Genomic DNA, 57,671 nt, shown 5'->3' on the forward strand with positions numbered 1-57,671 from the left:
TGGCTCTATCATAGAATACGCATGTGTATATGGAAACAGTGGAAACTTCCAAGAACAAAGAAAAGAAATCTGATAAAGATGGGAGTACACGAATACTATGCGAACATGGCGGCAAACTGCCGAAGAGGACACTGGTATTGTGCGAATTTGACAACAGTTAAGAAAGCCATGACAAAAGAAAGACTGATAAACGGTGGCTTTTATGATTTAGCCACAGCCTATCAGTCTGTGCACATCAACTATTGAAACCGCCGTGTACCGAACGGTACGCACGGTGGTGTGAGAGGACGGGAGCTAATCACTCCCTCCTACTCGATTACTATCAAAAAACACGAAAGGAATAAAAAAATGGAAAAAGACAAAAGCTTTTTAGGAACCGAGTCTGTCGGAAAGCTTCTTCTGCAGCTTGCACTTCCTACCGTTGCCGCACAGCTCATCAATATGCTCTACAATATCGTCGATCGTATCTATATTGGTCATATTCCCGGAGAGGGTGCTCTTGCCCTTACCGGTGTAGGTGTCTGTATGCCGCTTATTATGGTCGTATCTGCCTTTGCTGCTCTTGTCGGAAACGGAGGTGCTCCCAGAGCCAGCATCTTTATGGGTAAAAATGACACTACAAAAGCCGAACAGACTCTCGGAAACTGCTTCACCATGCAGATCATCATCTCCCTGATCCTGACTGTTATCCTGTTTTTCGGAAACCGCAGCCTTCTCCTTGCATTCGGCGCCAGTGCAAACACCATCGACTATGCGGTTGGTTACATGAATATCTATGCAGTAGGAACTATCTTTGTACAGCTGACTCTTGGCATGAATAATTTCATCACAGCCCAGGGATTCGCAAAAACCGGAATGCTCTCCGTACTGATCGGTGCGATCTCCAACATTATTCTGGATCCGGTTTTTATTTTCGGATTCCACATGGGTGTCCGGGGCGCTGCTCTGGCAACAGTGATCTCCCAGGCATTTTCCTGCATCTGGGTCCTCTCCTTCCTCTTTGGAAAAAAGACCTTCCTGAAGCTTCGGAAAAGCACCATGAAACTGAAAGCCGATATCATTCTGCCCTGTATGGCTCTTGGCTCTTCTCTCTTTGTCATGCAGCTCAGTGAAAGCGTTATCTCTGTCTGCTACAACTCCTCACTCTTAAAATACGGCGGGGATGTTGCAGTAGGAGCCATGACTATCCTTACCAGCGTCATGCAGTTTGCCATGCTTCCTCTTCAGGGACTTGGTCAGGGTGCACAGCCTATCATCAGCTACAACTATGGTGCACGTAACGAAAAACGTGTACGTTCTACATTTAAGCTTCTTATAAAAACAAGTGTTTCTTATTCCGTGATCCTGTGGCTGATCATTATGATCTTCCCGCAGATCTTTGCCGGAATGTTTACTTCGGACAGTACATTACTTGCTTTCACAAAAACAGCGCTCCGAATCTATATGGCAGTTGTGTTTATCTTTGGTATCCAGATTGCCTGCCAGATGACCTTTATCTCCCTTGGCAGAGCCAAAGATTCCATCATTGTGGCTATTGTCCGGAAATTTATTCTGGTCATCCCGCTGATCTATATCCTGCCCAATATTTTCCGTGCTGACCGGACAAATGCAGTTTATATGGCTGAGCCGGTTGCGGATATCCTGGCCGTTACATTTACTGCCATCCTGTTTTTCTTTGAGTTTAGAAAAGCCCTGGCAGAAATCTCCGGCAGCCGGAAGCTGTAACCCTGCATTTGACCACCTTCCGCCCTGCTCGCGATCTTATACCTACCAGACGCTTAAACATAAAACAGCCTTCCAGCATCATTACAAGATGCATAGAAGGCTGTTTTTATATATTTCCGCTATTTTATTTCAGTTCGTCTTCATCCTGAAGAAGTTTCTCAAAAACAGGGAAGCAGTCAAAGGTTGCAAAATAATCTCTCGGTGTCTCGGCACGACGGATCATCTCAAAGCTGCCGTCCTCATGAAGAAGGATCTCTGCAGATTTCAGTTTACCATTGTAGTTATAACCCATTGCAAAACCATGAGCACCTGTATCATGGATCACAAGAAGATCTCCCTTGTCGATTTTCGGAAGCATACGGTCAATGGCAAATTTATCATTATTCTCACAGAGGGAACCTGTCACATCATATTTATGATCGCACGGCTCGTTCTCCTTACCCATAACCGTAATGTGATGATAAGCACCATACATAGCCGGACGCATCAGATTTACTGCACAGGCATCTACGCCGATATACTCTTTATGTGTATGCTTCTCATGGATTGCTTTTGTGACAAGGCAGCCATACGGTCCCATCATGAAACGGCCAAGCTCTGTATAGATCGCAACATCCCCCATTCCTTCCGGAACAAGTACTTCTTCATAAACCTTGCGGACACCCTCACCGATCACACGGATATCATTTGGCTCCTGATCCGGTTTATAAGGAATTCCGATACCACCGGAAAGGTTGATGAATTTAATGTGTGCACCTGTCTCCTTCTGAAGCTTCACGGCAAGCTCAAACATAACCTTTGCAAGCATTGGATAATAATCATTGGTCACTGTGTTGCTTGCAAGGAATGCATGGATTCCAAACTCTTTGGCACCTTTGGATTTCAGGATACGGAATGCGTCAAAGATCTGCTCGGTAGTCATTCCGTATTTTGCATCTCCGGGATTATCCATGATACCGTTACTGATCTTAAATACTCCACCTGGATTGTAACGGCAGCTGATCACTTCCGGGATTTTTCCGAGAGCTTTCTCTACGCTCTCAATATGTGTGATGTCATCAAGGTTGATGATCCCACCGATCTCATCTGCATATCTGAACTCTTTCTCCGGTGTGTCATTGGAAGAAAACATGATATCGCCCTTTTTGCAACCTACTGCCTTGGCCATCATAAGCTCTGTTTCTGAGGAGCAGTCGCAGCCACAGCCATACTCCTGCAGAATATTGATCAGATATGGATTCGGTGTTGCCTTTACCGCAAAAAATTCCTTGAATCCTTTGTTCCATGCAAAGGCCTCTTTCAGGGCTTTTGCATTCTCACGGATTCCCTTCTCATCATAGAGATGGAAGGGTGTCGGAAACTTTTCAGTAATTTCGTTGAGTTTCTCAAGTGTCACAAATGGTTCTTTTTTCATAATAACTGCATCTCCTGTTTTTCCGACTGCTGTTCCCGAAGAAAACTCAGTCTTATTCTGCCTCGATCACGTGCATCATATTTGTCACTGCACCACGACCGTTTGTCATGTTGGTCGCAGGGTCTCCTGCTGTAAATACAACAAGGTCTCCTTTATGTATCAGATGACGGCTGCGGACAACATTCATAGCCTGAGACATGATATGGTCCGTGGTATCTCTCTGATATCCTTTCAGAGGTGTTACACCCCAGATCAGCTGAAGTTTATGCTGGATGGTTGAGTTTGGTGTGATCGCATAGATCGGAACCTTCGGACGGAAATTGGAGATCAGTCTGGCTGTATTTCCACTCATTGTCGGTGTTACGATAGCGTTCGCCTTCAGGTTCTTTGCAGTACGCACCGTTGCAAGTGCCACTGCACTGGAGATCTTCTCTCTTCCGTCCATGGAACGATGTTCAATAAACACTTTATAATCCAGATGCGGCTCTGTCATCTCTGCGATATCTGCCATCATCTTAAGAGCATCAACCGGATATTTACCAGCTGCTGTCTCTCCGGAAAGCATGATCGCATCGGTTCCGTCGTAGATCGCATTGGCAACATCAGCTACCTCTGCACGTGTAGGACGCGGATTACGGATCATGGAATCAAGCATCTGTGTTGCTGTGATAACCGGTGTATAATGTTCGTTACACTTACGGATGATCGCCTTCTGGATGTGAGGTACCTGACTTGCAGGAATTTCCACACCGAGATCTCCTCTGGCAACCATGATACCGTCAGATGCTTCAATGATGGAATCAATATTCTCAACACCCTCTGCATTCTCGATCTTCGCGATAATACCGATATCCTTTCCACCATTATCATTCAGAAGCTTACGGATCTCACGGATCACCTCTGCGGAACGGACAAAAGATGCCGCGATGAAATCAAATTTCTGCTCGATACCAAAGATAATATCTTTTTTATCCTGCTCTGTGATTCCCGGAAGATTTACTTTTACATAGGGAACATTTACACCCTTCTTCTCTCCCAGTTCACCACCGTTTAAAATATCACAGACAATATCGGTTCCCTTGATCGCCTTAACCTCCAACTCGATCAGACCATCATCAATCAGGATTCTGTTTCCCGGTTTTACATCCTTGTAAAGTGTCTCATATGTGATAGCAACCTTTGTGCTGTCGCCTTCAAAATCGCCAATTCCAAGTACAAACTGTTTTCCCGCTTCCAGCTTAACCTTCTGTCCGTCCTTTAAAAGTCTGGTACGGATCTCCGGTCCCTTTGTGTCAAGAAGCATGGCAATAGGCATATCAAGCTCCTCACGAAGCTCCTTGATCATATCCACACGGCCCTTCTGCTCCTCGTGGTCTCCGTGAGAAAAGTTGAATCTGGCAATATCCATTCCATTCTCCATAAGAGCCTTCAGAGTTTCCCTGTTATTGCTGGCAGGTCCAAGTGTACAAATAATCTTAGTTTTTTTCATAATAATGTTCTCCTTCGTTTGTGCGTTTTACTGTACGTGTTTATGTGTAAATAAATGATCCTGACAATATTCATAATTTCCGTTGCACTTTGAGCAGAAACGAAACTCCAGGTTTGGGTCATCCTTTTCGGTACGTCCGCAGATCGCACATTTATGCTTGGCGATCCCATTCGGACCGGACCCTGTTCTGGAAGGAGCCACAGCCTTCTTAAACTGCTGCCTCCTGTGGATCTCCTTCGGATTGTATCGGTTCATATCACGGGTACTGAAATAAAAGATCACAAAGTTTAAAAGTGATGCTACGATCGGTACTACACCTACCCAAAGCCCGACTCGAAGATAAGATACGATATCCCACGCAATGAACAGTCCGTATACAAAGGCCATCCATTTCATCCTGATCGGGATCACAAACATAAGAAGCAGCTGAAGATCCGGATATGTGACTGCATAGGCAAGGAAAATAGAAAGACTGATATAATATGTGGTAAAAATATTTCCGCCAAGAGAATAGGCGATCCCGTTCATAACCACATAACCACCTGTAAATACATGTAAAAGCACTGCTGCGATCACAGTAAACAAAACACCTGAAAAAATATACAATGTGTACCGGAAAGTTCCCCAGGTACGTTCCAGTGAAGTACCGATCGGATAATAGAAAAAAAAGATTGCGAGAAGGAACATCACAAGATTGCCAGTTCCTCCCACACTGGACGGCGGATAGATCACCCATGTCACCAGTCTCCAGATCTGTCCCTTCATGACCATGGACATATCAAGACTCAGCATATTCAAAACTCCCGGAGCAAACATAGCCAGAAAATACCCCAACACATAACATCCGATGATGTAAACAGTCAGATTCGGAACCCCGAATCTTCCGAATTTACGTTCCAGTTTGTCGATAAATTTCATTAAAATCTCCTTTCAGAAAACTTTTGAAAATCAGAAAAATCGCTTCTTGGAAAGAATGATCGCTGCCACAACACTGATCGCCACAGAAATCAGGATAATGATCAGAAATCCCAATGGACTTCTTGATAAGGGCATACCGGAACCAGCCACATTCATTCCGTAAGCACTGAACACAATAGTCGGAATACTCATGACAATAGTAATGATCGCCAGTACCTTCATAACGATATTCATATTATTGGAGATGATCGATGCAAAAGCATCCATAGTTCCGTTCAGGATACCGCTGTACACATTGGCCATTTCGATCGCCTGCTTATTCTCAGTGATGACATCCTCCAGAAGATCGGTGTCCTCCGGATATTTCTTGATGCTGTCTATCTTCAGAAGCTTCTCCAGCACAACCTCGTTAGACCGGAGTGATGTGATAAAATAAGTCAGGGATTTCTGCAGCTCCAGAAGCTCGATCAGCTCTTCATTTCTTGTGGAAAGATGCAGTTTTTCTTCCACCTGCTCACTTTTTTTGTCAATGATACGCAGATAACGCAGGTACATGCTCGCATTTCTGTAAAGGATCTGAAAGATAAAACGGGTCTTCATATAGGTAAAAAAGCTCCGGACTCTTCCCTCCATAAATCTGGTAAGAACCGGTGTGTCCTCCAGACAGATGGTAAAGATCATAGACCCCGTCACAATAATGCCAAGCGGTATTGTCCCATACCAATCCTTGTCATTACGTTCCTCGATCATAGGAACATCAACCAGGATCAGTGTATAATTATCCTCAACTTCGATACGTGACCGTTCTTCCTCATCCAAAGGGGATCGTAAATCGTCAACCTCTATATCAAACTTCTCGGAAAATTCAAAAATCTCTGTTGCCGTCGGATTCGTCAGCGCAATCCAGCAGCCTTCCTCCGGTTCCTGTATCTGGTGGATGGCTCCGTCTATTGTCTTGTAAATCCTTACCACGATTCCCACTTCCCTTCTCTTGCTTTTCTTTTGCCAGGGCAAAATTCTTTTTTATTATAAATAGTCAAAATAGCTTTGTCAATTCATACCTTTTCTTTTTAAAAGAGCTTTTAAATAATTTTACATGATCTTTACATAAAAATTCATTCTGCCTTCCACGTTCTTTACATTTTTTCCGGCTTCCTATATAATGATTCCAGAATTCCAACGAAAGGAAGTTATACAAATGAGTCAGTCATCATTCGGAAAAAAATTCGTGGTTACCACCTGGGGAGAATCTCACGGCAAGGCTATCGGTGCCGTTCTCGACGGCTGTCCCGCAGGTCTTTCTCTCTGCGAAGAAGATATCCAGGTTTTTCTTGACCGGAGAAAGCCCGGTCAAAGCCGTTATACAACTGCCCGTAAGGAAGGAGATCTGGTGGAAATCCTTTCCGGAGTTTTTGAAGGAAAGACTACCGGTACTCCAATTTCTCTTCTGATCCGCAATACAGATCAGCGTTCCAGAGATTACGGAAATATCGCATACTCCTATCGTCCCGGTCACGCAGACTTTACCTTTGACCAGAAATACGGATTCCGTGATTACCGTGGAGGTGGACGCTCCTCCGGAAGAGAAACCGCCGGACGTGTGGCAGCCGGTGCCATTGCCATCAAGCTGTTAAACGAACTTGGCATTACATTTACTACCTACGCAAGATCCATCGGTCCTGTAGAGATCCGGTCCTTCTCAGAAGAAGAGATCCGAAATAATGCACTCTGCATGCCAGATGCCGACGCAGCCGCAAAGGCATCTGCCTATCTCGAACAATGTCTGAACAGTCAGGACAGTGCCGGCGGTGTGATCGAATGCCGCATCAAAAACGTTCCTGCCGGTCTGGGCGATACGGTTTTTGACAAGCTGGATGCTACCCTCGCTCATGCGATCATGTCCATTGGTGCTGTAAAAGCTGTTGAGATCGGTGACGGCATCAACGTGACACGTCTTACCGGTTCCGAAGACAACGACGGTTTTGTACAAAAAGACGGCATTATTTCCAAAACTTCCAACCACGCAGGTGGTATTATGGGCGGTATGAGTGACGGCAGCGATATCATTCTCCGTGCACATATCAAACCTACTCCTTCCATCAGTCAGTCTCAGTCTACTGTGACCAACACCGGAGAAAACCTGGAGCTTGAGATCAAGGGCCGGCATGATCCGGTGATCGTACCGCGTGCAGTAGTCGTTGTGGAAGCTATGGCAGCACTTACCATTACAGATGCACTTTTTAACAATATGAGTGCACGGATGGATCGTATCCACGAATTTTATCAGCGGTAATTTCACATTTTGACCTGTCAGATAAAAAAATATAAATGCGCAAAAAAACAGACTCAGGGAAAGTTCCTACTCGTCCCTGAGCCTGTTTTTGTCTGCCTGTGCAAGACTTACTTTGATCAATCCTGTTCTTAATCCAACTGCTCCCATGTATCCGGTACCGGCCAGATATGGATACAGTTCGGTGTCTCGATCTTTCTCGGTTTTTCGTTCATCATGATGATATTCTTTTCATAATCCACAGTGAAAACGGTAATACTGTTGCTGGCATGATTGGCAATAGCAATATGCTTGTTATCCGGGAAGATCATAAGATCCTTCGGGTAATCACCACTGATCGGAAGTGTAAATTTCTTGGTCAGAAGGCCTGTTTCCTGGTCTACTGCATACATAGTCACAGTATTTTCCCCTGCTGTTGTACAGAAAAGATATTTACCGTCCGCAGAAAGAGACATACCGGAAGCTGCGTTATGGAGCGCATCATTGGAATCCTCTTTTCCAAGAGTGGTAATGCTCTGAAGCAGCTGAAACTCCGGGTTCTTACCGCTTCCGTCATAGCTGTATACCTTCACCTCATTGCTGAGTTCAAAAAGAAGATATGCAAATCTTCCGTCATCACTGAAGCGGATGATACGAGGGCCGCTCTCTCTCGGGCAGCGAAGAATGTCAACCAGCTCCAGTTTGTCTTTCTTCTTATTGATACGATAGATCTTAACCTGATCGATACCATTATCTACCGCACAGAGATACTTATTATCCGGTGTCGGACGTACACAATTAACATGCGGACGGAAGTTACGCTCTGCCACGCTTCCAAGTCCCTTGTGGAAAACGCCGTCCATAACACTTCCCAGACGGCCGTCTTTATGTGTATGTACAACCGTTACCTTACCATCATGGTACCCTGCCACATAAAGATATCTTCCGTCCACATCTGTTGCAAGATAGCAGCCTCGCATTCCGTTGATATCCACACTGTTGAGGCGGGTAAGATCACCGTTCTTGTCTCTTTCAAATACAGCTACACCCTCATCCTCAATGGAATACAGATATTTACCGTTTTTTGATACTGCCAGATGAGAAGCATTGCTAACTTCCACTTCGCTTCGTTCTGTGAGTGTTCCTTTTTCTACATCTACATCGTATACCTGAATTCCCTTACTGGTTCCATGGGTATATGTTCCCACGTAAGCCACGTACTTCTTTTTTCCCATAAGTTCTGGCCTCCTGCTTTTTACATTGGTTACGTATTTTTGTGTTTATTTTATCACAAAGCTTCTGCAAGAACAAGTTACCATCCTGTTATCTTTTGTGCAATTTTTTATGCAAAGCTACCGTTCACTATGGCGTTCACACATAATCCACGCAAATGGATCGGCTCCTGCGCATCCATTACGCCTCTTTACAGATCTCCCAAAGCGCCTCTCATTGCTTCCAGAGTTTCATCAATTACTTCATCTGTATGCGCTGTGGAAAGGAACATCGCCTCAAACTGGGAAGGTGCAAGATGAATGCCTCGTTTCAGCATTCCCTTGAAATATTTTGCAAAAAGCTCCAGGTTGGATGTTTTTGCAGAAACATAGTCTTTTACCTCCTGGTCTGTAAAGAAAATACTTGCCAGAGAAGAATCATAGTTTACCTGATATGGAAGACCTTTTTCCTCCACGATCTTCTTCAAGCCGCCGTAAAGCTTCTCACCTTTGGCAGCCAGATCTTTGTAGATTTCCTGATGCTCATAGAGATATTTCAGCTGTGTGAAACCTGCAGCCATGGCAACCGGGTTTCCGCTTAAGGTACCTGCCTGGTATACAGGACCACACGGTGAGATCAGATCCATGATCTCCTTACGTCCGCCATAAGCACCTACCGGCATTCCTGCGCCGATTATTTTCCCGTAAGTGACAAGATCCGGACGGATACCAAAATACTCTGCTGCTCCGCCAAAGGCAAGTCGGAAGCCTGTGATCACTTCATCAAAGATCAGCAGACAATTATGCTCATCGCAAAGCTCACGAAGCCGCTTTAAGAAGCCTGGTTTCGGAGGAACCACACCCATGTTTGCTCCTACTGCCTCCACGATCACGGCTGCCACATTTCCCTCTTCCTGTTTGAGAAGTGCTTCCACACTGGCGGCATCATTGTAGGTAGCCGTCATGGTATCCTGTGTACAGCCCTTCGGAACACCGGCGCTGTCCGGAATACCACTTGCCATGACACCGGAGCCGGCACTTACCAGAAGGCAGTCACTGTGTCCGTGATAGCAACCTGCAAATTTGATGATCTTGTCTTTTCCGGTAAAACCTCTTGCTGCACGGATGGCACTCATAACAGCTTCTGTTCCTGAGTTTACCATACGGATCATATCTACATGTGGAATATGTTCACAGATAAATTCTGCGATCTCTACTTCGATTCCTGTAGCACAGCCAAAGCTCAGGCCATTTTCGCAGGCCTTGATCACACTCTCGCGGATCTCTGGGAAATTATGTCCCAGGATCATCGGGCCCCAGGAATCAATGTAATCCACATAACGGTTTCCATCTACATCATAGATGTAGCATTTATCTGCTTTTTCAATAAAACGAGGTGCCTCACCGATCGCTCCGTAAGATCTTACCGGGCTGTTTACGCCTCCCGGGATTCTTTTTACCGCACGCTCAAATAACTGTTCTGATCTTGTCATCAGCCGATCCTCCCTTCATCCATAAGTCTTGCCAGAAGCTCCGCATAATAGGTAAGATAGATCTGCGCACCGGAACGGAATGCTCCTGTAGCCATCTCACCCACGATCCTTTCTTCGTCGATCCAGCCGTTTGCAGCTGCTGCTTTTACCATTGCATACTCACCACTGACACTGTATGCGGCAACCGGAACGTTTGTGATCTCCTTTACCTGCCAGATCATGTCCTGGTATGCAAGAGCCGGTTTTACCATGATGATATCTGCACCCTCTTCCACATCTGCAAGTGCCTCTTTCAGCCCTTCTCTGCTGTTGTGAGGATCCATCTGGTAGCTTTTTCTGTCCCCAAAAGACGGAGCAGAATCTGCTGCCTCACGGAACGGGCCATAAAATGCAGAAGCATATTTTACTGCATAGGACATGATCGGTGTTGTATAATGCCCTGCCTTGTCCAGACACTGACGGATCGCTGCAACACGACCATCCATCATATCAGACGGAGCAACCATATCTGCACCTGCCTCCACGTGGGAAAGTGCTGTTTTTGCAAGAAGCTCCAGCGTCTTGTCATTGTCCACATCATGACCGCAGAGAACGCCGCAATGGCCATGGGAAGTGTACTCACACATGCATACATCTGTTACATAATAAAGCTCCGGAAATTTCTCTTTTGCAATGCGAAGAGCTCTCTGAACGATTCCCTCCGGATCATAGGCACCGCTGCCCACTTCATCCTTATGGTCAGGAATACCAAAAAACATCACACTGCCTACACCGGCTTTGGAAAGCTGTTCCAGTTTATACGGAAGACGGTCCAGGCTGTAACGGTACTGCCCGGTCATGGACGGAATTTCTTCTTCCTTATTTTCTCCTTCCATTACGAACATAGGATACATAAGAGAAGATTTATCCATTCTTGTCTCACGTACCATCTTACGAAGGTTTTCGCTACCTCTTAATCTTCTTGGTCTTTTTGTCAGTTCCATGATCATTCGCTCCTTTTCATATCCTCCACCAGCTTGACAAGACTGTCAATGGTGGCTTTTTCTGACATATATGCTTTCATTCCAAAGCTCTCAGCAGCCGCCTTCGTCTGTCTGCCGATGCAGGCCGCCTTAACCTTTGAATAATCCAGTCCTTTTGTTCCCTCTACAAATCCCTTCACAGTGGAGGCACTTGTAAACACCGCACAGCTGATCTGTCCTGTTTCAAATTCCTTCTTCTCATCGATGAGCTGGCTCTTTTCGTAAAGAGTCTGATAGGTCGGAACATCCTCGACCACAGCGCCTGCCTGTGCAAGAAATGCGGTAAGCTTTTCATTACCCTTTTCTGCCCGCGGGATAAGTATCTTTTCTCCACCGGAAAGAAGCTCTGAAAGTTCCTTTCCAAGAGTATCCCCGTCATATACCGACGGCACAAAATCTGCCAGCAATCCTCTTTCCTGCAGGGCCTTTTTTGTTCCCTCCCCAATCACGGCCAGACGAGCATTTCCCATGGCACGGATATCTTTTCCATGGCGGATCAGTTCTTCAAAAAATACCCTTACACCTGTAGGGCTGGTAAATACAAGCCACTGATATTCCTCCAGGTGATCCAGCGCTTTATAGAGACGGCTCTGGTCTTCCATGGGGACAGTACGGATCGCCGGAAGCTCCAGAACCTCCGCACCTTTTTCACGAAGCTTGTCCGCAGTTCTGGAAACAAGCTCTTTCGGTCTTGTGACAAGGACCTTCCATCCTGAAAGCGGCAGTTCTTCATACCAGCCAAACTTCTCTGCCAGTGTACATACCTTACCCACCACAATGATCGCCGGTGTCTCGATTCCCTGGCGTTTCACCTCTTCTTCCAGGGTAGAAACTGTTGCTACGATCCGTTTCTGACCTGCTGTAGTTCCCTTCTGCAGGATCGCCGCAGGCATGTCCTTTTCCATTCCTGCGCCTATCAGACCCTCGCAGATATCCGGAAGTGCGGACACGCCCATCAGAAATACAAGCGTTCCCTTTGTATCAACAAGTGCCCGGAAGTCTATATCATATTCTTCTCCGGCCCTCTTATGTCCTGTAATGATGTGGACTGAAGAACAGAAATCCCTGTGTGTTACCGGAACCCCGTTATATGCCGGTACTGCAATGGAGGAAGTAACACCCGGAACAACCTCATAAGGGATCCCATTCTCCCGAAGAAGCTCCAGCTCCTCTCCTCCTCTTCCAAAGAGGAATGGATCTCCGCCTTTCAGGCGCACCACACGAAGCCCCCGCTGTGCCTCCTCAAGAAGTACCTGATTGATATTTTCCTGACGCATGATATGGTGACTGGCACGTTTGCCTACATTGATCAGCCTGGCATTTTCCGGGATTCTTGACAGAACTCCCTGACCTACCAGACTGTCATAGACGACCACATCTGCCTGTTCCAGCACTTTGAGGCCTTTTAATGTAAAAAGGCCGATATCGCCAGGACCCGCTCCTACCAGCCATACTTTTCCTGTTTTCATCTGTTTTCTCCTTTTTTCCGAAGAGTTTCTGCCAGTTCCCTGCCTAAGCTTTCCGCATCTGCCTTATTGCCACGCAGTGTTCCTGTTACATAGGAACCGTCTTTTTCATTATAATAAAGCCCTCTAAGATAGATCTCATCCCCGAGAATTTCCGCATGGGCAGCCACCGGAGAAGAGCATCCTCCATCCAGGAGCTTTACAAAAGCACGCTCCGCACTTCCCGCGGTCCAGGCATCCTTATCACAGTAGCCCTCCAGGAAATCATAAGCTTCCCCTTTTCTTCCCTGTACAGCAAGGATTCCCTGACCAGCAGCCGGAATGATCTCATCTGCTGTAAAATACCGGTTGATCCTGGATTCCAGTCCAAGTCTCTTAAGGCCGGCAGCAGCCAGGATCAATGCACTGTACTGTCCTTCATCCAGCTTCCGGAGTCTTGTCTGAAGATTTCCGCGGATACTTCTGACATCCATATCCGGATACAGTTTTTTAAGCTGTAAGGTTCTCCTTAAGCTGGAGCATCCAAGGGGCTTGCTTTTATCAAGTTCAGAAGCTCCCTCAGGAAGAACCAGTACGTCTCTCGGATCTTCTCTTTTGGAAAAAGCCAGAAGCGGCAGCTCCTCCGGAACCTCCATAGGCATATCTTTCAGGCTGTGTACAGAAAGAATACTTCTTCCATCTATCAGTGCTTTATCCAGCTCCTTTACAAAAAGCCCTTTTCCGCCAACCTTATCCAGTGTACGGTCCAGAATGATATCCCCGGTAGTTTTCATAGTGAGGATTTCCACTTCCAGATCCGGATTTTTTTCTTTTATGTAGTCACGGACCATTTCGCTCTGCAGCACTGCAAGCTTACTCTCTCTGCTGCCGATCACGATCTTATCTCTCTTCATCTTCATCCTGCTCTCCCAATACTTTTTCCAGCGCATTCTGGATCTCTTCCCTTACACGCTTTGCTTTTTTGTGATCCAGTCCGCTGGCTGTAACTCCAACTACCATTTCATCCCGCATATATACGCCTGGGAAATAAAAATCACAGGCTTCCCGGTCGGAGGCTACATTAACATAAATGCCCTCCTCCTTACAGACACGGTGGATCTCATCATTCAGCTTCCAGTCATTGGTGGCTGCGATCACCATATATGCGTTGGCAAAGTCTGAACGTTTCACGGGACGGATATATAAAGTTACAGTTCCTGCTTTTCCAAGATCCATAAGCTCCTGGGTCACTTTTGTAGCCACTACCGTGATATTTCTTGTAAATTTCAGAAGAGTCTTTATTCTTCTGGTAGCAATATTACCACCACCTGCCACAACGATATTTTTATCGGACAGGTCTATAAACATGGGGAAATAAGGTTTATTCTTCATAAAGTTTCTCCAGTCCTTCCACACATTCCAGAAAAGCATCCTGGTTCAGACTGTCCCGAAGCCCGAAGATCAGCTTGTTCACAACCTTTCCGGCTGCAGTATCCACTGCTTTTTTCAGGTTTTCTCTGTCTGAATCCTCCATAGGAGTTTTCCGGAAGATTTTTTCGATCCTCAGGTTCAGATCTTCCACAGCATCCGCTTTGATCTCCTGGATGCGCGGGATGATATCACGACCTTCCAACCACTGGAAAAATTCGTTCATCTGGGCCTTCACAATGGATCCTGCTGCTTCCAGGTTATCTGCAAGTTCCTTCGGTGTCTCGCCGGTTCGGAAGCTGTCCATATCATAAAGTGTGATGTTATCTTTTTTTCGGATCTCCGGATCAATATCTCTTGGAACTGCCAGATCGATAAGGATCATAGGTCGTTCCACACGTACATCCTCAAACAATTCTTCCGTCAGTGTATAATTGGGGCTTGCTGTTGCGCTGACCACCAGGTCACACTCCGGCAGATAATCCATTCTCTCACCATAATTGATCCTGCTGCATCCAACAGGAATGCTCACAACACCACTTCTGTACTGACGGATCGTAACCGTCACATCCGCTCCTGCTTCACGCAGTGTCTGGGCAGCCATCTTCCCCATCTCACCGTTTCCGATCACCATACAGACTTTATTGCGAACATGATAACCGCCCTCTTCCAGAAAACGGATGGCCTGATGGATCACAGAAGGATTTCCATGAGAAAACGGCACTTCCGTTTTGATCTTCTTGCCTGCAGTTACCGCCATACGGAAAAGCACCTCCAGAACACTGTCTGTGGTAAACTCATCCCTTGACATACTCAACGCCTCTTTTACCTGGGTCAGGATCTGATCTTCCCCCAGGATCTGGGATTTCAGTCCGCTGGTAAGATAAAAAAGGTGCTCCACCGCCTCTTCGTTTTCTCTGCTGGTAAAATACTTCTGGTATTGTTCTCCCTGCACACCTTTCAACGAGCAGAGCCACTGATACAGGTCCGGCTTCTCCTCATCTGCAGTACTTACCCACAGTTCCAGCCGGTTACAGGTCGACAGAATAATACACCCGCAGATCCCAGCTTCTTCTTTCAGCCTGCGCAGCGCCTCTCCGGTATTTTTACGGGTAAAAGCAAACTGCGCTCTGACATCTACAGGTGCCATATTATGATCGATTCCAAGCATGAATATACTCATGTCCTACATTTCTCCTTTGTTTCCACAATCTTTTATAATGATAAACATTTCCGTAAGGAAAGTCAACTACGATTGACAATGTCAGCCCTCCCTTTTATAATATCTTATGGTAGAAATTGCGGATCATCTTTATATTCCAGCGGAGAAATATAAAGAATTTATCATAATCACCATAATTATCAGGATGGAGGAAATCCCCGTATGAACTCAGCTTCAAAAAAAGCGATCCTAGTAGTAAGTTTCGGCACAAGCTATGAAAACACCCGTAAGCTTACCATCGAGGCAATCGAGCACGATATTGCCGATGCATTCCCGGCCTGTCCCACCTACCGTGCATGGACAAGCAAAATGATCATTGCCAAACTGAAAAAGCGGGACGGTCTTACGATCCACACGGTAAAGGAAGCTCTGGAACAGATGCTTCTGGATGGTATCACCGATGTGATCGTACAGCCGACTCATGTGATCAACGGTATCGAAAATGATCAGATGAAAGCCGATGCGCTTTCTTTTCGTGACCGTTTTTCCAGTATTGTTTTCGGAAATCCTCTTCTCACAACAGAAGAAGATAACCAGGCGATCGTCCGGGTAGTTGCAGATGAATTCCGGGACATGGATCCGGACACTGCACTTGTACTGATGGGACATGGAACAGAACACTACGCAAACACGGTTTATGCTGCTTTGGATTACCGTTTTAAAGATACCGGACATAAAAATATTTTTCTTGGAACTGTAGAAGCCTATCCGGCCCTGGACTCCCTTCTCCGGGCTGCCGACAGCTTTCATCCGAAAAAGATCGTGCTAGCGCCTTTCATGATCGTAGCCGGCGACCATGCACAGAACGATCTGGCCGGTGCAGATCCGGACTCCTGGATGAACCGTCTTTCTTCCGAAGGATATGAAGTCACCCCTGTACTGAAGGGACTTGGAGAATATCCCCAGGTCCGGCAGATCCTTGTGGAACATGTACAGCAAGCCATGAACGTTTCGGTCTGACAGAGATCAGATGATCCATATATATCCCTCATAAAAAAACTGCACCGTGATCCATCCCTGGATCTTCCGGTGCAATTTTTTATTTTTTATGAAATTACTTGAAATTCTGAAATTCCTATTATTTATGCCATCAGTTCATCCAGTTTTGTCTTTACAGCAAGGATAAACTCTTTGCTGTTCAATACCTGTACCTCTTTCAGGGAAGTGATCAGTGCAAGATCCTTGGTCATCTTTCCGCTTTCAATGGTATCCAGTGTTGCTTTTTCCAGTTTTCCTGCAAAATCAGCAAGTGCTTCATTTCCGTCCAGCTCGCCTCTCTTGCGGAGAGCTCCTGTCCATGCAAAGATCGTTGCAACAGAGTTTGTGGATGTTTCTTTTCCCTCAAGATGACGATAATAGTGTCTCTGAACTGTTCCGTGGGCAGCCTCATACTCAAAATATCCCTTCGGGGATACCAGTACAGAGGTCATCATGGCAAGAGAGCCAAATGCGGAAGATACCATGTCGCTCATAACATCTCCGTCATAGTTCTTGCATGCCCAGATAAAACCGCCATCTGCCTTCATAACACGGGCTACGATATCATCGATCAGACTGTAGAAATAGGTCAGGCCGGCTTCCTCAAATTTATCCTTAAACTCTGCATCAAAGATCTGCTGGAAAATCTCTTTAAATCTTCCATCGTATGTTTTGGAAATGGTATCCTTGCTTCCGAACCATACATCCTGCTTTGTGTCCAGTGCATAATTAAAGCAGCTTCTCGCAAAGCTCTTTACGGAATCATCAAGATTATGCATGCCACGGAGAACACCTGCTCCATCAAAATGCTGGATCAACTCCTTACGCTCTTCTCCGTCTTCGCCCTCAAATACAAGATATGCATCTCCCGGCTTGTCAATATAAAATTCTGTATTCTTATAGATATCTCCATATGCATGACGTGCAAGTGTGATCGGTTTCACCCAATTCTTTACACATGGCTCGATTCCCTTTACAACGATCGGCGCACGGAATACAGTTCCATCAAGAATGGCACGGATCGTTCCGTTTGGACTCTTGTACATTTTTTTCAGGTCATACTCTTCCATTCTGGCTGCGTTTGGCGTGATCGTGGCACATTTTACGGCTACTCCGTATTTCTTGGTTGCTTCTGCTGCATCAATGGTAACCTGATCATCTGTCTCATTTCTGTGCTCAAGACCAAGATCATAATATTCTGTATTCAGTTCCAGATACGGTGTGAGAAGTTCATCCTTGATGATCTGCCACAGGATACGTGTCATCTCGTCTCCGTCCATCTCAACTAAAGGTGTCTGCATTTTGATTTTTTCCATATTATTTTCTCCTTTTGAGGTTTATTCTCCTGTTCGGATTCCAGGTGCTCTTTCCTTTAGAATCTTTCTTCAGCACTTTTACTGTACATTGTACTCATATTTTCCGGTTCCGTCAACGCTTTTGTGCTTTACCACACTATGTTTATAAGAATTGTATAATAATTCAGCCTGCCAACAGTTTTTCACAGTTAAATTTTCCCCATCCCTGCTGATTTCTGGGAAGTCCCATATCTTCTGCATTTTCTCTTAACAACATCTTTACCTCCACATTAGAAAGCCGGGGATCTTTTTCCAGAAGGCAGGCGATCCCTCCTGACACCAGAGGCGTCGACATGGAGGTTCCGCTTTTGAGCCCATATGAGTACGGCAGTCCCGGTGCACAGGCAATGACCTGGCTTCCCGGCGCTACCAGATCCGGTTTGCACACACAGTCAAAAGTAGGGCCTCTTCCGGAAACTGCCTTTCTGCCATTCAGCATATCACTGGAGCCTACGGTAATGATCTTCCGGCTGCTTCCCGGTGCTGTTACCGTGCCGGCCCCCGGTCCCTGATTTCCTGCTGCAGCTACCACCACAAATCCCAAATCCCAAAGTTTTTCCACTCCTTCAAGAAGATCTGTCTGTTCCTTATGATCCCGGGATGTTGTTCCCACTGAAATATTAACGATACGGATATGATAAATGCTTCCAAACTCCATGATCCACCGAAATGCCCGCATCACATCCTCCCTGCTTCCGTTCCCGAAACGATCCAGAACCTTCAGAGCAGCGATACTGCAGCCAGGTGCAGCCCCTTTATATTTTCCACCTGATGCAGTTCCGTCCCCTGCAAGGATCCCGCTGACATGAGTCCCATGTCCGTTATCATCATATGGGCTGCGTCTGACTCCTGTAAAATCACGAAACACGGAAATACGGCTGCCAAAATCTATATGAGGAAAAATACCGGTGTCCAGAACCGCCACGCCTATCCCTTTTCCTGTATACATCCTTTTATACCTTTCCAAAGCTCTCCCGTCGGACAGCTGACCTTTCTTTAGCTTATTCTGCGGACATCTTTCCCGCTACTCGTTTTATATAAAAAGACCCCGGGATCTTACATCTGAATCCCCGGGATCTTTGCTGTATATTTTATTTAGTTTCCTCTTCCTGTACGAAAATTAACTGTTTTCTGGATCTGATTGTCCATTATGGTGATCACTAGATCCTGACCTGCCGCATCCTTGGAGTCTTTCTTTTTGCTGTCATCCTCTTTTGCATCCTGAAGCTCTGCGGTTTCCTCCTTTGTCGTTATCTCGCCTACAAAAGCAGCTGTCGGTGCCCCCAGACACATCGCTGCGATCAATGCTGCCCCTAAAAGCACCTGTACTGTTATTTTTCTCATTTCTTATGTCCTCCTTTATAGCGTCAGTCCGCCTATTATACGGGCTGAATCTTTGTTGCCTGTAAGAATTTCGATCTGATTTCCGTCTGCTGCAAGAAGTGAACAGTCCAGATATAAGCAAAAACCGCTGCTGTCCGTTTTTCCATCTTCTGTGGAAACATCCATCGGAAATGCTTCATAAATCTTATCATGGTTCAATCTTATATAAATCCTGCTGTCTGTATCCAGATATTTTTCTTCAATACAGCCTGTGATCTTTTCCAGATTTCCCTGGATCTCGCACTGAACTGCTCTGGCACCGGCAGGAACCTTATTTGCTGATCACGTCCAGTACAATTTCCTTCCCTTTTTTGTCTTTGTATGTATTGACCCAGAATCTTGTGTATTCCAACAGATATTCCTGTCCGTCACCATAACAGCCATCTGTCTTTCTGGTACGAAGAGGTCTGCCAAGGACTTTCCGCAGTGCTGCAGAACTCTTTTCTCTTACAAATGCTTTCCTTATTCTTGAAGATGTTCTAGCATCGTATACACCAGTTTTTGTATTAAAAGCATAAAATCCGGCTCTGGACTGTCCATATGCGGAATAATAAACGCCTTTTACCATCTGTGCATACCGGTTAAATCCATAGTATTTCCCGCCGATCTTTTTTACAAGGAGATAGTTCTCCCCGAAGAATGTTCCACCTTTATAAGCCTTTCCGGTGTTGGAAAAATAGTATCTGTATGTCATTTTTTTGCCGGTAGTCTTATTAGCGACAGTCACGGTTTTCCATGTATTCTTTACTTTTTTTCCCTTCACATAATAGTAGTATTGTCCGCCCTCTTTTTTCCAGCCATTTTTAACAGCTGCTTTTGCGGTTGTTGTGGTTGCTGTTGTTGCTGCCTGCGCACACACTGTGCCAAATGTCAGGCAAAACAGCATTGTGATCATGAGAACAAGCTGTGCGAATCTTCTCTTTTTCATGGTTTCTTTTCCTCCTGTTTTAAAAATCTCCATACCCGGTGATAATTATATTTTCTTGCAATATAATGTATAAAATACATTATCTCCTCCAATACTTAACATATCTGAAAAATAAAGGAGGTTTTTCTATGCTTCTCTTTTTTCTTGTATTCTTCGGACTCCAGATCTTTGTTCTTTTCTGCTGTGCCGCTGCAGGAAATGACGCCGCTTCCCAGGAACTATCTGACCAGGAACAGCTTCAGTTTATCGCAGAATGGAAAAAACAACATCAAAAAAAGGACGTCTGCTGAAGAACGTCCTTTTTGCTTTGCAATTCTATTCTCCATTCATATGATGATACACACCAGTCCGCCTTTGCTGTCATTTACGATCTTCTTCATAGTATCCTGAAGCTTCACCTGACTTTCTTCGCTGATCATGGCAAGCTTGTTCCGGATTCCGTCTTCCACCAGCTGCTGGATGGATTTTCCGAAAATATTGGTCTCCCAGATACTTTCCCCTCGCTCCGGGCTTTCTCTGATATACTTTATCAGGTCCTCCGCCTGCTGTTCTGTACCAACAATCGGAGCGATCTCCGTTTCGATTCCCGCCCGGATCATATGAATGGACGGACTTTTTGACCGGATCTTTACTCCGAATTTATTTCCCTGACGGATCACCTCAGGTTCCTCAATAGTGATCTCGGAAAGCTCAGGCACCACAACCCCATACCCTGTTCCTTTTACCGCTTCCAGGGCAGCCTGGACTTTTACAAATTGTTCCTTCATACCGGCAAGCTCTTTTATGGTCTGGATCAGTTCATATTCGCTTTCCATAGATATCCCGCTCATTTCACTGAGCATCTGATAATAATAAATGTCTTTTACTGCGATCCGGATACGGACTTTTCCATCGGAAAGACTGACCTGCTCAAGCAATGTATCTTCCACATATGGACTTTCCAGATATACTGATTCTCTGCTTACATCACGCACATGAGTAAGTCTGGTCATCTTTTCCCGAATCTCATTTAACAGAGCCGCCTTTACCTCATGTTCCGGAGAAAGCATCTCCACCCATCTGGGAACAAAAAGCTCTATCTCACTGACCGGGAATTCATAAAGGATCTTCTCCAGGATTCTGGTCACATCCTCTTTTCGAAGCTGTTCACAGTTGACTGCCAGAACGGATACTCCAAATTTCTCTTCCAGATGTTTTACAGTTTTTCCGGTTTCCTCACTGTAGGGAGTCTGGGAGTTTACCAGGATCAGAAAGGGTTTTCCCTGGACTTTCAGTTCTTTTATGGTCTGTTCCTCTGCCGGAATAAAATTTTCTCTGGGAATCTCCCCAAAACTTCCGTCTGTTGTGACTACAATCCCAATGGTGGAATGCTGGCTGATCACTTTTTCCGTTCCAATGCGGGCTGCATCATGGAACGGGATTGCTTTTTCCTGCCAGGGAGTTTTGACCATCCGCTCCCTGCCTTCTTCCACATTTCCGGATGCATCCTTTACCAGAAAGCCTACACAGTCAATGAGTTTTACCCGGATTTTCTGGTTTTCCCCTATGGATACTTCCACTGCTTCTTTTGGAATAAATTTGGGTTCTACGGTGGTGATCATTTTTCCGGCACCGCTTAATGGCAGTTCATCCTGAAGTTCTGCTCTTTTTCCCTCGCTGATCGATGGCAGTGCTATCAGCTCCATAAATCTCCGGATGAATGTGGATTTTCCTGTACGGACCGGTCCCACAACCCCTATGTAGATATCCCCGCCCGTCCGCGCCTGGATATCACGGTAAACCTGAAAGTTTTCCATATAAAAAAGCCTCCCTGCATATACTGGCCTGTAAGTTCCGGGAAACGTCTTAAAAAAGACAGTTCCCGCATACCACAGTATATGCCCGGAAGGCTTCTTATATGCTGCTGTTCACCGGGAACAGCAGCTCTTTGTATTCCTCATATCAGTCTTTGATATAGAACTCATTGTGAAGCAGATGATGCTCTTTGCCTTTGAGGAGTCCCTCATAAAGCTCCAGAACCAGTGGGTTCTCATCGGATTTCTTGATGATCATGGTATTGTCTGCATTGTACAAACCTCTTGCTCTGGCTGCCTTGGTTCTGTCACCGGATCTGGTCGGCTGACCTCCACCCATGATACATCCACGGCGGCATGCCATAACCTCGATCAGATGATAGTTTGCCTCGCCGTTCTTTACACGTTCCATAACGGTTCTTGCATTTGCAAGGCCACTGGCTACGCATACATTGATATCCATTCCCTTGTACGGTACGGTAAATTCCTTGATTCCCTCTTCACCACGAACACCGCACTCTGCAATCTCATGCATGGCTTCCTTGCTGTGATCCGGGCTCAGTCTTCGAAGAACTGCCTCGGTAACACCACCGGTAACACCGAAGATAACGCCACCGCCGGAACCAAATCCAAACGGCATATCGCATGCTTCCGGATCCAGTGTTGCAAAATCAAGACCAAAGTTATCGATCATGCGGAGAAGCTCTGTGGTTGTGATAACGATATCGGTATCCTGCTCGCCATCGGTAAAGCTGTTGGGGCGGATTGCCTCTGCCTTCTTGGCTGTACATGGCATAATGGAAACCATAACGGTCTTCTTGCCTGCTGCATGCTCCGGATCACGGAAGTATTCCTTGATAACCGCAGACATCATTCCCTGTGGGGAACGGCAGGTAGAAATGTTCGGAACATATTCCTTATACTGATCTGTGATGAACTTCACCCATGCAGGACAGCAGGAGGTCAGAAGCGGAAGGTTCTCACCCTTCTCTACTCTGTTTAAGAACTCCTTGGTCTCTTCCATAATAGTAAGATCGGCACTGAATGTGGTATCGTATACTTCATCAAAGCCCATTCTGTGGAGTGCGTTGACGATCTTGCCCATAACGCTCCTGCCCTTTGTGAGGCCGTAGTGATCACCAACTGCTACACGGACTGCCGGCGCGATCTGGGCAACCACACGGGTATCCTTGTCCGCAAGTGCATCCCAAACCTCATCCATATGTGTACGAATGGAGATGGCTCCTGTCGGACAGTAAACACGGCACTGACCACAGTTTACACACTGTGTCTCAGCAATCTTTTTATTGAATGCAGGCATAACCATGGCCTCTGTTCCACGGAATGCGAATCCAAGAGCTCCGATTCCCTGAAGTTCCTCGCAGGCACGTACACAGTTGCCGCAGAGGATACATTTGTTCGGATCACGGATGATGGACGGTGAACTGTCATCGATCTCGTGCTGTTCTCTTGTATTTTCAAAACGGATATCCCGCACGCCAAGGCGATGTGCCAGCTCCTGCAGGATACATTCGCCGCTCTTTACACAGGTTGTACAGTCACGGCAATGTGCTGCAAGAAGCAGCTCCACGATCAGTTTACGATATTTCTTAATACGACCGGAGTTGGTATAGATAACCATTCCGTCTCTCGGCTGCTCGGAACAGGAGGCAAATGTTTTGCCTCTGTCATCCTCAACTGTACAGAGACGACAGGCACCAAAGGTGGAAACCTCTGAATGATAGCACAGTGTGGGGATATTGATACCGGCATTCCTGATGACTGTCAGGACATTTTTTTCGTCAGTAAATTCTACTTTTCTTCCGTCAATTGTCATTGTACCCATAAGATATCCTCCCTTCTATGCTTCCACATAAATCGCATCAAAGTTACAGTTATCCTTACAGGATCCGCATTTGATACATACGTCATTGTTGATTACATGTGGATGCTTGATCTTTCCTGAAATCGCACCAGTCGGACAGTTCTTTGCACACTTGCCGCAGCCGATACAGAACTCAGGATTGATATGGAATTGACGGAGCGCCGTGCAGACCTTCGCACGACATTTTTTATCTACGATATGCTCTACATATTCGTCACGGAAACGCTTCAGAGTACTGATGACCGGAAGCGGTGCACTCTTACCGAGTCCGCACAGGGCCATGCTCTGAACCATGTTTGCAAGCTCTTCCAGCTCATCCAGATCGGAAAGCTCACCCTTACCTGCGACGATTCTCTCCAGGATCTCAAGCATACGTTTGGTACCCTCACGGCAGGGAACACATTTACCACAGCTCTCACGCTGTGTAAAGCTCATGAAGAAACGCGCAACCTCTACCATACAGGTATTCTCATCCATAACAACAAGTCCACCGGAACCCATGATGGCATCCAGCTTCTTAACAGAATCAAAATCAAGCGGATGATCGATCTGATCGTCGATCAGACATCCACCGGAAGGACCACCGATCTGTACACCCTTAAATGCAGCACCACTCTTAAGACCACCACCGATGTCATAAATGATATGACGGAGGCTTGTTCCCATTGGAACCTCGATAAGACCGGTGTTCTCAATGGAACCGGTAAGTGAGAAAGTCTTGGTTCCAGGGCTTCCCTCTGTACCGATGGTGTGGAACCAGTCTGCTCCCTGAAGGATAATCTTCGGTACGTTGGCATAAGTCTCTACGTTATTCAGAACCGTAGGTTTACCCCACAGGCCCTGCTCAACCGTTCTCGGAGGTTTTACTCGAGGCATACCTCTGTTGCCTTCGATAGAAGCAGTCAGGGCAGAACCTTCACCACATACGAACGCTCCGGCACCGCGATTGATATGTAAGTGGAAATTAATACCGGAACCAAGGATATTATCACCAAGAAGGCCATAGGACTCTGCCTGCTCAATAGCCATTCGAAGTCTCTGTACAGAAAGAGGATACTCGGCACGCACATAAATATAACCATCTTCTGCACCTACTGCATAGGCAGCGATCACCATACCCTCGATCATCTTGTAAGGATCACCTTCCATTACGGAACCATCCATAAATGCTCCCGGGTCACCCTCATCACCGTTACATACTACATAACGGACTTTTTCCGGCTGGCGTGCAACCTGTGACCATTTCTTGCCTGCAGGGAAGCCTGCACCGCCACGGCCGCGGAGACCAGACTTCGAGATCTCGTCGATAACACCCTGTGGGGTCATCTCAAAGAAAGCCTTCGCCATAGCGGAAAATCCGCCTACGGAAATATATTCATCAATGGACTCTGCATCGATCTTGCCACAGTTCTCAAGAACGATCCTTGTCTGCTGGTTCAGGAACGGAATGTCACTGGGATGTGGACAGGCCTCATCATTATGACGATAAAACAGACGCTCAACAGGCAGTCCGCAGATCACGGTCTTCTCTACGATCTCGCGACAGTCGTCTACCTGAACATGTACATACTGATAATCATAGGGCTCAATTCTCATAAGAGGACCAAGTTCACATAAGCCCTGGCATCCGGTCTTAACGATTCCTACATGAGGAACATCCTTCTGCATCTCAACCGCAACACCCTCGATTCCCTCACAGAGTCTTGACATTTCTTCATAAATCTTCTGAGCACCGGAAGCAATACATCCGGTACCGGAACAGACGAGAACACGGCAGGTATAGCCATCAAGATTCTTCTTAACCTCAGCCTGTTTGTTTTTCAGATCTTCCATACTGGTTATACTCATACGCTCTCACCTCTCAATTCATTTAAAAGCTCAACAGCCTTCTCAGGAGTCATCTTCGGGTGAACTTCATCATTTACAGTCAGTGTCGGTGCAAGTCCGCAGGCACCAAGACAGGAAACTGTCTCAACGGTAAACATCATATCATCTGTAGTATGCTTCTTATGACTCAGTCCAAGTTCCTTCAGCATTGCTTCCTTTACAGGCATGGACTTACGTACATGACAGGCAGTACCGTCACATACCTTGATGATGTACTTGCCCTTCGGCTCAAAGGAAAAGTTTTCATAGAAAGTAGCTACACTGTACGCCTTCGCTTCTTTTACACCAATCTGTTCCGCAACATAAGTAAGAAGCTCTCCCGGAAGATAACGGTACTCAGCCTGAATATCCTGCATGATCGGAATCAGTGATGCAGCTTTCCGGCCGTAGTGCTCGATGATCTCGTCCGTTTTTCTGTAATACGTCTGGTCTAACATTCGGTTCCCTCCTTGTTTCTCATAGATTTTCCACTTGATCAACCTGTTCCACTACAGGTTAATGCTTTAACACTCTGTCAGTGCCGCGCATTTATACAAATCATTATTTTGCACTATTTCATGCCTTTAATTATAACTTATATGGTCATTTTTCACAAGCGGTTTTTTTGCTTTTTTCAGAATATATTGAAATGTTTACAGTGGCTTACTGATTTTGTATCTATTTTCCATAAAATATGTTCAATTTTTAACAGCCTTGATAATAAAGATACAAATCTGCTCTTTGTTTCTGCCCCAAAACATTAAAGCCGGTTATTGATTTTATTTCTCAATTACTTTAAGATAGATAAAAAGTGCGTGGAAAACATTTAATTAATTTATTTTGTAAAGGAGAACATCTATGCGAAATCTTGACACACCAGTAAAACAGATCCGGCGAAAGATTTTTACCGAAATTGCTAAGATCGGATTTGAATCCACGGACGAATCAATGATCCATGATATCGAATCCATTCCCTACAATATTGTAGAGGAACGCGCGAAATACCGCGAAAGCATCTATCGTGAAAGAGCTGTTGCAAGCGAACGTGTCCGTCTGGCCATGGGACTTTCCCTCCGCCCGGAAAATCGTTCCGTCCACCTTACCGATGGCGTGAAGGCCAGCAACATTGACGAGAAATATTATGAACCACCTCTTATGCAGGTGATCCCTTCCGCATGTTCCGCATGCGAATCCAACAAATACGAAGTCAGCAACATGTGCCGCGGCTGTGTCGCACATCCCTGTTTACTCACCTGCCCCAAAGGCGCCATTTCCATGGTAAACGGAAAATCCTTCATCGACCAGGACAAATGTATCCATTGCGGAAGATGCAAAGCTGTCTGTCCTTACGATGCCATCGCCCATAAAGAACGCCCCTGCGAACGTGCCTGCGGTGTAAAAGCCATCGAGAGCGATGAACAGGGACGCGCCTCCATCAACCAGGATAAATGCGTATCCTGCGGCATGTGCATGGTCAGCTGTCCATTCGGAGCTATCTCCGACAAATCCCAGATCTTCCAGCTGTCCCACGCCCTTCGAGAAGGAACTGAGATCATTGCAGAAATCGCCCCCGCCTACATCAACCAGTTCGGCGAAGACGTCACCCCGGGCAAATTCCGCTCCGCCCTTAAACAGCTGGGCTTCTCAAACATTTACGAGGTAGCACTGGGCGCAGACATCGGCTGCATCTCTGAGGCACACCACTACGCCAAAGAAGTAGCCACCGGCAACCTCCCGTTCCTCCTCACTTCCTGCTGCCCGTCCTGGTCCGTCATGGCAAAGAAATACTTCCCGGCTATGATCGACAACATCTCCCAGGAGCTGACCCCGATGGTGGCAACTGCCCGGATCGTAAAAAAAGAGCACCCCCATGCGAAAGTAGTCTTCATCGGACCATGCGCCTCCAAAAAACTGGAAGCCATGCGACATTCCGTAAGAAGTGATGTAGACTTCGTGATCACCTTCGAGGAACTCTGGGGCCTGTTCGACGCCAAAAGCATCACCCCATCCACCTGCGAAGAGCTCCCGGAAGAAACCCAGGCCGCAACCGCAGCAGGACGAGGCTACGCCATTGCAGGCGGCGTAGCCGGAGCCATCGAAAACTGTCTGAAGGAATACTATCCCGATGTACCAGTCCACATCGAACACGCAGAAAGCCTTGCCGAATGCAAAAAAGTCCTCACTCTGGCAAAAGCCGGCAAGATCAAAAACTGCATGATCGAAGGAATGGCCTGCCCCGGAGGCTGCATCGGAGGCGCCGGAACCAACGCCGGCTTCGCAAAAACCTCCAAGGCCCTCAAAAAATACGTAGACAGCTCAGAACCAAAACTCCCCTCACAGGAACTGGAAAACCTGGAGTTGAACTAAATACCCCCAATATATCGAAATACTTTTTAAGCATTATTAAATAAAAAACGGAGATGCAACCTAGATGATTAAAAATCCAGGTTACATCTCCATTTTTTATCAACCAGGACAGGGCAAAGCCCGCCTCCATCCCTCATCCACATCCTTCCCCATAGCCAGACAACCTAACACCGCCAACGCACAGGCCCGGAAGGGAGTGCGGTTCTGTCTGCGGACGACTCTGCAGGAGGTGTGCTGGATCTTAGGCGGCGGGACTTCTGCGTTATTTTTCAAAAGCCAGCTGTCTGAGCGGCAAAAAGCCGCGAGTTCTGGCTTTTGGAAAATGGTTTTAGCAGAATCCCGGCGCCTTAGATCCAGCCGCCGACGAAGCCCGGCCGCGGACAGAACCGCACTCCCTTCCGGGCCGTCCCGTTCGCCACCACCACTACTTCTCCACCGTCTCCGTACTCTCCGGCCAGGTATACTCCTCCCCCTTCAACTCCGCCAGAAGACTCCTAAGCTTATATCCATAGCTTCTCCCGGCGGCCCAACCGCCGCCGTAAGGATTCTCCTGAATCCCAAGCCATTCCACATAAGGTGCGCTCTCCCGGGTCACATACTGAAAACGGTTATCCACACAAGCCTGGTTCAACTCCTCCGAAGAAGCATAAGCCTTCAAATGCTGCACCTGCGCCCGGATCCCCGTCCTTACATCAGGAAAAGAATTACCGGCAACACCACCACCGGTAGTTCCCAGCCCCGAAAAATTAAACTGCACCGCACTGGCATCCCCACCAAACTGAAGCCATCCGGTCTCAAGCATGGCCTGCTCAAAAACAACCTCTCCACGGACGCCCTCCGCATCCGCTTCCTCTATCACAATCGTGCAAAACGTATCAATATCCGGTGCACCACCCTCCGTCAGGATGCCGGAAGGATACTCCACATTCTGCGCCTCATACTGCACTACCATATCCTCCGCATCCACTGTGGTACACCCCATGATCGTATAATATCCATAAGTATTATCTGTGGAATCATCCACAAAACCCTCTGTATCACTCTCTCCAGATGACTGAGGCTTCGAAATCTGACCCTCCATAGAATGATCCGCTTCCTCTGCCAAAACACCTGCAGGCGTTCCGAACACCAGAACGCCTGCAAGTACCATCATCCGTAAACAAAAACTATTTCGGAATCTGTACATATATAAATGATCAACCCTTTATTACTGTTATTACTGCGCTTTTCTCATTGCAGCTTCAACCACATGACCTACAAGAACAGAAGTTGTAACACTTCCTACTCCGCCAGGAACCGGTGTGATCGCATCAACGATTGGCTCAACTGCCGCATAATCAACATCACCACAAAGCTTGCCCTCTGCATTGACATTGATACCAACATCGATAATAGTCTGTCCCTCTCTGACATAATCAGCGCCGACAACACCAGCACGACCAGCTGCAACGATGACGATATCCGCCTCTTTTGCAACAGACGGCATATCAACGGTTCTTGTATGGCAGATCGTTACTGTCGCATTTTTCTTAACAAGCATCATGGCAGCCGGTTTACCAACTACAAGACTTCTTCCGATAACAACCGCTTTTTTGCCTGTGCAGTCGATTCCATAGTGATCAAGGATCTCCATGCATGCCTGCGGTGTACATGGCGGGAATCCGATCTTCTTGCCTGTAAATACACCAGACATGGAAAGATCTGTCATACAGTCAACATCCTTCTCTGCTGCAAGTGCATTCTCGATCACTGCCTGATCCAGATGTTTTGGCAGCGGACGGAACAGAAGAACTCCATGGATCTTGTCATCTTTGTTTACTTTATCGATGGTTGCAAGAAGCTCATCCTGGGAAACATCCTCCGGAAGAAGAATTTTCTCACATGCAACACCAAGAGTCTCACAGCGCTTTGTAGCACCTCTCTCATAGGAAATATCGCTTGGATTCTCACCAACACGGATAATACAAAGTGTAGGATCTACACCTTTTGCCTGAAGCTCTGCAACGTTCGCTTTGATCTTTTCATTGAGAGCCGCTGTTACTTCTTTACCTAATAACTGCTTTGCCATTTGTCTGGTTCCTCCTATTTCAGTCTTCCGAGAACACTGTCAAATGTCTCGTCTGCGATCTTTGTATATTTCTCAAGCATAGCGTCTGCTTTTTTGTTTAATTCCTCTGCATACGCACGGTCAGCCATAGATTTTGTGTTAATGTACACATTCAGGCTTGCTCCCTTAAGAGCTGCTTTGCAGAATGCAGCACCTACACCAGCATCACTGATTGCAAGCTTAGAACCTTTTGCTCCGAACTCAACGATAAGTTCAATAGCCTCGCAGCATTTCTCCATGATCTCCATAGGAACAGAGCATGCTTCCTTGAGGGCAGCTTCCATTACTCGAGCCTTCTCAGCCTTCTCTTCTTCTGTCTCTCTCGGCATTCCGTAAGCCTTGGAAAGAGGCTCAAAAACTTCCGCATCTCTCTCGATCAGATGAAGGAAATCTTTCTGAAGCTGATCACATTTCTTTTTCAGCTCCCACATTTCATCTTCTACATCTGCATATTTTTTCTTACCGACAGTAAGGCTTCCAACCATGTTTCCAAGAGCTGTACCAACAGCAGCTACAAGGGCAGATGCACCGCCGCCGCCTGGAACCGGTGCCTTGGAGCTTAATACCTCGACAAATTCAGTACATGTACTGGTAGAAAATCCCATAGGACTCTCCTCCTTATATTCTTATTTTAGCACTCTTTAGAGCCCATTGGGGGCTTTATAAAAAGCCCCCTCCGGTTGTTTTTGATCTTATGTTCCGATTAGAAGAGACCTGTGATCTTACCTGTCTCATCTACATCGATCTTGGTTGCTGCCGGAACTTTCGGGAGACCTGGCATAGTCATGATCTCACCTGTCAGAGCAACGATGAATCCTGCACCTGCGGAAATCTTCAGGTTACGTACTGTTACCTCAAAGTCTGTCGGTGCACCAAGTTTTGTCTGATCATCAGTCAGACTGTACTGTGTCTTAGCAACACAGATCGGGCAGTTGCCAAATCCAAGTGCTTCCAGCTGTTTTGCCTGTTTCTGAGCATTTGCTGTAAGAACAACTTTCTTACCACCGTAAACTTTCTGTACGATGTTATTCAGTTTATCCTCGATGGATCCCTCAAGCTCATAAGCATATGTGAAGTCATTCGGCTCCTCAACAAGACGGATTACTTCCTCAGCAAGCTTCATGCCGCCTTCGCCGCCTTTTGCCCATACCTCGGAAAGTGCAACGTTAACGCCAAGCTCTTTACATTTTGCCTCAACCAGGTCAAGCTCTGCCTTGGTATCGGTCGGGAATGCATTGATAGCAACTACACATGGAAGTTTGTATACATTCTTGATATTGCTTACATGTTTCAGAAGGTTTGGAAGACCTTTCTCAAGAGCCTCAAGGTTCTCGTTGTTCAGATCTGCCTTCGGAACACCACCGTTGTATTTCAGTGCACGAACAGTAGCTACGATAACAACTGCGCTTGGATGAAGGCCTGCCATACGACACTTGATGTCAAGGAATTTCTCTGCACCAAGGTCAGCACCGAATCCAGCCTCTGTGATAGCATAATCTGCAAGTTTCATAGCCATCTTTGTAGCTGTTACGGAGTTACATCCATGAGCGATGTTTGCGAATGGTCCGCCGTGTACGATTGCAGGAACATGCTCCAGTGTCTGTACAAGGTTTGGTTTCAGGGCATCTTTCAGAAGTGCTGTCATAGCACCCTCTGCATGAAGATCACCAGCTGTTACCGGTTTCTGCTCGGAAACTTTACCATAGGTATATCCGATGATGATTCTGGAAAGTCTCTCTTTCAGGTCTTTGATGTCACTTGCGAGGCAAAGAACTGCCATGATCTCAGATGCAACTGTAATGTCGTATCCGTCTTCACGAGGCATACCGTTTGTTCTTCCGCCAAGACCATCTACTACATTACGAAGCTGACGGTCGTTCATGTCCACGCAACGTCTCCATGTGATCTTTCTCGGGTCAATGTTCAGGTCATTACCCTGGAAGATATGGTTGTCGATCATTGCTGCAAGAAGGTTGTTTGCCGCACCGATCGCATGGAAGTCACCGGTAAAGTGAAGGTTGATATCCTCCATCGGAACTACCTGTGCATAACCGCCGCCTGCTGCACCACCTTTTACACCGAATACCGGTCCGAGGGATGGCTCACGAAGAGCTACCATTACTTTTTTGCCCATTTTCTGCATTGCATCTGCAAGACCAACGGTTGTTGTTGTTTTTCCCTCTCCTGCAGGTGTCGGGTTGATAGCTGTTACGAGGATCAGCTTACCATCTTTCTTGTCACTCTCTTTTAACAGATTGTAATCAATTTTTGCTTTGTACTTACCGTACTGCTCCAGATATTTGTCGTCAATACCTGCCTTCTCTGCAATCTGTGTAATTGGAAGCATTTCGCACTCCTGTGCAATTTCGATGTCACTTTTAAATCCCATAATGTTACCTCCCTTTAGGTATTTTTACAGTTTTTAATCCCTTAAAACTGCATCTCTATAAAAACAGGTCCCATCCTGTTCTTAACTATTTTTCATTTTTAAAGACATTTCAGAAATGCCTTTAAAGACCCAATGATAACGTCTCCCATAACGGCCATATCCTCAGCCGCAAAGGAAACCGGAAAATTATCAGAAAACAAGATCTGTGAGGACGGCGGAAATTCATCATCCCCCTCCCAGAGGATCATCTGAACTACATATCCTGGAAAGATCTCCACCTGGTATGCAATATCTCCATGATCCACGGGAACCGCATGGATGTGTTCCATGATCTCCTTGAAATCCTTAAGTCTGTTTCCGTATGTGAAAGCCAGGCGTTTGATGCACCTGCCATCAAACTGACGGAGATAAACCTCTCCCCAGGGCATTTCCCTGTATGTTTTAAACCTTCCGCTTCCCTGAGATACATTCCCGTTCAGCAGAAAACGGATAGCAAGGATCTTTGCATAATGCATTTCCTCAAGAGGATAAAATCCCGCATCATCTTCCTTATGAGTTACCTGAAAATCCGGCCAGGAAATATAATAAACGCTTCCCAGGAATTTCAGAGTCAATTCTTTCTTCTCTTCGTCATAAGGAAGTGAAAGACGTCCGGCAATTTCTGCCGGGTCTGCCTTAGCGAACTCCTCTGTATAATGCTCCCAGGGCATTCTTTCTTTGCTGTCTTTTTCATAATTCAAGTCATTTATACTAAAAGCCATGTTTTACCTCTGCTGTTTTAGTCTGCTTTATCTCTTCTGCTGTTCTTCCATAACAGACGGAAACAGATTTGTGTCCGTATGCGGAATAAAGCATGCACCTACAAACTCATCCATATAGGTAGGAACTGTAGAAAGCTCCAGGTAAGTCATATTTGAAGCCAGTTCATAGGTTTTCTTCTCTGCTGATGTGGAATGAAGCATCAGATAAGCACCCGTCAGAGAAGAGTTCCCAATGTAATGGAACTTCTCAAGAGGGATATCCGGGAACATTCCGATATGCACTGCATTAGCCATATTGATCCCGCTTCCGATTCCACCTGCAACATATACGTCATCGATCATGGACACATCGAAATCAAGAGAATTCAGCATAGTACGGATTGCAGAGAAAATAGCACCTTTGGCACGGATAAAATTATCAATATCTACTTCTGTGATCTCAACATCCTTGGCAGAACCGGCTTCCTCCTCAAACGCGATCACATAGCTTCCCATGCCATAATGATCGTGACGGATTCTTTTGCCCTCACGGACAAATTTTCCCTTCGGATTGATGATTCCTGTCATAAAAAGTTCACTGATCACATCAATGATACCGGAACCGCAAAGTCCTACCGGTTTGGTTCCAGGTTCGCCTACAACCTTATATGTCGGCTCCATAGTTTCTTTATCAATGGTACATGCCTCAATAGCACCGTCTGTAGCACGCATACCGCAGCTGATATCTCCACCCTCAAAGGCAGGACCTGCGGAACATGCACAGCTCATCATAAAATCGGAATTACCGAATACAAGCTCTCCGTTAGTACCAAGGTCGATAAACAGAGAAAATTCCGGTCTGTTCCAGATCATACTTACCAGTGTACCGGCAGTGATATCTCCACCTACATAGCTTCCGATATTCGGAGCCATGATAATATGTGCATCCGGATTGATCTCAATTCCCACATCCGATGCAAACAAGGAATTTGTTTTGAAAAACGTAGGAATATACGGTTCCATACGAAGCGGATCCGCATTGATCCCTGCAAACAGATGATTCATGGTCGTATTGGAAGCAACACACATCCGGTAGATCTGTTCCTCCGGGAAATGAATGCTTCTGCACATCTCATGGATCATCGGGTTAATGGTCTCTTTGATCACTGCATCCTGAAGTTTCTTCTTTCCGCCAGGTTTCTGAGATTCGATGATACGATTGATAACATCCGCACCAAAACGGATCTGTCCGTTTCCGGAAGAACTCTTGGCCAGGATCTCTCCTGTTTCCATATTGATCAGGACTGCAGAAACGGTTGTGGTACCGATATCTACAGCAAGACCACCGATCACAACATCTTTCTTACTGTCAAAAATATCATAAACATACATGTCATTTGGTGCTGTACGAACCACGCACTTCACAGAAAATTTACTCTCACGAAGTACATCCGGAAGCTTCTTAAGCACCGCATACGGAATTCTGACACGCTTCAGGTTCATAAACTTCTGAAGTGCACGGGTCAGTCTTTCATTATCCGGCATGGTATCATCCAGTGATGGAATATCCATCTGAAGTTCCACAACATCAAGACTGTTTGTAAGTTCTATGCCAGCCATCTCAACTTCATGCTTGGCATTTTCAAAAATAGCGATTTCTTCTTTTGAGCTCAAATCAGCCACTTTCATTCGGCTCTTATACGCGGATGCAATATCCGGAACAAGAACCTCCACATCTGCACTGATCTTGCTCATACAGGCCAGACGCCAGCCTGCGCCATATTCTTCATCCGAAATATGAAGAGTTTTCTTTGAGTCCAGTTCTCCGCTTTTTAACTGTACCCGACATTTTCCACAGGCTCCGTTTCCGGAACATGGTGCATCGATAGCCACATTGGCACTACGAGCAACCTCCAGTAAATTATCCCCCGCATTGGCAAATGCTTCTACCGTACTGCCATTTTCAAAAGCAAAAGTCACCTTAAACATTCGGCAACCACCTTTCTCGCCTCGTAAAAGTTATTCGTCTTCCACCTGTGGCGTTGGGAGTTAGACTAAACTATATTAGTAAAAAAGAGGCTGAAGGCCGAAGCCCCCAGCCTCTGAAACAGCGCTCCTGTTTTGTTCACACGCCAAATTAGATCTCAAGGTAAGAATCTGCGTAAAGTGTGTTACCCTTGAATACGTCACAGGATTTGATTGTCTCCATAAGACGAAGGTCGTTAGGGTTAACGATTGCAGATGTAAGACCATTCATCATAGCCATAGCTACAAGAGCAGAGTCCATGATCGGACGGATATGTTTTGGCATACCGTTACTGTTGTTGGAAAGACCGCCAGTGGAGTTCAGACCCATCTCGGAGAACATCTTGATTGCCTCAAGAACTTCCATCTGTTTGTCCTGCATTCCTTTTACAACAAGGAAAAGCGGATCAAACCAGAGATCCTCTGCTTCCATACCAAGGCCAAGACCTCTCTCAAGCATGTTCTGGCAGTGCATCATACGCTCGTCATTGTCTGATGCAACCATACCGGAAGAGCAAAGTGCGATACAGATCGCATCGTTAGCTGCTGCAAGGTCGATATTGGAAATTCTGTCTCCAGCATCTGCAGAGTTTACGATCGGTTTACCTTTGCTTCTGTTGTATACGGAAATACCAGCCTCAATAGCTTTCTGGTTTGTAGTATCCAGAGCAAGCGGAACATTGTCAAACTCAGACTGAAGGAGCTGTACTGCCCATTTCATAAGGTCCTCGCCATCGTTCTCAGCCGGTCCGATGTTTACATCAAGATATGTAGCGCCCGCATCAAGCTGCTGTTTTGCTCTTTTGATGATCGGCTCAGGATCTCTCTCAGTAAATGCTTTATTTACTGCCGGTGCTGTTGTTGAAAGTCTCTCCCCAATTGTTACAAATTTTGCCATACTCGTGTTCTCCTTTACATATTAGTAGGATATGGCTGTGCAGCAAACCTGCACAGCCGTTTATAACTGCCGGCGATATTGCCGGACAGCTGATTTCTTAAACCTTAAGTTTATGCATCAAGGTCTTTTAAGAATTTCACAAGCTGTACTGCTTCTCTTGGTCCTACGATGATCTCCCATCCAGGAAGCTTAGCCTCAAGATCGCCCTTAAGAACTGCTACTTTACCAGGAATAACCAGTCTTCTGCATTTAACCTTCGGCTCAACATTCTCTTTGATATACTCGGAGATGCTGTTTCCGGAGAATTTACCTGCTGCCCAGGATGTAAGTACGGAAAGTCCGCCTGCATCATTGATCACCAGGTTAAGCGGAACACCGGAACGCTCCAGCTCGCCAGATACTACGAAATATGTAAGAGCAAAGTCTACTGTTGTTACAACGAGAGAATTCTCGTCTGCTCCGTTCAGAGGATAAATGCCCGGTTCTACCTTCATTGGCTTCTGCGGGTCTGTAAATACGTTCTGACGAAGACCGAACAGCGGAAGTGCCTCTGCATATGTCATCTGCTCCATAACGATGATAGAACCATATTTCATAGTAAACATGGAAGCAAGTGCTGCCTGTAAATGTTTGTCACCCTTCGCAAGTTTAACAAGGTTAACGATAGAAGGATAACCAAATGTTCTGTCCTGATTCTTAAGAGCTGCACGACGAACCTGTACAGTATTTGCAAAGGTCTCTTTGATGTCAGCTCCTGTTGTATCAAGTACAAGATTCTTGTTGCCAAGTTTCTCAATAGCTGCTGTAGTATCATATAACTCATTGATGTCCTTACCGGATACACCGAGAACTACGCCTGCATCTGTAGCAACCTTGCTCATTGCCTCGTAGTTGGAAGCGTTTGCTCCGTTAAGAACCGGTTTGCCGTCCTTACATACTTCAAGGGCAGCTTTTGCGATCTCAGGATCTGTACAGCCAAGGATCAGTGTTCTTCCAAGACCTTTAGCCTTCTCTACAAGTGCTGTAAATTTTGCAGCATCTGCATTCTCATCGCAGTTTACATACACAAGCTCTACATGCATTCTCTCACCGATACGATCATAGTCAACGTGTGGGATCTCTGCAAGTTTTGCTTCTACTTCTTCATCACTCATGCATGTGCAAAGTGATACGGCATATCTTGTTTTGCTTACAAATGTCTTCTCATGTCTGAAAAGAACAGTCTCTCCACCAAGTGTAAACTCTCCATCGCCTGTTCCGATCTTGATAGTTTTCATTGGCGGTGCAGTTGCCTCAGAAAGAGATGCTAATGCATCCTCGGACATATGAGGACACTGCTCAATTTTCATAGCGCCCTGTGCAACTTTCATAGAGAAAGCCATACATGTAGGGCATCCACATTCCTTACAGTTTTTCTTTGGTGTTAATTTAAAGATCTGAATACCATTCAGTGCCATAGCTCTTTATCCTCCTATTTATTACGCAAGTGCTTTGATCAGCTTGGAAATTGTCTTAACAGATTCCGGATGTCTTAAGATAACTGCATCAGAACCAGCTGCAAGATCAGCTGCTGCTGTCTCAACTTCCATGTCGATTCCACGCTCGTCCTGTGGTCCCCATGCCGGCATGTCTGCTTCAGAAGCCATTGCCTCTTTAACATTCCATGTCTCAGCGGATACAGGTGTAATAATAGGCATCTGCAGCATGTTATCATTCTGGCCTAAAGCGGCACCTTTGATACGGTCCATAGTAGATACTACGTACTCATATCCATAACCAACTGCTGCACTACCGATATTCATAACGATCTTCTTAGCATCTACACCAAGCTGTGTAGTAACAACGTTAAGCTGTTTAGCAAGGTTGATATCAACGGCAGACTCAGCGCCTACGATCTGATTGTAAGCAAGACCTGCTGCTGCACCGATCGCTTTGTAGTTCTCCTCTTTCTCGGAAAGGATCAGTGCATTTCTGCCCTGAAGAGCCTCTGCAACCTTCGGAAGGAGCTCTGCATCCTTCTCAACATTCTTGCAGCCCTCTACAACCAGTGGACAGTCAACTGCATCTGCAACTTCTTTAACAACTGCGATCAGCTCATCGATAGATTTGTTAACACCGTTCGGGTCGCCGCCCTCAAGAATAAGTGCAACAAAGTCAGCACCCTCCATAGCTGCAGCTTTCTTAGCAATGTCAGCCATTGTAGTAGCGCCTTCATAGTAAGCTTTGATACCTTCAGATACGCCCTCAAGACCCATATCAGAGATCTCTACACCGATCTTCGGGCAGTTCTCTGACTCTGCGTCAAAGGAATAAAATGGGAATGTACAATCCCCACCAATTGTCACAGTCTTATCTCCGCTTCCGATTGTGACAGCATTAATCTTTGCATTGAACTTTTGTGGTTTCTGATTAAACGGCATTTTTCGTTAGCCTCCTTAAAAATAATAATTAAAAAACTACAGAGCTTCTTATATTATACTACATAGCACCAGTTATTGGCAAGATGCAGCACTATATTTCTGTTAAAAAATCAACAAACTTTTTAACAGTTTGCAGGAGAAAGGATGTCCGCACATCCTTTCTCCCTGATAAATTACATCATCGGATCAAGTCCGAGAGCCGGATGTCCTTTTTCTGTAAGGAATGCAACCAGTGTCTCCGGATCTTCTGCGATCGTCTCATCACCGATCATGTCTGTAAAGTTATCGATTCCGTAAAGCTCTTTTGCAGTCTTATTAAGTCTGTCAGCTACGAATTCTTTCAGTTCTTTCGGCATCCATACGATACGCTCGATACCGCCCTCAGCCTTCATGAACTTCTTGGAGGAAATGAAATGTTTACCATGTCCCATGAATCCAGGTGTCTGAACTCCACCACCTGTCATGGATGCCATCTCAGGGAATGTCATTCCAAGTGGTGTCATGCCTGCATACTCACGGTTAGCAATAACAACACCGTTGGAGAATGGCTCGATACCACAGATACACTCGAAGCATCCGCAGGAAGTCATCGGATCCTGCATGATGGAGTACAGTGTAACGTGCTCCAGAGCACCCTGGGAGAATTTCTGAACTGCCTCATCAACGTCCTCATAAGAACCAAGATTCTCATCGATCGGACGCTCTTTTGTGATGATCTGGCAAGGACCAGCTGGGTCAAGCTGATGTGTAGCTTTTGCATCCAGCCATGAAACCGCACCGCAAAGACCAAGTCTCTCAGGTGTTACTACACATACGTGGCTTGGTGCGAATGCCTGGCAAAGGATACAGCTGTAATATACGTCAACAGACTCATCTGTCAGAGTATCAAGACGCTCATCACGTTTGTCAAAGATCGGAATTGCAACCTCATGACGGATTCTTGTACACTCAGCAGGATCTGTATAGATAACAACCTCACATTTATCAACAACCGCATCGAACTCATTCTTAACAGATGCATAAAGAACCTCACCGATATGTTTGATTCTGAAGCCTGCATTAAATGCATCAATGCTGATACGGATACGCTGCATATCACGCTGTCCTGTATGGTATACACCCTCGATACAGTTGATGTAGTTGTGGAATTTACGCTCGATAACCGGCTCAAAGTCAGACTGCATATTCTTACCTGCAACTTTAACAACATATGCAATGCTGTTCTTGCTGCCGAATTCCATCTCATCTACTTCAGGTCCGATTACTGTGATCTTGTGATCCTCGATCTCAGAAGCATCACAGGTCTGTACAAGCTCTGCACAGTCTACACGGGAGCCATCGAACTCAACCTGCATATCTTTACGACGGATGATCTCACCCTCGAATGCAGATGCGAAAGCAACCGGAATATCAATATTTGTGATCTTGATCTTAATATCACGCGCCTCAAGAGAAGTAGCGTTAAATTTGCTTACGTCCTCCTGAACGATAAGGCTCTTCGGTACACGGAAGATATTCTCTGTCTCATTTGTAACAACCGGGAATCCAAGTGCGATAGCGCCTGCACCGCATGCTACGATCACATCATCCAGAGGTTTGAATGCGTTAACAAATGCCGGTACACGATCCATTGTGTATTTCATAAGTGTTCCTGCATCTCCAGGTGTTACGTTACCGAAGATCAGAGCTGCACGGATCGCAACGGAAACTACATGAACAACAGATGTAACATCTTTTCCAAGAGGAATAACACGAACGTTGGCACCTGTCTTCATTCCGGCTTCTGCAACCTGATCAATGATTCCGCCAACAAGTGTTACCAGGATACCCTGTGCCTGATAGCTCTTTACAAGAGCAACACCCTCTTCTGTAGTAGGAGCAGCACCAAGGATAACAGCAACGCCTGGGATATCGCCTGTTACAAGCGGTACACCGAGCTCACGGATAACAGCATCACCAAGATGTCCATAGCATGGCTCTTCGTAAGGAGTTGCTCCGTCGATATATTTCAGAACCTCGATGAACTCTGCGCAGAGTGCTGTAGCAACACCGGACATGAATGCATCGTTCAGTCTTTTCTCTCTTGTCATAAGTGTTTTTACAACGCCAAGAGCTTCTTTTAATTCTTTTAATGTTGTAACTTTTGTTCCTGTTACAGCATAGTAGCAAGGAAGGCTGTAAGCGGTATTCGGGAAGCTGACAGCTTTGTCTTCGCCATACTGAGCGATCGCGCCGTCAATAGCACCCTCTGTTAAACCATATACAGCATCGTTTCCGCCGAATACTCTATCAAATAAAGTCACTGTAATACCTCCTATTTTTACAGAATTGAATTCTGATCAATTTTGTCTTTGATTTTTCTGATTTCAGCTGTTACAGTTTCACTGAAATCGTAGGGAGATTTTCCCTGACGATCAGCATCTATAACTTCTGTATTGTAGTGGATCATTCCAAGCAGATCCTCTGCCGGGATCTTACTCCGGATAAATTCCTCATCCTCCGGATTTCTTACCTTATTGGCCACGACCTTAACCTGAGAAACTCCCAGATCCTTTGCAAGACGTTTAACATTCTTATATGTCTGTACACTTCTTGCCCCTGGTTCGATCACTACAATAAATTCATCCATGCTCTCCGTGGTGCCCCGGCCCAGATGTTCCAGGCCGGCCTCCATATCCATGATCACCACATCATCTCTGTGGATCACAAGGTTATTGATCACTCTTTTAAGCATCACATGTTCAGGACAGACGCATCCGCCTCCACCTGTTTCCACAGTTCCAAGGACAAGCAGCTTTACGCCATTACAGGTTTTTCCATAAGTATCCGGAATATCGTCTACCTTTGGGTTCAGTTTATAAAACTGATTCTGGCTGTTGGCTCCGGTGCGTTCTTCTATGAGCTTACGCATTTTTGAGATTGGAACAATAGAATCCAAGGTTTCCTCGTCAAATCCAAGGGCAAGACCCAGGTTCGCATCCGGATCCACATCCGCCGCAAGGACTTTTTTTCCCTCATCTGCGTATAGTCTTGCAAGTGTTGCTGCGAAAGTTGTCTTTCCTACTCCGCCTTTACCGGTTACTGCTATTTTCATTTTACGTCTTCCACCTTTTATAACATTTTAAAGATCGCAACGGATTAGATTCCTAATGCTGTTCTCTTCTCTTCAATTCTCTCGATCATAAGATCAACTAATTTCTCGATGTCTGTCTCTACTGTGTAAGCAGCACCTGTCCATTTTCTTGTTCCCTCTGTAAGAAGTTCGCACATTTCTGAAGAACCGGAAACATATGGATCAACGCCAAGGAATGTATCAATACCAGTACCAACTACGTAGTTACCGATGGATACAGCTTTTTCAGACATCCACTCAGGAGCACATCCTACTACAGGAAGCTGATTGATCTGAAGTCCTGCATCTTTTGCAAGTTCAGCAGCCAGGATCATCATACGGGAGATATCTACGCAGGATCCCATATGAAGTACTGGTGGGATATCAGCCAGCTCACAGACACGTTTCAGACCTGCACCGCAGAGATCTCTTGCGGATTTGTCCATCAGACCAGCTTTAGCAGCTGCCTGTGCGGAACATCCGGAAGCGATGATAATGATATCATTTGCGATACACTTCTTCATCAGTTCGATATGTGCATAGTCAGGACGGATCTTAGGATTGTTACATCCAACCATAGCGACAGCACCACGGATAACACCGGAAGTGATGCACTCAAGTAATGGTTTGGTTGTTCCTGTTACATCAACCTGAGAGTTTGTAACACCATCAAGAACTTTAACGATCGCTTCTACTGAATAACCAACAGTAGCTTTCTGTTTCAGCTGTGGGATATGTACAAGCTCAGGTTTTCTGTTCTTGAAGTTATCGATAGCCATCTTAACGATTGCTTTTGCATTTTCTCCTGCTGTCTCAGCGTTGAATCTGATAAATTCAGAATCCGGCATCTGAGCGATCGGAGAAGTTGTAACAAATTTAGTATGGAAACATTTGCTCAGAGGTCCTAATGCAGGGAAGATACACTGAACATCAACTACGATCGCCTCGCAGGCACCTGTCAGCACTACGTTCTCCTGCTGCAGGAAGTTACCAGCCATCGGAACACCACGACGCATAGCTACCTCGTTAGAAGTACAGCACACACCGGAAACGGTGATTCCTTTTGCTCCTACAGATTTTGCATAATCGATCATTTCTTTGCTGTCTGCATACTCACAGATCATCTCAGAAAGACTCGGATCATGTCCGTGTACAACAATGTTTACGTTCTCTTCAACCATTACTCCAAGGTTAGCCTCTGTATCAAGTGGCTTCGGGGTTCCGAATAATACATCAGAGAACTCTGTTCCCATCATGGAACCGCCCCATCCATCAGCCATACCGCAGCGAATAGACTGTTTTACAAGTGCCTCCGGAAGAGATGAACATCCCATATGAGACATATGCAGGGAGCTTGCAACCTCACGGTCGATAGCACGTGGTGCGATTTCGTTCTCGATCAGTTTTTCTTTCTGTCCTGCAGGCATTCTGTCAAGGAATCTCTGATATCCGAACGGTTTACCATATTCCATAAGACCGATCTCAGCCATCTCATGAGCCAGATCATAGATATCCTTGCCTTCTGTTTCCACGCCCCACTCTTTAGCGATGCGAAGCAGTTTCTCAGGATCTTTTACCTGATAATTTCCGCCCTCTTTTGCACAGTACAGTGTATGGCAGATCTCACGACCATGATCGGAGTGAGTAGCTGCACCACCGGCTGTAAATTTAAGGAAGTTTCTTCCTACGATACCATGAGCATCACATCCGCAGATTCCTCTTGGAGCCTTCGGTGTAATACGACACGGTCCCATTGCACAGATACGGCAGCAAATACCCTGCTCACCGAATTTACAGTGCGGAGTCTGGTTCTTTGCACGGATCTGCCATGCATCTGCTCCTACCTTTGCACCTGTCTCGAGAAGACGGGCTGTAGCGGCTTCAAATTCCTCCACTGTAGTTAATTTGAATTCACTCATTATAGACCTCCTTTAATAGCACATCTATTTTTATTTTTCTTTTTATAATAAGCCCAGAGCAGGAACCCATCCCCACCCATGGGTTATTCTCTTTTTTAAAAAAAGGTTTATATTAATTATAAACCTAATTTATCAAAAATTTCAAAAGCTGCTTTTCTCATCGGATTATCCTCAGGAAGAGTAACGGTTGGTTTACCATCGCAGTCATATTCATAAACTGCTTCATCCTGTGGTACCACACCGATCAGATCGAGTCCCTGATTCCGGATTTCCTCAAGAATTCCGGAATTCAGTTCTGCTTTTGGTGCGCGATTGATAATAAGACCCACTCTGGAAGGCTTCATATCACATTCCTTAATAAGCTCTGCTATTCTTCCAACTGCCTGTACTCCTCTTCTGGAACAGTCACTTACAAGGATTGCTGTCTCCATACTTGGAAGGATTCCTCTGCTGATATGTTCCATTCCAGCTTCGTTATCCACAACAATATACGGATAATTTTTCTGGTATTTGGCAAGCTGTGCCTGAAGCAGACCATTTACAAAGCAATAGCAGCCTTTTCCCTGGGTTCTTCCCATTACAAGAAGATCATAATCATCTTCCTCTGCAAGAGCATCCTCAAAACGTACCTCCGCATAATCTGCCTTGGACATTCCTTTGGGGATCGGGCTTTTCTCTGTCATCTCAGCATGTGCGATCTCCTCGCGGACATCGCCAAGAGTCGTATCTACTTCTACGCCAAGAACCTCATTCAGATTTGAATTGGCATCTGCATCTACAGCCAGTACAGGTCCTTTTTTCTTTTCGCAGAGATACTGGATCAGCATTCCGCATAATGTAGTTTTTCCAACGCCGCCTTTTCCGGCGACTGCAATAACATGTGCCATAAAACGGGCACCTCCTGATTTTATATCTGTTATGCCGGCGCATAAGGGAGGTGCCTGATACTGTTCTGGCACCTCCGCATCGTGCCGGAATTCTTATTTATTTCGTTGATGATTAGATAAGTGTACGAAGTCCGGATCTGTCAATGATCTCGGATACATCTTTCCATTTGTTTAATGCATAAAGATGGATACCGTCAACACCAAGAGCGCGATACTCATCGATCTGTCTGATGGTGTATTCGATTCCTTCTTCTTTGAATCGTTTAACCTTGTCCTCATAGAACATGTCAAATGGTTTACCATCAGCATCTTTAGCGTTAAACGGATTCGGGAACAGCCAGTTTCTGGAGATCAGCCTGCAAAGCTCACTGTCCATTACACAGCCGTTACGTGAAAGAGCCATATTAATGGTAGCTGCCTGATCCAGGATCGGCATTACACCAACGTCTACAGGCATTGTCACTCCAGCCTCGCGGATAGCGTCCAGCCAGTATTTAAACTGTTCCATATCCCAGCAGAGCTGGGTCATGATATAATCAGCACCATTGTCCTGTTTCTGTCTCAAAACAGCAATATCAGCATCCAAGCTTCTGCATGCGATATGGCCTTCCGGTGAACCGGCTACTGCGATCTCGAACTTATCGCCAAATTCATCACGGACAAATTTAACAAGGTCTGTCGCATAATTGAAATCTCCGCAGGTTGTTGTCTCACCAAGTGGAATATCTCCGCGAAGTGCCAGCATATGGTCAACACCATCTGCCAGATACTGTTCCAACTGCTGTCTGATTCCTTCTTTTGTGTTCTTGATCACTGTGAAGTGTGTTACAGGAACAGTTCCTGCATTCCTGATCATCTGGCATACTTCCCTGTTGGCACCGACATTTCCGCCGCCGGCACCGTATGTACAGGAAATATACTCCGGTCTATACTTCATGAGATGTTCAATGGTTCCCGGCAGGTTTGCCATACCTTTTTCTGTCTTTGGCGGAAAAAGTTCAAAAGAAAGCAGCATTTTTTCTCTCATTGCTTCAGATAATTTCATTGATCGTCCTCCACGTATTTGTATCAGTTACACTGCAGTTTCACGATGCTGTTTGCAAGATCCACCATAAGGATACTGCCTTCTACCACGCGCTCATCTCCCATGATATCTCGAAGGATCAATTTATTTCCGTCCACATCGATCCGGCTTACATTCTTAAAGATCACAGAATTATCTTCTTCCTTATATACTGTTGCAAGACACATAATCATTCCTCCAAATAAGTGGCATCATTTAACCACTATGCTGTCAAAACTATTCTGTCGGTTTTTATTTCAACTCTTCCTTAACAAGTGTAAGGGCAAGTCCAAGTCTCATATTGCCTTTCTGAAAATCTGCAACTGCCTCTTTGATCGTCTTCGCAGCTGCATCCATGTTAAGCTTCTTAAGATTGTCAGCCATCTGATCAAGTTCTGCGGCATGATGCTCGTTATGCTGCAGCATGTAGGTAAGAAGTGCTACAGTCTCATTCTTGCAGTCACCGCTCTCGCAGGAACCGCAGTGTCCATCACCGTGTGTATGACAATGGTTATCTCCTTCCGCATGGCTGTGTGTATGGCTGTGAGTCACACCGTCCTCATGGGTGTGCTCATGTGTATGTTCATGGCTGTCTGCATGTCCATGCTGAACAAGATTGCCATTCTCATCTTTGATTAAATGCATAAATACCCCTTTCCTGTATCCGCCGGGCGGACACTCTCATGACAAGAATTTATCAATTAAATTTATTATACATCTTTTCACTGTTATTATCAAGAAAATAATTATAAAATATAGCCAAAATTATATGCTGTTTTTCCTATTTTTCCAAAAACTTTGACAGTAAATTAACTCGATTGTTTCATTTTTAACGAAGTTAGTCTCTTCAAACCACAACTTATTACCCAGTCTGCGCGTCTGTCCAACTCTAAGCTTTATCACTTTTGTAATATAATTGATGTGATTCTTTCATATTTTTGTGCTATAATAGCAAAAGCATGGAAAGCAGAACATACAAGGAGGAATTATTTTGAAAGAAACTGTTTTTCTGAACAACGACAGAGAAATGCCTCTTCTGGGGCTTGGCGTATACAAGTTGCCCGATGACGTACAGGCCGAAGCAGCAGTCACTTCTGCTATTTCCGCCGGCTACCGCATGATCGATACCGCTTCTGTTTATAAAAATGAAGAAAGCGTTGGACGTGCCATTGCCAAATGCGGAGTTCCCAGAAAGGATCTTTTCATCACCAGCAAAATCTGGAACAATGCGCAGCGTCTCGGCGATGTCCAGGGAGCTTTTTCCCGTAGTCTCGACCGTCTGAAAGTCAGTTATGTAGATCTCTATCTGATACACTGGCCGGTTCCCGGCTGCTATTTGAGCACCTGGAAAGAGCTGGAATCCATTCTGGAATCTGGACGTGCTTTAAGTATCGGCGTCAGTAATTTTGATATCCGGCATCTGGAAGAGCTTCGTAAGATATCCGGGGTTATTCCTGCTGTAAACCAGATCGAGTGCCATCCTTTGTGTTACCCTGCTGAACTGATCGAATACTGCAAGGCTTTCGGTATTCAGGTACAGGCTTATGCTCCTCTGGCAAGAGGTGCATATTTTGATAATGATGTAATGTGTGTTCTGGGGACCAAATATGCCAGGACTCCTGCACAGATCGGGCTTCGCTGGGCAATACAGAAGGGAATTTCTGTCATTCCGAAATCCATCAACCCGGAACGAATCCGCAGCAATGGAAATATCTTTGACTTCAACATCGAGGATGAAGATATGGCGATCATCGATACACTGAACGAAGATCTGCATACTTCTCATGTTCCAGAAGATCTCCGTGATATTCAGTTTTAATTTCCCATAATAATGCAAAAAAGATATCTGTCAGAGCATAAGTGATCTTCTGACAGATATCTTTTTATTTTTTCTTTTCAGTTGATACGGCGATCCTGTTATTCCCAGCTTAGCATTTCACATATCTGAAACCCGGAAATATTTAACTGATCCGCTCACGCATTTCCCCACGGGAGCATGGGCGTTTCCACTTTTTTATCACGCAGCATCAGGTCCATTACTGCTTCCGCTGCTGATTTTCCTTCAAACAGTACGCGGTTCACTTCCGTTATGATAGGCATCTCCACCTCATATTTCTCCGCAAGCTCTCTTGCAGCTCTTGCAGAATAAACGCCTTCCACAACCATCTGCACTTCTTTCATAGCTTCTTCCATCGTATATCCCTGGCCGATCAGATATCCGGCCTTTCGATTACGGCTATGCTTACTTGCACAAGTCACGATCAGGTCGCCGATCCCGGACAGGCCGTAAAAGGTTTCCATCTGCGCCCCCATTTTTTTACCAAGTCTTCCTATTTCTGTGATTCCCCTGGTGATCAGTGCCGCCTTGGTATTATCTCCATATCCAAGGCCGTCGGCAGTACCTGCTGCCAGTGCGATCACATTTTTCAGTGCTCCGCCAAGTTCCACCCCAAGGATATCCGGTGTTGTATACACGCGGAACACAGGGCTCATAAAAATACTCTGAAGGTATTCCGCAGTTTCCTGTGTATGTGCGCTGATCACACAGGTTGTAGGAAGTCCGCGTCCTACTTCTTCCGCATGGCTTGGACCGGAAAGTACAGCTACATTACCCTGCGGGATTTCTTCTTCGATCACCTCGCTGAGTGTTTTCAGTGTCTTTTCCTCAATACCTTTAGCAACATTGACGATCTTCTGGTCCCTGCACACAAACGATGCCATCTTGTGTGCAGTACTCCGGATATACGGGGAAGCTACTGCCAGAACTGTTACATCCACATCCTTAAGCGCACGCTCCAGATCTGTCAGGACATCGATTTCATCCGGAAGCCGTACCCCCGGAAGCCTGTCAGGATTTTCTCTTTTTTCCCGGAGTTTCCGGGCATTCTCCGGTCTTGCTGACCAAAGAAGGACTTCATGGCCATTATTATGCAACAGGAGTGCCAGGGCTAATCCCCAGCTCCCCGAACCCAGTACGCTGATTTTTGCCATAAATCTTACCTCTTATTTTTTATTCTTACTGCTTAAAAACACCTTATTCTCTGTTCCATGAAACAGTCTTACAATGTTTGCCCTGTGTCTGTAGAACGCCATTGCTGTAAGAACTGCCATCACGATATAAAGCTCAACAGTATGCGCCTGATCCATCCCATATTTTCCCATATGTCCAAAAACTAGGATCAGGATAAAAGCCACCGCATATGCACTGAGAGAGCAAAGCGATACATAATGAGTTGTAAAGAACAGTGCAAAAAAGACAACTGCACATACAATAAATATCCGCCAGTCAAAAGCAATGATCATGCCTACAGAAGCAGCAATTCCCTTTCCACCGCGAAATTCCATAGAAATCGGAAAATTGTGGCCGAGGATACATCCCAATGCTGCATAAAGGGTAAGAAGCGGAAGGATACCATTCATGGAATTTCCATAAACCATTCTCACGATCACAATAGCCAGTACACACTTCAGGCAGTCTCCCAGCAGGGTGATCGCTCCCGCTTTCTTTCCAAAGGTCCGGAAGGCATTCGTAGTACCCGCATTCCCGCTGCCATGATCTCTGATATCTGTCTTGTGGACTTTTCCAATAATATAGCCTGTCTGAAAAAGCCCGCATACATAACCGATAACAAGACAAATAATACGTTCCATACTTTTATTCCTTTTCCCCGCGCTCGCGGATGATAAATTTCAGGGAAGTTCCGGAAAATCCAAATGCATCCCTGATCTTGTTCTCCAGATATCTTACATAGGAAAAATGCATCAGTTCCTTGTCATTGACAAAGATAACAAATGTCGGCGGTTTTACCGCAACCTGTGTCATATAGAAGATCTTCAGTCTTCTTCCTCTGTCAGACGGCGGTTGCTGAAGAGCGACTGCCTCAGAAAGGATCTCATTAAGAACACCTGTCTGGATACGAAGTGTCTGATTTTCGATAACTGTATCGATATTTTCGAAAAGCTTTGGAAGTCTCTGACCTGTTTTTGCAGAGATAAAGATGATCTGTGCATATGGCATAAAGGAAAGGATCTGACGGATCTTTTCCGTATGCTTGTAGATGGTCTTGTCATTTTTCTCAATGGCATCCCATTTATTTACCGCTACGATGATACCCTTTCCTCTGTCATGAGCGATTCCCGCGATCTTAGCATCCTGCTCGGTAACACCCTCGGAAGCATCGATCACAACTACAACCACATCTGCACGCTCTACAGCTGTCACAGTACGGATAACACTGTAGCGCTCAATCTCTTCTTTTACCTTACCCTTGCGTCGAAGTCCTGCAGTATCGATAAAAATATAATCTTTTTTGTTCCAGGTAACCTTTGTGTCAATAGCATCACGTGTGGTTCCTGCAATATTGGATACGATCACACGCTCCTCTCCAAGAAGCTTGTTGATCAGAGAAGATTTTCCCACGTTCGGCTTTCCTACAATGGCGATCTTCGGAATATCATCCTGATCTTCCTCTTCACTCTTATCCGGGAACTCTTTGATCACCTCATCCAGCATGTCTCCAAGACCTTGTCTGTTAGCTGCGGAAATCGGGATCGGTTCTCCGATTCCAAGATTGTAAAACTCATATACGTCCATCATATATTTCTGGTGGCTGTCTACCTTGTTAACTACAAGACGTACCGGCTTGCCGCTGCGGCGGAGCATATCTGCCACCTTGGCATCGGAATCCACAAGACCCTGGCGGACATCTGTGATAAAAATGATCACGTCTGCCGTATCAATGGCGATCTGTGCCTGCTCTCTCATTCTTGAGAGGATGATATCGCTGCTGTCCGGCTCGATTCCGCCTGTATCGATCAGGGTAAATGTCCTGTCAAGCCATGTGACATCTGCATAAATCCTGTCACGGGTTACTCCTGGTGTATCCTTTACTATGGAAATATTGTCACCTGCCAGAGCGTTAAACAGAGTGGATTTGCCTACATTAGGCCTTCCCACTATCGCTACTACTGGTTTGCTCATAAATCTGTCTCCTTCTTGTTTGTTTATGTTCCGGAGGGTTGATCACAGCTTTCACCAGATCACGTCCTCCTGTGTCTACGATTACAATTTCTGTGTTCAGCGCTTCCGAAAGCTCTTCCAGTGTCATGTCATCCAGAAAAATCTCCTCATCACCTTTCAGCATGCTGCACGGGATCAGAATCTTCTCTCCAAGGTCAAGACCGGAAAGCTGCTCTTTCAGATCCTGCCCGGTGATCAGGCCGGACACTGTGATCTTTTCACCGAAAAAACGATTCTCGATGGTTGTGACCGGAATCTGCACATTGGGATATTTCTTCTGGATCTCTTTAATATAGCGTGCGATAAAAGGCGCTGCCAGTTTTCCTGTGGCGATCCTGCCTGTCACCTTACGGTCGTCACCGGAAAGCCCCTCCAGCGTTTCTTTTACTTCCGTTTCCAGAAGTCTGAGCATTCCCACGCCATTCTCAAGCTGCAGATATCCATCATATTCATCCTCACAGGGAAGCTCCCTGTCTGCCAGAATATACCATTCGTCTGAAGCATGGATAAAATGGATCCCATATTTCTCCATCATGATCTTCTGCCAGCGTTCGATCTGCCCCAGGACTTTTTCAGCATCTTCCTTATTAAAAGGTTCCAGAGGATAGAGACCTTCTCTGTATTTGGTAAGTCCTACCGGTACAACAGAAACGCTCTGAAGGACCGGCGCATAAGCGGAAAGCTTTTCGAGGCTGTATTCCAGCTCGTCTCCGTCATTGACACCCTTACACAGTACGATCTGTCCATTCATGGTGATTCCTGCATTGTACAGCATATCCACCTTATCCAGAGCCTTTCCTGCAAAACGGTTATGCAGCATTTTACACCGGAGTTCCGGATTCATTGCCTGGAACGAAATGTTGATCGGTTCCAGATGATAGCGGATCACACGCTCAATATCCTTCTCGCTCATATTGGTAAGCGTAACATAATTTCCCTGAAGAAAGGAAAGCCTGGAATCATCATCCTTAAAATACAGCGTCTCACGCATACCTGGAGGCATCTGGTCAATAAAACAGAACATACACTTATTTGAACAGGAGCGATAGTCATCCATCAGTCCTCCGTTCTCAAATTCTATTCCAAGGTCTTCCTCATATTCCTTCTCTACCTCCAGCTCCCACTCTTCACCATCAGGCTTCTCTACCAGAAGCACCACGAGCTCTTCATTCATGAGATACCGGTAATCGAAGACATCTTCCACAGGCTGTCCGTTTACAGACACAAGTCTGTCTCCCGGCTCCAGCCCCAGCTCCTCGGCAATACTGTCGGGCAGCACCCTGGAAATCATATGCTTTCTTAATTTCATCATTATCTCCCTTTTCTATCCCGTATATAATAACAACTTTGCTCTTAAAAATCAACACTTTGAGAAAACACCTTGACTGACACGTGGGTCTGATGTTATAAATAGACTGAGAATTTTTAATGACATACACTTAGGAGGAATATTATGCCAAACATAGAATTGCTGGAAAAGTCTATGCCTGTTGCCCCGATCCGAATCGCCGCACTTGCCGGATGTCGCGAACTGGCCGAGGAGGTTGACAAAAAGCTGGTTAAATTCCGTAAAGAACTTGTAGCCGCCAAGAAATCTACCATCATCCCACAGGGATATGCAGAAAAATCTTTCCTTGTAGATTGCGAATGCCCACGTTTCGGAACCGGTGAGGGTAAGGGTTACATCAAGGAATCTGTCCGCGGAACAGACCTTTATATCATGGTAGATGTGACCAATTACAGCCTTACTTACAGCGTATGCGGTCATGAGAACCACATGTCTCCGGATGACCATTACCAGGATCTGAAGAGAATCATCTCCGCAGCCACCGGTAAAGCACACCGCATCAACGTTATCATGCCATTTCTTTACGAGGGACGTCAGCACAGACGCACCAAGAGAGAATCTCTTGACTGTGCACTTGCACTTCGCGAGTTAAGTGCCATGGGTGTTTCCAACATCATTACTTTTGATGCTCATGACCCACGTGTACAGAACTCTATTCCGCTGAAGGGCTTTGATAACTTTTTCCCCACATACCAGTTCCTGAAAGCACTGGTCAAAAATGTCCCTGATTTCAAGCTTGATAATGATCATCTCATGATCATCAGCCCGGATGAAGGTGCCATGTCCCGTGCTGTATACTTCTCCAATATCCTTGGAGTCGATATGGGTATGTTCTACAAACGCCGTGATTACTCCACCGTTGTCAACGGAAAGAACCCGATCGTTGCTCACGAATTCCTCGGAGATTCCGTAGAGGGCAAAGACGTTGTCATCATCGACGATATGATCTCTTCTGGAGAAAGTATGCTGGATGTTGCCCGTCAGCTCAAAGAGCGTAAAGCCGGACGTGTATTCGTCTGCACAACCTACGGTCTGTTTACAGATGGCGTAGCCAAATTTGATGAATATTACGAAAAAGGCTGGCTGGACAGAGTCATCACAACCAACCTTAACTATCGTATTCCTGAGCTTCTTGATCGTCCATACTATATCGAAGCAAACATGAGCAAATATCTTGCAAGTATCATCGATATCATCAATCATGATGTATCTGTCGAGAAGGTTCGTTCCAGCAACGAAAAGATCATGGATCTCATGAAAAAAGTCAACGAACAGTAATAAATGCTCCCAGGTTTCCACGTTTCCCGTGAGAAGCCCTGTGTGAGTAAAGAAAGAGCGGATTACAGCAGGTGCAGATGCCCGGCATTGAGATCCGCTCTTCTTTTATGCCTGCATCCAGAAAGATCCTTCGGTTCGCCTCCCACAGATTCAGCTGGTATTTCCCATCTGGTTTTCTGTAAAAAAGCACATCCCAGTATTTTTCTTCAAACGCCTCTCTAAACTGATCGATCACATCTTCACTAACTTCATAGCAATCCTGACAGATAGAAGGACCAATGGCTGCATAAAGCTCTGAAGGATCTGTCTGAAATTCCTCAGTCATCTTCTCCACCGTCACTTTTCCGATCTTTCCTACAGTACCTCTCCAGCCGGAATGAGATAATCCCACAGCTCTATGTACCGGATCTATAAAGAAAAGTGGTACACAGTCCGCATAAAACGTTGCCAGCACCAGTCCCGGCACATTGGTGATCATTCCATCCACATCTGTATAAGGTCTTGGTTTTGTGATCCCATTTCCTCTGTCTTCTTCCGTGACCACACGTACATTGGTGGTGTGTGTCTGATCAGAGGTTACGATATCTTCCATGGAAAATCCCATAGCAGCAGAAAGTCTGCGGTAATTTTCCCGCACCGCAGACTCTTCATCCCCTCTTGTGAAGCTTAAGTTCATAGATTCATAAATCCCCTGGCTTACTCCTCCCAGGCGGGTACTGAAGCCATGTACGATCCCGGGAAGTTTCTCAAAAGCAGGATATGTAAGCCAGGTAACCTTGTTCTTCTGATTTACATTCATTAGCTGTTTATCTTTATACCATTTTATTTTCATCTTATGTGACCAGTCCTTTCAACTGCAAAAATCAAAAGCATTTTTTATCCAGTGGATGTTCTCTCCATCAATTCCTACTACGTCAAAACGGCAGGGAGGCAACTCCCGGTATCCATGTGCAATCAGATAAAACATTGCCACTTTGCTGATGATCCTCTGTTTTTCTCTCCCTACCGCTGAAAAAGGACTTCCACTCTTTCCGTTCTTTCTGTATTTCACTTCAATAAACACCAGATATCTTCCATCCTGTGCAACAAGATCGATCTCACCACTTCGGCAGCGAAAATTTCTTTCCTTGATCTGTAGCCCCTTTTCTTCCAGGAACGCTGCAGCAATTCCTTCATAATAGCTGCCCTTCTGTCTTCTATTTTCCTTCAGATAAACAAAACCTTTCTGTTTTTGATGTCGGTATCTTAAGTATTTTTATACAAAATGTGTGATAAACGTTTTTCTATGTATCGGACTTGGTCCATATTTCTTCAATGCTTCAATATGCGCTGCAGAACCATATCCTTTATTGGAGGCAAATCCGTATTCCGGAAGAACCTTATCATATTCTTCCATCATCCGGTCTCTGGTCACTTTGGCAACAATACTTGCTGCCGCAATGGATACACTTTTTGCATCACCTTTGATGATGGGTACCTGCGGAATCTGGATTTCCGGTATGGTAACCGCATCGTTCAAAAGCAGCTGCGGCTGCACAGAAAGCCTGCTCACTGCCTGACGCATTGCCTCATAGGTTGCCTGCAGGATATTGATCTCATCAATCCTCTCCGGACTTGCCATTCCAATTCCAACAGAAACTGCTCCCTCCAGGATCACATCGTACAATTCTTCTCTCTTCTTAGCTGTAAGCTTTTTAGAATCATTCAGCCATAAAATATCGCAGTCTTTCGGAAGGATCACCGCACAGGCGACTACCGGTCCGGCAAGAGGGCCTCTTCCCACCTCATCGATCCCGCAAAGATATCCAAGATGCTCATATTCATGTTCATATTTCTTCATGCTCTCTGTACGTACACGCTCATCCTCCAGAGCCTGAAGCTTTTTGTGATACTGCTGGATCAGTTTCTGTACACCGCTTCTCTCATCATTTTCATAATGACGAAAAAGGGCGTTATATTCGCCCTCCTTCGCTGACGCAAAACGCGCCTTGATATCTTTCATTGTTTCCATTACGCTTCCTCCGGACCTTTTGGAAACTCCAGAGTCACTTTTCCCAGTTTTCCGGAACGAAATTCTTCCAGCAAAAGGCGGGATGCTTTCTCATAATCAAGCTCTTCGCCCTTTTTCAGACATCCTCTTGCTTTCGCAACTGCAGTAAGGATATCCAGCGGTTTCAGCTCTTCTTCTACATTGTATCTCTCTCTGATCGCTGCCGGATAAAACTCCTGCAGATATCCGATCAGACCCAGGGCAAGTTCTTCGATGTTCAGAATATCGTCCTTGATCGAACCGATATAGGCAAGACGCATTCCAACTTCCTGATCTTCAAATTTTGGCCAGAGAATTCCAGGGGTATCCAGAAGCTCCACACTTTTATTCAGACGTATCCACTGTTTTCCTTTTGTAACTCCTGGTTTATTACCGGTCTTGGCACAGGCTTTTCCTGCAAAGGTATTGATAAATGTTGATTTTCCAACATTAGGGATTCCTGCAACCATCGCACGTACCGGACGGTTTTTGATTCCTCGTCTCCGGTCTCTCTCTGTCTTTTCCTTACATGCCTCTGTGATTGCCGCAGAAACGGCCTTCATAGATCCCTTATTGCGGGAATCAATACTTACCGCATAGATTCCTTTTTCTTTGAAATATTCCATCCAGGCACGGTTCTGTCTCTCATCGGCAAGATCTGCTTTGTTGAGAAGGATCATACGCGCCTTGTTTTTTCCCAGCTCATCAATATCCGGATTTCGGCTGGAAAGAGGAACTCTTGCATCTACAAGCTCAATGATCAGATCGATCAGCTTGATATCTTCCTGCATCTGACGCTTCGCCTTCGTCATATGGCCTGGATACCACTGTACGTTCATAATTCACCTCATTTATCTATACTTTAATCTGTTTACTTTGATCTATTTTATAAAACCTATTTTATTTTTCGGAGAAACTGTAAACCAAACTTTCCCGACAATGTACTTCTTACTGATATTTCCGATATCGCTGAAGCGGCTGTCCTCACTGTTATTGCGATTATCACCAAGGACAAAATATTCCCCGCTTTCCAGAGTTATAGCACTATTTGCAAGTCCTCCATCTGTCATATCCTGATAAGCTCCGTTTTCTTCATAAACCTTGCCGTTGATATAGATCTTCCCGTCTTTAACCTGAACAGTCTCCCCGGGAAGGCCGATCACACGTCGGATATGCAGGGCTGCCGAGTCACTGGCGCTTGTTTTAAAAACGATCACATCTCCACGTTTTGGTGAACTGACCTTATATAAAGCCCTGTTTACAAAAAACTTTTCACTTACAGAATACGTGGGTTCCATGGCACTTTCTTGCAATGTCACAGTCTGAAATGCAGAAATTGCAACCAGCACAGCAAAAACCAGGGTCACAATAATTTCAAACACCCATTTCACGATTCCTCTTGTCCTGTCATCACGAAGCTTCTCCCTTGCTTCGGAAACAGCTCTGTTTTCCTTCAGATTTTCGATATTAATCTTCTTATTTAATCCCATATTCTATCCCCTGTATGTGTCTTTACACGCATACGCACTGATGTAAAAAGAGGGACAATAGCAAATGTTATTGTCCCTGCCTCTTTACTTATGAAATTATTTTACAAGCTCTTTAACCTTAGCTGCTTTACCTACACGATCTCTCAGGTAGTTCAGTTTCGCACGGCGTACTTTACCATGACGGATAACCTCAACCTTAACTACATGTGGGGAATGAAGCGGCCATGTTTTCTCAACACCAACACCGTTGGAGCTCTTTCTTACTGTGAAAGTCTCTCTTGTGCTTCCACCCTGTCTCTTAAGTACTGTACCCTCGAAGATCTGAACACGCTCACGTGTTCCCTCTTTGATCAGTGCGTGTACTCTTACTGTGTCTCCTACGCGGAACTGCGGTACTTCAGCTTTCAGCTGAGCGGACTCAATGTTCTTAATAATTTCGTTCATTTCTTTCTCTCCTTAATTATACTGGATGTTCTTAATACACATATGGTAACAGAGGACCATCTTTTTTCACAACATATGTGATTATACACTAGATAACTTCTCATTGCAAGGACTTTTTTTCCGGATTTTCGATGGCTTTTACCAGCAAAGGACCTCATGTCCTGTTTCTGTGACAAGGACCATGATCTCCCACTGTGCCGATGGCAGACCATCCTCTGTCCTCACTGTCCAGTCATCGATCTCATCTGTATAGATTTCATCAGATCCCATATTGACCATTGGTTCAATAGTAAAGATCATTCCGGGTACCA

At 45.6% G+C, this 57,671-nt stretch carries 54 protein-coding genes and 1 pseudogene (1 of these 55 running past the window's edge); 8 read left to right on the forward strand and 47 right to left on the reverse strand.

Annotation, left to right across the window (positions count from 1 at the left end):
- Together BLP57_RS11940 and BLP57_RS11945 are read left to right on the forward strand one after the other, a co-directional pair.
- Positions 1-246: pseudogene (locus BLP57_RS11940) on the forward strand (group II intron reverse transcriptase/maturase); the annotation flags it as partial.
- Between the two features lie 102 nt (positions 247-348).
- Complete coding sequence (locus BLP57_RS11945; RefSeq protein ID WP_092071993.1) at positions 349-1,725, forward strand: MATE family efflux transporter; 1,377 nt, start codon at positions 349-351, stop codon at positions 1,723-1,725.
- Positions 1,726-1,849: 124 nt separating this feature from the next.
- Here the strand turns inward: BLP57_RS11945 and BLP57_RS11950 are convergent, their stop codons facing one another.
- Genes BLP57_RS11950 through BLP57_RS11965 form a run of 4 tightly spaced genes read right to left on the reverse strand, consistent with a single transcriptional unit; the run spans position 1,850 to position 6,518 of the window.
- Positions 1,850-3,139: a diaminopimelate decarboxylase gene (locus BLP57_RS11950; protein WP_059085911.1), complete on the reverse strand. Its 1,290-nt coding sequence runs from the start codon at positions 3,137-3,139 to the stop codon at positions 1,850-1,852.
- Positions 3,140-3,191: 52 nt separating this feature from the next.
- Positions 3,192-4,628 carry a pyruvate kinase gene (pyk, locus tag BLP57_RS11955; RefSeq protein ID WP_059085912.1) on the reverse strand — a complete coding sequence of 479 codons (1,437 nt, stop codon included), beginning with the start codon at positions 4,626-4,628 and terminating at the stop codon, positions 3,192-3,194.
- Between the two features lie 27 nt (positions 4,629-4,655).
- Positions 4,656-5,546 (reverse strand): hypothetical protein, encoded by an 891-nt coding sequence (locus BLP57_RS11960; RefSeq protein WP_059085913.1) that lies wholly within the window; start codon positions 5,544-5,546, stop codon positions 4,656-4,658.
- Positions 5,547-5,576: 30 nt separating this feature from the next.
- A complete protein-coding gene (locus BLP57_RS11965) occupies positions 5,577-6,518 on the reverse strand; it encodes a magnesium transporter CorA family protein (protein WP_022426904.1) in 942 nt (313 codons plus the stop codon).
- A 226-nt stretch (positions 6,519-6,744) separates the two neighbouring features.
- On the opposite strand from BLP57_RS11965, the gene aroC reads away from it, so the two are divergent.
- Complete coding sequence (aroC, locus tag BLP57_RS11970; protein WP_022426905.1) at positions 6,745-7,839, forward strand: chorismate synthase; 1,095 nt, start codon at positions 6,745-6,747, stop codon at positions 7,837-7,839.
- Between the two features lie 128 nt (positions 7,840-7,967).
- Here aroC and BLP57_RS11975 read toward each other — a convergent pair whose 3' ends face one another.
- The 7 genes from BLP57_RS11975 to hemA all read right to left on the reverse strand — a co-directional run bounded on the left by BLP57_RS11975 (position 7,968) and on the right by hemA (position 15,597).
- Complete coding sequence (locus tag BLP57_RS11975) at positions 7,968-9,050, reverse strand: lactonase family protein (protein WP_015525261.1); 1,083 nt, start codon at positions 9,048-9,050, stop codon at positions 7,968-7,970.
- A gap of 188 nt (positions 9,051-9,238) precedes the next feature.
- Positions 9,239-10,519 (reverse strand): glutamate-1-semialdehyde 2,1-aminomutase, encoded by a 1,281-nt coding sequence (hemL, locus tag BLP57_RS11980; protein WP_015525262.1) that lies wholly within the window; start codon positions 10,517-10,519, stop codon positions 9,239-9,241.
- The gene (gene hemB, locus BLP57_RS11985; protein ID WP_022426908.1) at positions 10,519-11,502 is read right to left on the reverse strand and encodes a porphobilinogen synthase; all 984 of its coding nucleotides are present in this window, start codon (positions 11,500-11,502) and stop codon (positions 10,519-10,521) included. Before hemB ends, hemL begins: the two co-directional genes overlap by 1 nt.
- Positions 11,503-11,504: 2 nt before the next feature.
- Positions 11,505-13,010, reverse strand: coding sequence for a uroporphyrinogen-III C-methyltransferase (cobA, locus tag BLP57_RS11990; protein ID WP_092071995.1), 1,506 nt, complete (start codon positions 13,008-13,010; stop codon positions 11,505-11,507).
- The gene (gene hemC, locus BLP57_RS11995) at positions 13,007-13,900 is read right to left on the reverse strand and encodes a hydroxymethylbilane synthase (RefSeq protein ID WP_022426910.1); all 894 of its coding nucleotides are present in this window, start codon (positions 13,898-13,900) and stop codon (positions 13,007-13,009) included. The genes cobA and hemC overlap by 4 nt, the downstream gene beginning before the upstream one ends.
- Positions 13,887-14,378: a precorrin-2 dehydrogenase/sirohydrochlorin ferrochelatase family protein gene (locus BLP57_RS12000; protein WP_015525267.1), complete on the reverse strand. Its 492-nt coding sequence runs from the start codon at positions 14,376-14,378 to the stop codon at positions 13,887-13,889. Before BLP57_RS12000 ends, hemC begins: the two co-directional genes overlap by 14 nt.
- Positions 14,368-15,597: a glutamyl-tRNA reductase gene (gene hemA / locus BLP57_RS12005; RefSeq protein ID WP_092071998.1), complete on the reverse strand. Its 1,230-nt coding sequence runs from the start codon at positions 15,595-15,597 to the stop codon at positions 14,368-14,370. The genes BLP57_RS12000 and hemA overlap by 11 nt, the downstream gene beginning before the upstream one ends.
- 201 nt (positions 15,598-15,798) lie before the next feature.
- On the opposite strand from hemA, the gene BLP57_RS12010 reads away from it, so the two are divergent.
- Complete coding sequence (locus tag BLP57_RS12010) at positions 15,799-16,596, forward strand: sirohydrochlorin cobaltochelatase (protein WP_021653025.1); 798 nt, start codon at positions 15,799-15,801, stop codon at positions 16,594-16,596.
- A 122-nt stretch (positions 16,597-16,718) separates the two neighbouring features.
- Here the strand turns inward: BLP57_RS12010 and BLP57_RS12015 are convergent, their stop codons facing one another.
- From BLP57_RS12015 to BLP57_RS12035, 5 genes are all read right to left on the reverse strand, one after another.
- On the reverse strand, positions 16,719-17,930 hold the full coding sequence (locus tag BLP57_RS12015; protein WP_059085918.1) for an NADP-dependent isocitrate dehydrogenase: 1,212 nt from the start codon (positions 17,928-17,930) through the stop codon (positions 16,719-16,721).
- A gap of 163 nt (positions 17,931-18,093) precedes the next feature.
- Complete coding sequence (locus BLP57_RS12020) at positions 18,094-18,918, reverse strand: S8 family peptidase (protein ID WP_015525272.1); 825 nt, start codon at positions 18,916-18,918, stop codon at positions 18,094-18,096.
- Between the two features lie 146 nt (positions 18,919-19,064).
- On the reverse strand, positions 19,065-19,313 hold the full coding sequence (locus BLP57_RS12025) for a hypothetical protein (protein ID WP_092072001.1): 249 nt from the start codon (positions 19,311-19,313) through the stop codon (positions 19,065-19,067).
- A 15-nt stretch (positions 19,314-19,328) separates the two neighbouring features.
- Positions 19,329-19,511, reverse strand: coding sequence for a hypothetical protein (locus BLP57_RS12030; RefSeq protein ID WP_092072004.1), 183 nt, complete (start codon positions 19,509-19,511; stop codon positions 19,329-19,331).
- A 112-nt stretch (positions 19,512-19,623) separates the two neighbouring features.
- Entirely contained in the window at positions 19,624-20,280 is a 657-nt protein-coding gene (locus BLP57_RS12035; RefSeq protein ID WP_092072007.1) for a hypothetical protein, read from the reverse strand.
- Between the two features lie 128 nt (positions 20,281-20,408).
- Here BLP57_RS12035 and BLP57_RS17850 point away from each other — a divergent pair, with 128 nt between their 5' ends.
- Positions 20,409-20,570 carry a hypothetical protein gene (locus BLP57_RS17850; protein WP_015525281.1) on the forward strand — a complete coding sequence of 54 codons (162 nt, stop codon included), beginning with the start codon at positions 20,409-20,411 and terminating at the stop codon, positions 20,568-20,570.
- Positions 20,571-20,606: 36 nt separating this feature from the next.
- Here the strand turns inward: BLP57_RS17850 and spoIVA are convergent, their stop codons facing one another.
- The 4 genes from spoIVA to BLP57_RS12055 form a co-directional block, all read right to left on the reverse strand.
- A complete protein-coding gene (spoIVA, locus tag BLP57_RS12040) occupies positions 20,607-22,076 on the reverse strand; it encodes a stage IV sporulation protein A (RefSeq protein WP_022426914.1) in 1,470 nt (489 codons plus the stop codon).
- A gap of 145 nt (positions 22,077-22,221) precedes the next feature.
- The gene (locus BLP57_RS12045; protein ID WP_015525283.1) at positions 22,222-23,919 is read right to left on the reverse strand and encodes a [FeFe] hydrogenase, group A; all 1,698 of its coding nucleotides are present in this window, start codon (positions 23,917-23,919) and stop codon (positions 22,222-22,224) included.
- 15 nt (positions 23,920-23,934) lie between these two features.
- Positions 23,935-25,806 carry an NADH-quinone oxidoreductase subunit NuoF gene (locus BLP57_RS12050; RefSeq protein WP_021653014.1) on the reverse strand — a complete coding sequence of 624 codons (1,872 nt, stop codon included), beginning with the start codon at positions 25,804-25,806 and terminating at the stop codon, positions 23,935-23,937.
- Entirely contained in the window at positions 25,803-26,282 is a 480-nt protein-coding gene (locus BLP57_RS12055) for a complex I 24 kDa subunit family protein (protein WP_015525285.1), read from the reverse strand. The genes BLP57_RS12050 and BLP57_RS12055 overlap by 4 nt, the downstream gene beginning before the upstream one ends.
- Positions 26,283-26,682: 400 nt before the next feature.
- Here BLP57_RS12055 and BLP57_RS12060 point away from each other — a divergent pair, with 400 nt between their 5' ends.
- Positions 26,683-28,191 (forward strand): 4Fe-4S dicluster domain-containing protein, encoded by a 1,509-nt coding sequence (locus BLP57_RS12060; RefSeq protein ID WP_092072010.1) that lies wholly within the window; start codon positions 26,683-26,685, stop codon positions 28,189-28,191.
- A 424-nt stretch (positions 28,192-28,615) separates the two neighbouring features.
- Here the strand turns inward: BLP57_RS12060 and BLP57_RS12065 are convergent, their stop codons facing one another.
- From BLP57_RS12065 to BLP57_RS12140, 16 genes are all read right to left on the reverse strand, one after another.
- Positions 28,616-29,344, reverse strand: a complete 729-nt coding sequence (locus BLP57_RS12065) for a glucosaminidase domain-containing protein (protein WP_092072015.1) — start codon at positions 29,342-29,344, stop codon at positions 28,616-28,618.
- A 63-nt stretch (positions 29,345-29,407) separates the two neighbouring features.
- Positions 29,408-30,259, reverse strand: a complete 852-nt coding sequence (locus BLP57_RS12070; RefSeq protein ID WP_015525289.1) for a bifunctional 5,10-methylenetetrahydrofolate dehydrogenase/5,10-methenyltetrahydrofolate cyclohydrolase — start codon at positions 30,257-30,259, stop codon at positions 29,408-29,410.
- 14 nt (positions 30,260-30,273) lie between these two features.
- Entirely contained in the window at positions 30,274-30,903 is a 630-nt protein-coding gene (locus BLP57_RS12075; protein WP_021651423.1) for a cyclodeaminase/cyclohydrolase family protein, read from the reverse strand.
- 98 nt (positions 30,904-31,001) lie between these two features.
- Positions 31,002-32,687 (reverse strand): formate--tetrahydrofolate ligase, encoded by a 1,686-nt coding sequence (locus BLP57_RS12080; protein ID WP_015525292.1) that lies wholly within the window; start codon positions 32,685-32,687, stop codon positions 31,002-31,004.
- A 98-nt stretch (positions 32,688-32,785) separates the two neighbouring features.
- Entirely contained in the window at positions 32,786-33,448 is a 663-nt protein-coding gene (locus tag BLP57_RS12085; RefSeq protein WP_059085927.1) for a DUF3786 domain-containing protein, read from the reverse strand.
- A 27-nt stretch (positions 33,449-33,475) separates the two neighbouring features.
- Positions 33,476-35,416 (reverse strand): corrinoid activation/regeneration protein AcsV, encoded by a 1,941-nt coding sequence (gene acsV / locus BLP57_RS12090; protein WP_092072018.1) that lies wholly within the window; start codon positions 35,414-35,416, stop codon positions 33,476-33,478.
- Between the two features lie 148 nt (positions 35,417-35,564).
- A complete protein-coding gene (acsE, locus tag BLP57_RS12095) occupies positions 35,565-36,350 on the reverse strand; it encodes a carbon monoxide dehydrogenase/acetyl-CoA synthase methytransferase subunit (protein ID WP_015525295.1) in 786 nt (261 codons plus the stop codon).
- Between the two features lie 110 nt (positions 36,351-36,460).
- Positions 36,461-37,807 carry an acetyl-CoA decarbonylase/synthase complex subunit gamma gene (gene acsC, locus BLP57_RS12100; protein WP_015525296.1) on the reverse strand — a complete coding sequence of 449 codons (1,347 nt, stop codon included), beginning with the start codon at positions 37,805-37,807 and terminating at the stop codon, positions 36,461-36,463.
- 21 nt (positions 37,808-37,828) lie between these two features.
- Positions 37,829-38,770 (reverse strand): acetyl-CoA decarbonylase/synthase complex subunit delta, encoded by a 942-nt coding sequence (gene acsD, locus BLP57_RS12105; protein ID WP_015525297.1) that lies wholly within the window; start codon positions 38,768-38,770, stop codon positions 37,829-37,831.
- A 173-nt stretch (positions 38,771-38,943) separates the two neighbouring features.
- Complete coding sequence (gene acsB, locus BLP57_RS12110) at positions 38,944-41,073, reverse strand: acetyl-CoA decarbonylase/synthase complex subunit alpha/beta (protein ID WP_092072021.1); 2,130 nt, start codon at positions 41,071-41,073, stop codon at positions 38,944-38,946.
- Positions 41,074-41,090: 17 nt separating this feature from the next.
- Positions 41,091-41,864, reverse strand: a complete 774-nt coding sequence (locus tag BLP57_RS12115) for an ATP-binding protein (protein ID WP_015525298.1) — start codon at positions 41,862-41,864, stop codon at positions 41,091-41,093.
- A gap of 44 nt (positions 41,865-41,908) precedes the next feature.
- Positions 41,909-43,801 carry an anaerobic carbon-monoxide dehydrogenase catalytic subunit gene (gene cooS / locus BLP57_RS12120; protein ID WP_021975846.1) on the reverse strand — a complete coding sequence of 631 codons (1,893 nt, stop codon included), beginning with the start codon at positions 43,799-43,801 and terminating at the stop codon, positions 41,909-41,911.
- Between the two features lie 116 nt (positions 43,802-43,917).
- On the reverse strand, positions 43,918-44,688 hold the full coding sequence (locus tag BLP57_RS12125) for an ATP-binding protein (RefSeq protein ID WP_021975845.1): 771 nt from the start codon (positions 44,686-44,688) through the stop codon (positions 43,918-43,920).
- A 112-nt stretch (positions 44,689-44,800) separates the two neighbouring features.
- A complete protein-coding gene (locus BLP57_RS12130) occupies positions 44,801-45,733 on the reverse strand; it encodes a methylenetetrahydrofolate reductase (RefSeq protein ID WP_059085931.1) in 933 nt (310 codons plus the stop codon).
- A 23-nt stretch (positions 45,734-45,756) separates the two neighbouring features.
- Entirely contained in the window at positions 45,757-45,939 is a 183-nt protein-coding gene (locus BLP57_RS12135; protein WP_015525304.1) for a CooT family nickel-binding protein, read from the reverse strand.
- Between the two features lie 64 nt (positions 45,940-46,003).
- The gene (locus tag BLP57_RS12140; protein WP_015525305.1) at positions 46,004-46,396 is read right to left on the reverse strand and encodes a hypothetical protein; all 393 of its coding nucleotides are present in this window, start codon (positions 46,394-46,396) and stop codon (positions 46,004-46,006) included.
- Positions 46,397-46,742: 346 nt separating this feature from the next.
- Between BLP57_RS12140 and BLP57_RS12145 the strand changes: the two genes are divergently transcribed.
- Positions 46,743-47,570 (forward strand): aldo/keto reductase, encoded by an 828-nt coding sequence (locus BLP57_RS12145; RefSeq protein WP_022426672.1) that lies wholly within the window; start codon positions 46,743-46,745, stop codon positions 47,568-47,570.
- A gap of 155 nt (positions 47,571-47,725) precedes the next feature.
- Here BLP57_RS12145 and BLP57_RS12150 read toward each other — a convergent pair whose 3' ends face one another.
- From BLP57_RS12150 to BLP57_RS12165, 4 genes are read right to left on the reverse strand one after another with little or no spacing between them, the layout of a single operon-like run.
- On the reverse strand, positions 47,726-48,742 hold the full coding sequence (locus BLP57_RS12150; protein WP_021650176.1) for an NAD(P)H-dependent glycerol-3-phosphate dehydrogenase: 1,017 nt from the start codon (positions 48,740-48,742) through the stop codon (positions 47,726-47,728).
- 12 nt (positions 48,743-48,754) lie between these two features.
- The gene (gene plsY, locus BLP57_RS12155; protein ID WP_092072025.1) at positions 48,755-49,402 is read right to left on the reverse strand and encodes a glycerol-3-phosphate 1-O-acyltransferase PlsY; all 648 of its coding nucleotides are present in this window, start codon (positions 49,400-49,402) and stop codon (positions 48,755-48,757) included.
- A 4-nt stretch (positions 49,403-49,406) separates the two neighbouring features.
- Entirely contained in the window at positions 49,407-50,732 is a 1,326-nt protein-coding gene (gene der, locus BLP57_RS12160) for a ribosome biogenesis GTPase Der (RefSeq protein WP_015525309.1), read from the reverse strand.
- Complete coding sequence (locus BLP57_RS12165) at positions 50,695-52,080, reverse strand: DUF512 domain-containing protein (protein ID WP_059085935.1); 1,386 nt, start codon at positions 52,078-52,080, stop codon at positions 50,695-50,697. Before BLP57_RS12165 ends, der begins: the two co-directional genes overlap by 38 nt.
- A 144-nt stretch (positions 52,081-52,224) precedes the next feature.
- On the opposite strand from BLP57_RS12165, the gene BLP57_RS12170 reads away from it, so the two are divergent.
- The gene (locus BLP57_RS12170; RefSeq protein ID WP_015525311.1) at positions 52,225-53,397 is read left to right on the forward strand and encodes a ribose-phosphate pyrophosphokinase; all 1,173 of its coding nucleotides are present in this window, start codon (positions 52,225-52,227) and stop codon (positions 53,395-53,397) included.
- Here BLP57_RS12170 and pgeF read toward each other — a convergent pair.
- From pgeF to BLP57_RS12205, 7 genes are all read right to left on the reverse strand, one after another.
- Complete coding sequence (gene pgeF / locus BLP57_RS12175; RefSeq protein ID WP_092072028.1) at positions 53,384-54,229, reverse strand: peptidoglycan editing factor PgeF; 846 nt, start codon at positions 54,227-54,229, stop codon at positions 53,384-53,386. The genes BLP57_RS12170 and pgeF overlap by 14 nt on opposite strands.
- An 18-nt stretch (positions 54,230-54,247) precedes the next feature.
- The gene (locus BLP57_RS12180; RefSeq protein WP_092072031.1) at positions 54,248-54,607 is read right to left on the reverse strand and encodes a YraN family protein; all 360 of its coding nucleotides are present in this window, start codon (positions 54,605-54,607) and stop codon (positions 54,248-54,250) included.
- A 45-nt stretch (positions 54,608-54,652) separates the two neighbouring features.
- Positions 54,653-55,408, reverse strand: a complete 756-nt coding sequence (locus tag BLP57_RS12185) for a ribonuclease HII (protein ID WP_015525313.1) — start codon at positions 55,406-55,408, stop codon at positions 54,653-54,655.
- Complete coding sequence (gene ylqF / locus BLP57_RS12190) at positions 55,408-56,265, reverse strand: ribosome biogenesis GTPase YlqF (protein ID WP_015525314.1); 858 nt, start codon at positions 56,263-56,265, stop codon at positions 55,408-55,410. Before ylqF ends, BLP57_RS12185 begins: the two co-directional genes overlap by 1 nt.
- A 42-nt stretch (positions 56,266-56,307) precedes the next feature.
- A complete protein-coding gene (gene lepB, locus BLP57_RS12195; RefSeq protein WP_015525315.1) occupies positions 56,308-56,916 on the reverse strand; it encodes a signal peptidase I in 609 nt (202 codons plus the stop codon).
- Between the two features lie 96 nt (positions 56,917-57,012).
- Positions 57,013-57,360, reverse strand: a complete 348-nt coding sequence (gene rplS / locus BLP57_RS12200; RefSeq protein ID WP_015525316.1) for a 50S ribosomal protein L19 — start codon at positions 57,358-57,360, stop codon at positions 57,013-57,015.
- 138 nt (positions 57,361-57,498) lie between these two features.
- A protein-coding gene (locus tag BLP57_RS12205; RefSeq protein WP_092072034.1) for a methionyl aminopeptidase crosses the window boundary here: on the reverse strand, positions 57,499-57,671 show its final stretch. Its footprint extends 703 nt past the window's final position; the window shows 173 of its 876 coding nt (coding positions 704-876); the start codon falls outside the window, past its right edge — the gene reads right to left on this strand; it ends in the stop codon at positions 57,499-57,501.

Origin of the sequence: Blautia sp. SF-50, assembly GCF_900101315.1 — a bacterium.
Lineage (GTDB): Bacteria > Bacillota > Clostridia > Lachnospirales > Lachnospiraceae > Blautia_A > Blautia_A fusiformis.

What these genes read in the sequence shown, in the direction of transcription:
- BLP57_RS11945 (WP_092071993.1), top strand. Translation starts at nt 349, where the DNA reads ATGGAAAAAGACAAAAGCTTTTTAGGAACCGAGTCTGTCGGAAAGCTT.
- BLP57_RS11950 (WP_059085911.1), bottom strand. Translation starts at nt 3,139, where the DNA reads ATGAAAAAAGAACCATTTGTGACACTTGAGAAACTCAACGAAATTACT.
- pyk (WP_059085912.1), bottom strand. Translation starts at nt 4,628, where the DNA reads ATGAAAAAAACTAAGATTATTTGTACACTTGGACCTGCCAGCAATAAC.
- BLP57_RS11960 (WP_059085913.1), bottom strand. Translation starts at nt 5,546, where the DNA reads ATGAAATTTATCGACAAACTGGAACGTAAATTCGGAAGATTCGGGGTT.
- aroC (WP_022426905.1), top strand. Translation starts at nt 6,745, where the DNA reads ATGAGTCAGTCATCATTCGGAAAAAAATTCGTGGTTACCACCTGGGGA.
- BLP57_RS11975 (WP_015525261.1), bottom strand. Translation starts at nt 9,050, where the DNA reads ATGGGAAAAAAGAAGTACGTGGCTTACGTGGGAACATATACCCATGGA.
- hemL (WP_015525262.1), bottom strand. Translation starts at nt 10,519, where the DNA reads ATGACAAGATCAGAACAGTTATTTGAGCGTGCGGTAAAAAGAATCCCG.
- hemB (WP_022426908.1), bottom strand. Translation starts at nt 11,502, where the DNA reads ATGGAACTGACAAAAAGACCAAGAAGATTAAGAGGTAGCGAAAACCTT.
- cobA (WP_092071995.1), bottom strand. Translation starts at nt 13,010, where the DNA reads ATGAAAACAGGAAAAGTATGGCTGGTAGGAGCGGGTCCTGGCGATATC.
- hemC (WP_022426910.1), bottom strand. Translation starts at nt 13,900, where the DNA reads ATGAAGAGAGATAAGATCGTGATCGGCAGCAGAGAGAGTAAGCTTGCA.
- BLP57_RS12000 (WP_015525267.1), bottom strand. Translation starts at nt 14,378, where the DNA reads ATGAAGAATAAACCTTATTTCCCCATGTTTATAGACCTGTCCGATAAA.
- hemA (WP_092071998.1), bottom strand. Translation starts at nt 15,597, where the DNA reads ATGAGTATATTCATGCTTGGAATCGATCATAATATGGCACCTGTAGAT.
- BLP57_RS12010 (WP_021653025.1), top strand. Translation starts at nt 15,799, where the DNA reads ATGAACTCAGCTTCAAAAAAAGCGATCCTAGTAGTAAGTTTCGGCACA.
- BLP57_RS12015 (WP_059085918.1), bottom strand. Translation starts at nt 17,930, where the DNA reads ATGGAAAAAATCAAAATGCAGACACCTTTAGTTGAGATGGACGGAGAC.
- BLP57_RS12020 (WP_015525272.1), bottom strand. Translation starts at nt 18,918, where the DNA reads ATGTATACAGGAAAAGGGATAGGCGTGGCGGTTCTGGACACCGGTATT.
- BLP57_RS12025 (WP_092072001.1), bottom strand. Translation starts at nt 19,313, where the DNA reads ATGAGAAAAATAACAGTACAGGTGCTTTTAGGGGCAGCATTGATCGCA.
- BLP57_RS12035 (WP_092072007.1), bottom strand. Translation starts at nt 20,280, where the DNA reads ATGAAAAAGAGAAGATTCGCACAGCTTGTTCTCATGATCACAATGCTG.
- BLP57_RS17850 (WP_015525281.1), top strand. Translation starts at nt 20,409, where the DNA reads ATGCTTCTCTTTTTTCTTGTATTCTTCGGACTCCAGATCTTTGTTCTT.
- spoIVA (WP_022426914.1), bottom strand. Translation starts at nt 22,076, where the DNA reads ATGGAAAACTTTCAGGTTTACCGTGATATCCAGGCGCGGACGGGCGGG.
- BLP57_RS12045 (WP_015525283.1), bottom strand. Translation starts at nt 23,919, where the DNA reads ATGGGTACAATGACAATTGACGGAAGAAAAGTAGAATTTACTGACGAA.
- BLP57_RS12050 (WP_021653014.1), bottom strand. Translation starts at nt 25,806, where the DNA reads ATGAGTATAACCAGTATGGAAGATCTGAAAAACAAACAGGCTGAGGTT.
- BLP57_RS12055 (WP_015525285.1), bottom strand. Translation starts at nt 26,282, where the DNA reads ATGTTAGACCAGACGTATTACAGAAAAACGGACGAGATCATCGAGCAC.
- BLP57_RS12060 (WP_092072010.1), top strand. Translation starts at nt 26,683, where the DNA reads ATGCGAAATCTTGACACACCAGTAAAACAGATCCGGCGAAAGATTTTT.
- BLP57_RS12065 (WP_092072015.1), bottom strand. Translation starts at nt 29,344, where the DNA reads ATGATGGTACTTGCAGGCGTTCTGGTGTTCGGAACGCCTGCAGGTGTT.
- BLP57_RS12070 (WP_015525289.1), bottom strand. Translation starts at nt 30,259, where the DNA reads ATGGCAAAGCAGTTATTAGGTAAAGAAGTAACAGCGGCTCTCAATGAA.
- BLP57_RS12075 (WP_021651423.1), bottom strand. Translation starts at nt 30,903, where the DNA reads ATGGGATTTTCTACCAGTACATGTACTGAATTTGTCGAGGTATTAAGC.
- BLP57_RS12080 (WP_015525292.1), bottom strand. Translation starts at nt 32,687, where the DNA reads ATGGGATTTAAAAGTGACATCGAAATTGCACAGGAGTGCGAAATGCTT.
- BLP57_RS12085 (WP_059085927.1), bottom strand. Translation starts at nt 33,448, where the DNA reads ATGGCTTTTAGTATAAATGACTTGAATTATGAAAAAGACAGCAAAGAA.
- acsV (WP_092072018.1), bottom strand. Translation starts at nt 35,416, where the DNA reads ATGTTTAAGGTGACTTTTGCTTTTGAAAATGGCAGTACGGTAGAAGCA.
- acsE (WP_015525295.1), bottom strand. Translation starts at nt 36,350, where the DNA reads ATGGCAAAATTTGTAACAATTGGGGAGAGACTTTCAACAACAGCACCG.
- acsC (WP_015525296.1), bottom strand. Translation starts at nt 37,807, where the DNA reads ATGGCACTGAATGGTATTCAGATCTTTAAATTAACACCAAAGAAAAAC.
- acsD (WP_015525297.1), bottom strand. Translation starts at nt 38,770, where the DNA reads ATGCCGTTTAATCAGAAACCACAAAAGTTCAATGCAAAGATTAATGCT.
- BLP57_RS12115 (WP_015525298.1), bottom strand. Translation starts at nt 41,864, where the DNA reads ATGAAAATAGCAGTAACCGGTAAAGGCGGAGTAGGAAAGACAACTTTC.
- cooS (WP_021975846.1), bottom strand. Translation starts at nt 43,801, where the DNA reads ATGAGTGAATTCAAATTAACTACAGTGGAGGAATTTGAAGCCGCTACA.
- BLP57_RS12125 (WP_021975845.1), bottom strand. Translation starts at nt 44,688, where the DNA reads ATGGCACATGTTATTGCAGTCGCCGGAAAAGGCGGCGTTGGAAAAACT.
- BLP57_RS12130 (WP_059085931.1), bottom strand. Translation starts at nt 45,733, where the DNA reads ATGAAATTATCTGAAGCAATGAGAGAAAAAATGCTGCTTTCTTTTGAA.
- BLP57_RS12135 (WP_015525304.1), bottom strand. Translation starts at nt 45,939, where the DNA reads ATGTGTCTTGCAACAGTATATAAGGAAGAAGATAATTCTGTGATCTTT.
- BLP57_RS12140 (WP_015525305.1), bottom strand. Translation starts at nt 46,396, where the DNA reads ATGCATTTAATCAAAGATGAGAATGGCAATCTTGTTCAGCATGGACAT.
- BLP57_RS12150 (WP_021650176.1), bottom strand. Translation starts at nt 48,742, where the DNA reads ATGGCAAAAATCAGCGTACTGGGTTCGGGGAGCTGGGGATTAGCCCTG.
- plsY (WP_092072025.1), bottom strand. Translation starts at nt 49,402, where the DNA reads ATGGAACGTATTATTTGTCTTGTTATCGGTTATGTATGCGGGCTTTTT.
- der (WP_015525309.1), bottom strand. Translation starts at nt 50,732, where the DNA reads ATGAGCAAACCAGTAGTAGCGATAGTGGGAAGGCCTAATGTAGGCAAA.
- BLP57_RS12165 (WP_059085935.1), bottom strand. Translation starts at nt 52,080, where the DNA reads ATGAAATTAAGAAAGCATATGATTTCCAGGGTGCTGCCCGACAGTATT.
- BLP57_RS12170 (WP_015525311.1), top strand. Translation starts at nt 52,225, where the DNA reads ATGCCAAACATAGAATTGCTGGAAAAGTCTATGCCTGTTGCCCCGATC.
- pgeF (WP_092072028.1), bottom strand. Translation starts at nt 54,229, where the DNA reads ATGAAAATAAAATGGTATAAAGATAAACAGCTAATGAATGTAAATCAG.
- BLP57_RS12185 (WP_015525313.1), bottom strand. Translation starts at nt 55,408, where the DNA reads ATGGAAACAATGAAAGATATCAAGGCGCGTTTTGCGTCAGCGAAGGAG.
- ylqF (WP_015525314.1), bottom strand. Translation starts at nt 56,265, where the DNA reads ATGAACGTACAGTGGTATCCAGGCCATATGACGAAGGCGAAGCGTCAG.
- lepB (WP_015525315.1), bottom strand. Translation starts at nt 56,916, where the DNA reads ATGGGATTAAATAAGAAGATTAATATCGAAAATCTGAAGGAAAACAGA.
- rplS (WP_015525316.1), bottom strand. Translation starts at nt 57,360, where the DNA reads ATGAACGAAATTATTAAGAACATTGAGTCCGCTCAGCTGAAAGCTGAA.